The 55,036-nt window shown below is 74.1% G+C and carries 58 protein-coding genes (2 of these 58 only partly in view); 21 read left to right on the top strand and 37 right to left on the bottom strand.

The features are described 5' to 3' along the window. On the bottom strand, positions 1 to 492 hold the 5' portion of the coding sequence (locus tag ACSDG8_RS01040) for a helix-turn-helix domain-containing protein (protein ID WP_210943238.1). It extends 66 nt beyond the left edge of the window; only the first 492 of its 558 coding nucleotides appear in the window; it begins with the start codon at positions 490 to 492; the stop codon falls past the left edge of the window. A gap of 71 nt (positions 493 to 563) precedes the next feature. On the opposite strand from ACSDG8_RS01040, the gene ACSDG8_RS01035 reads away from it, so the two are divergent. After that, a complete protein-coding gene (locus ACSDG8_RS01035; RefSeq protein ID WP_210900470.1) occupies positions 564 to 905 on the top strand; it encodes a hypothetical protein in 342 nt (113 codons plus the stop codon). Beyond that, complete coding sequence (locus tag ACSDG8_RS01030; RefSeq protein ID WP_210900467.1) at positions 902 to 1,819, top strand: alpha/beta hydrolase family protein; 918 nt, start codon at positions 902 to 904, stop codon at positions 1,817 to 1,819. The genes ACSDG8_RS01035 and ACSDG8_RS01030 overlap by 4 nt, the downstream gene beginning before the upstream one ends. A gap of 51 nt (positions 1,820 to 1,870) precedes the next feature. On the opposite strand, the gene ACSDG8_RS01025 is transcribed toward ACSDG8_RS01030, so the two are convergent. The 5 genes from ACSDG8_RS01025 to ACSDG8_RS01005 form a co-directional block, all read right to left on the bottom strand. Further along, positions 1,871 to 2,422: a hypothetical protein gene (locus ACSDG8_RS01025; RefSeq protein ID WP_210900464.1), complete on the bottom strand. Its 552-nt coding sequence runs from the start codon at positions 2,420 to 2,422 to the stop codon at positions 1,871 to 1,873. A gap of 422 nt (positions 2,423 to 2,844) precedes the next feature. After that, positions 2,845 to 3,585: a hypothetical protein gene (locus tag ACSDG8_RS01020; protein WP_210900461.1), complete on the bottom strand. Its 741-nt coding sequence runs from the start codon at positions 3,583 to 3,585 to the stop codon at positions 2,845 to 2,847. Between the two features lie 255 nt (positions 3,586 to 3,840). After that, positions 3,841 to 4,941, bottom strand: a complete 1,101-nt coding sequence (locus ACSDG8_RS01015) for a DUF3626 domain-containing protein (RefSeq protein WP_210900457.1) — start codon at positions 4,939 to 4,941, stop codon at positions 3,841 to 3,843. A 119-nt stretch (positions 4,942 to 5,060) separates the two neighbouring features. Continuing rightward, the gene (locus tag ACSDG8_RS01010; RefSeq protein ID WP_210900455.1) at positions 5,061 to 5,690 is read right to left on the bottom strand and encodes an MBL fold metallo-hydrolase; all 630 of its coding nucleotides are present in this window, start codon (positions 5,688 to 5,690) and stop codon (positions 5,061 to 5,063) included. Next, on the bottom strand, positions 5,687 to 6,775 hold the full coding sequence (locus ACSDG8_RS01005) for an S-(hydroxymethyl)mycothiol dehydrogenase (protein WP_210900452.1): 1,089 nt from the start codon (positions 6,773 to 6,775) through the stop codon (positions 5,687 to 5,689). The genes ACSDG8_RS01010 and ACSDG8_RS01005 overlap by 4 nt, the downstream gene beginning before the upstream one ends. A 139-nt stretch (positions 6,776 to 6,914) precedes the next feature. Here ACSDG8_RS01005 and ACSDG8_RS01000 point away from each other — a divergent pair, with 139 nt between their 5' ends. Further along, positions 6,915 to 7,334, top strand: coding sequence for a hypothetical protein (locus ACSDG8_RS01000; RefSeq protein ID WP_210900449.1), 420 nt, complete (start codon positions 6,915 to 6,917; stop codon positions 7,332 to 7,334). Between the two features lie 28 nt (positions 7,335 to 7,362). Here ACSDG8_RS01000 and ACSDG8_RS00995 read toward each other — a convergent pair whose 3' ends face one another. The 5 genes from ACSDG8_RS00995 to ACSDG8_RS00975 form a co-directional block, all read right to left on the bottom strand. After that, positions 7,363 to 8,643: an MFS transporter gene (locus ACSDG8_RS00995; protein WP_210900446.1), complete on the bottom strand. Its 1,281-nt coding sequence runs from the start codon at positions 8,641 to 8,643 to the stop codon at positions 7,363 to 7,365. Next, positions 8,640 to 9,290, bottom strand: coding sequence for a GntR family transcriptional regulator (locus tag ACSDG8_RS00990; RefSeq protein ID WP_210900443.1), 651 nt, complete (start codon positions 9,288 to 9,290; stop codon positions 8,640 to 8,642). The genes ACSDG8_RS00995 and ACSDG8_RS00990 overlap by 4 nt, the downstream gene beginning before the upstream one ends. Positions 9,291 to 9,363: 73 nt before the next feature. Next, positions 9,364 to 10,203, bottom strand: a complete 840-nt coding sequence (locus ACSDG8_RS00985) for an alpha/beta fold hydrolase (RefSeq protein WP_210943239.1) — start codon at positions 10,201 to 10,203, stop codon at positions 9,364 to 9,366. Next, the gene (locus ACSDG8_RS00980) at positions 10,200 to 11,159 is read right to left on the bottom strand and encodes an SDR family NAD(P)-dependent oxidoreductase (protein ID WP_210943240.1); all 960 of its coding nucleotides are present in this window, start codon (positions 11,157 to 11,159) and stop codon (positions 10,200 to 10,202) included. The genes ACSDG8_RS00985 and ACSDG8_RS00980 overlap by 4 nt, the downstream gene beginning before the upstream one ends. Then, positions 11,152 to 12,642 (bottom strand): flavin-containing monooxygenase, encoded by a 1,491-nt coding sequence (locus tag ACSDG8_RS00975; protein WP_210943241.1) that lies wholly within the window; start codon positions 12,640 to 12,642, stop codon positions 11,152 to 11,154. Before ACSDG8_RS00975 ends, ACSDG8_RS00980 begins: the two co-directional genes overlap by 8 nt. A gap of 114 nt (positions 12,643 to 12,756) precedes the next feature. Here ACSDG8_RS00975 and ACSDG8_RS00970 point away from each other — a divergent pair, with 114 nt between their 5' ends. Beyond that, positions 12,757 to 13,437 carry a TetR/AcrR family transcriptional regulator gene (locus tag ACSDG8_RS00970; RefSeq protein WP_184686045.1) on the top strand — a complete coding sequence of 227 codons (681 nt, stop codon included), beginning with the start codon at positions 12,757 to 12,759 and terminating at the stop codon, positions 13,435 to 13,437. On the opposite strand, the gene ACSDG8_RS00965 is transcribed toward ACSDG8_RS00970, so the two are convergent. Both ACSDG8_RS00965 and ACSDG8_RS00960 read right to left on the bottom strand, forming a co-directional pair. Continuing rightward, positions 13,412 to 13,867, bottom strand: coding sequence for a hypothetical protein (locus tag ACSDG8_RS00965; RefSeq protein WP_210900431.1), 456 nt, complete (start codon positions 13,865 to 13,867; stop codon positions 13,412 to 13,414). The two genes, ACSDG8_RS00970 and ACSDG8_RS00965, sit on opposite strands and share 26 nt — an antisense overlap. Beyond that, a complete protein-coding gene (locus tag ACSDG8_RS00960) occupies positions 13,867 to 14,343 on the bottom strand; it encodes a hypothetical protein (RefSeq protein WP_210900428.1) in 477 nt (158 codons plus the stop codon). Before ACSDG8_RS00960 ends, ACSDG8_RS00965 begins: the two co-directional genes overlap by 1 nt. A gap of 45 nt (positions 14,344 to 14,388) precedes the next feature. On the opposite strand from ACSDG8_RS00960, the gene ACSDG8_RS00955 reads away from it, so the two are divergent. Next, on the top strand, positions 14,389 to 15,384 hold the full coding sequence (locus ACSDG8_RS00955) for a helix-turn-helix transcriptional regulator (RefSeq protein WP_210900425.1): 996 nt from the start codon (positions 14,389 to 14,391) through the stop codon (positions 15,382 to 15,384). Between the two features lie 7 nt (positions 15,385 to 15,391). On the opposite strand, the gene ACSDG8_RS00950 is transcribed toward ACSDG8_RS00955, so the two are convergent. Beyond that, positions 15,392 to 16,867 (bottom strand): PLP-dependent aminotransferase family protein, encoded by a 1,476-nt coding sequence (locus tag ACSDG8_RS00950; RefSeq protein WP_210900422.1) that lies wholly within the window; start codon positions 16,865 to 16,867, stop codon positions 15,392 to 15,394. A 28-nt stretch (positions 16,868 to 16,895) separates the two neighbouring features. Between ACSDG8_RS00950 and ACSDG8_RS00945 the strand changes: the two genes are divergently transcribed. Beyond that, positions 16,896 to 17,504 carry a LysE family translocator gene (locus tag ACSDG8_RS00945; protein WP_210900419.1) on the top strand — a complete coding sequence of 203 codons (609 nt, stop codon included), beginning with the start codon at positions 16,896 to 16,898 and terminating at the stop codon, positions 17,502 to 17,504. A gap of 13 nt (positions 17,505 to 17,517) precedes the next feature. Then, a complete protein-coding gene (locus ACSDG8_RS00940) occupies positions 17,518 to 18,225 on the top strand; it encodes a B3/B4 domain-containing protein (RefSeq protein ID WP_210900416.1) in 708 nt (235 codons plus the stop codon). Here ACSDG8_RS00940 and ACSDG8_RS00935 read toward each other — a convergent pair. Continuing rightward, positions 18,163 to 18,399: a hypothetical protein gene (locus ACSDG8_RS00935; RefSeq protein ID WP_210900497.1), complete on the bottom strand. Its 237-nt coding sequence runs from the start codon at positions 18,397 to 18,399 to the stop codon at positions 18,163 to 18,165. The two genes, ACSDG8_RS00940 and ACSDG8_RS00935, sit on opposite strands and share 63 nt — an antisense overlap. Positions 18,400 to 18,516: 117 nt before the next feature. Here ACSDG8_RS00935 and ACSDG8_RS00930 point away from each other — a divergent pair, with 117 nt between their 5' ends. Then, positions 18,517 to 19,323, top strand: coding sequence for an SDR family oxidoreductase (locus ACSDG8_RS00930; RefSeq protein ID WP_210900413.1), 807 nt, complete (start codon positions 18,517 to 18,519; stop codon positions 19,321 to 19,323). A 106-nt stretch (positions 19,324 to 19,429) separates the two neighbouring features. Here the strand turns inward: ACSDG8_RS00930 and ACSDG8_RS00925 are convergent, their stop codons facing one another. From ACSDG8_RS00925 to ACSDG8_RS00905, 5 genes are all read right to left on the bottom strand, one after another. Continuing rightward, entirely contained in the window at positions 19,430 to 20,515 is a 1,086-nt protein-coding gene (locus ACSDG8_RS00925) for an ABC transporter ATP-binding protein (protein ID WP_439427532.1), read from the bottom strand. Continuing rightward, positions 20,512 to 21,576 (bottom strand): ABC transporter ATP-binding protein, encoded by a 1,065-nt coding sequence (locus ACSDG8_RS00920; RefSeq protein ID WP_210894453.1) that lies wholly within the window; start codon positions 21,574 to 21,576, stop codon positions 20,512 to 20,514. The genes ACSDG8_RS00925 and ACSDG8_RS00920 overlap by 4 nt, the downstream gene beginning before the upstream one ends. A gap of 16 nt (positions 21,577 to 21,592) precedes the next feature. Continuing rightward, complete coding sequence (locus ACSDG8_RS00915) at positions 21,593 to 22,582, bottom strand: ABC transporter permease (RefSeq protein ID WP_210894455.1); 990 nt, start codon at positions 22,580 to 22,582, stop codon at positions 21,593 to 21,595. 63 nt (positions 22,583 to 22,645) lie between these two features. Further along, positions 22,646 to 24,391 carry an ABC transporter substrate-binding protein gene (locus ACSDG8_RS00910; protein WP_210894457.1) on the bottom strand — a complete coding sequence of 582 codons (1,746 nt, stop codon included), beginning with the start codon at positions 24,389 to 24,391 and terminating at the stop codon, positions 22,646 to 22,648. Positions 24,392 to 24,450: 59 nt separating this feature from the next. Then, positions 24,451 to 25,482, bottom strand: a complete 1,032-nt coding sequence (locus ACSDG8_RS00905) for an ABC transporter permease (RefSeq protein WP_210894459.1) — start codon at positions 25,480 to 25,482, stop codon at positions 24,451 to 24,453. A 410-nt stretch (positions 25,483 to 25,892) separates the two neighbouring features. On the opposite strand from ACSDG8_RS00905, the gene ACSDG8_RS00900 reads away from it, so the two are divergent. From ACSDG8_RS00900 to ACSDG8_RS00885, 4 genes are all read left to right on the top strand, one after another. Further along, complete coding sequence (locus ACSDG8_RS00900; protein ID WP_210894461.1) at positions 25,893 to 26,294, top strand: SSI family serine proteinase inhibitor; 402 nt, start codon at positions 25,893 to 25,895, stop codon at positions 26,292 to 26,294. Between the two features lie 121 nt (positions 26,295 to 26,415). Beyond that, positions 26,416 to 27,297, top strand: coding sequence for a pentapeptide repeat-containing protein (locus ACSDG8_RS00895; protein WP_307871172.1), 882 nt, complete (start codon positions 26,416 to 26,418; stop codon positions 27,295 to 27,297). Between the two features lie 319 nt (positions 27,298 to 27,616). Further along, on the top strand, positions 27,617 to 27,871 hold the full coding sequence (locus ACSDG8_RS00890; protein ID WP_439427531.1) for a preprotein translocase YidC: 255 nt from the start codon (positions 27,617 to 27,619) through the stop codon (positions 27,869 to 27,871). Between the two features lie 123 nt (positions 27,872 to 27,994). Continuing rightward, positions 27,995 to 28,255 (top strand): hypothetical protein, encoded by a 261-nt coding sequence (locus ACSDG8_RS00885; RefSeq protein ID WP_013286433.1) that lies wholly within the window; start codon positions 27,995 to 27,997, stop codon positions 28,253 to 28,255. On the opposite strand, the gene rnhA is transcribed toward ACSDG8_RS00885, so the two are convergent. Next, entirely contained in the window at positions 28,174 to 28,737 is a 564-nt protein-coding gene (gene rnhA / locus ACSDG8_RS00880) for a ribonuclease HI (RefSeq protein WP_210894463.1), read from the bottom strand. The genes ACSDG8_RS00885 and rnhA overlap by 82 nt on opposite strands. Before the next feature lie 70 nt (positions 28,738 to 28,807). Between rnhA and ACSDG8_RS00875 the strand changes: the two genes are divergently transcribed. Both ACSDG8_RS00875 and ACSDG8_RS00870 read left to right on the top strand, forming a co-directional pair. Beyond that, positions 28,808 to 29,596: a tyrosine-protein phosphatase gene (locus ACSDG8_RS00875; RefSeq protein WP_210894465.1), complete on the top strand. Its 789-nt coding sequence runs from the start codon at positions 28,808 to 28,810 to the stop codon at positions 29,594 to 29,596. Positions 29,597 to 29,683: 87 nt separating this feature from the next. Next, positions 29,684 to 30,802 (top strand): serine hydrolase domain-containing protein, encoded by a 1,119-nt coding sequence (locus tag ACSDG8_RS00870; protein WP_307856212.1) that lies wholly within the window; start codon positions 29,684 to 29,686, stop codon positions 30,800 to 30,802. On the opposite strand, the gene ACSDG8_RS00865 is transcribed toward ACSDG8_RS00870, so the two are convergent. From ACSDG8_RS00865 to ACSDG8_RS00840, 6 genes are all read right to left on the bottom strand, one after another. Further along, positions 30,799 to 31,983, bottom strand: coding sequence for a lycopene cyclase family protein (locus ACSDG8_RS00865; RefSeq protein WP_210894469.1), 1,185 nt, complete (start codon positions 31,981 to 31,983; stop codon positions 30,799 to 30,801). The two genes, ACSDG8_RS00870 and ACSDG8_RS00865, sit on opposite strands and share 4 nt — an antisense overlap. 48 nt (positions 31,984 to 32,031) lie before the next feature. Then, complete coding sequence (locus ACSDG8_RS00860) at positions 32,032 to 33,279, bottom strand: MFS transporter (RefSeq protein ID WP_210894472.1); 1,248 nt, start codon at positions 33,277 to 33,279, stop codon at positions 32,032 to 32,034. Positions 33,280 to 33,323: 44 nt separating this feature from the next. Next, positions 33,324 to 33,995 (bottom strand): uridylate kinase, encoded by a 672-nt coding sequence (locus tag ACSDG8_RS00855; protein WP_210894474.1) that lies wholly within the window; start codon positions 33,993 to 33,995, stop codon positions 33,324 to 33,326. Further along, on the bottom strand, positions 33,992 to 35,146 hold the full coding sequence (locus ACSDG8_RS00850; RefSeq protein WP_210894817.1) for an RNA polymerase sigma factor: 1,155 nt from the start codon (positions 35,144 to 35,146) through the stop codon (positions 33,992 to 33,994). The genes ACSDG8_RS00855 and ACSDG8_RS00850 overlap by 4 nt, the downstream gene beginning before the upstream one ends. A gap of 8 nt (positions 35,147 to 35,154) precedes the next feature. Beyond that, entirely contained in the window at positions 35,155 to 35,562 is a 408-nt protein-coding gene (locus ACSDG8_RS00845) for a YciI family protein (RefSeq protein WP_210894476.1), read from the bottom strand. Between the two features lie 179 nt (positions 35,563 to 35,741). Further along, positions 35,742 to 36,158, bottom strand: coding sequence for a DUF6069 family protein (locus ACSDG8_RS00840; protein WP_210894478.1), 417 nt, complete (start codon positions 36,156 to 36,158; stop codon positions 35,742 to 35,744). Between the two features lie 169 nt (positions 36,159 to 36,327). Between ACSDG8_RS00840 and ACSDG8_RS00835 the strand changes: the two genes are divergently transcribed. From ACSDG8_RS00835 to ACSDG8_RS00820, 4 genes are all read left to right on the top strand, one after another. Then, positions 36,328 to 37,431 (top strand): sensor histidine kinase, encoded by a 1,104-nt coding sequence (locus ACSDG8_RS00835; RefSeq protein WP_210894480.1) that lies wholly within the window; start codon positions 36,328 to 36,330, stop codon positions 37,429 to 37,431. Next, a complete protein-coding gene (locus ACSDG8_RS00830) occupies positions 37,428 to 38,096 on the top strand; it encodes a response regulator (protein ID WP_210894482.1) in 669 nt (222 codons plus the stop codon). Before ACSDG8_RS00835 ends, ACSDG8_RS00830 begins: the two co-directional genes overlap by 4 nt. Positions 38,097 to 38,336: 240 nt before the next feature. Then, positions 38,337 to 38,819 (top strand): hypothetical protein, encoded by a 483-nt coding sequence (locus ACSDG8_RS00825; RefSeq protein ID WP_210894484.1) that lies wholly within the window; start codon positions 38,337 to 38,339, stop codon positions 38,817 to 38,819. A 74-nt stretch (positions 38,820 to 38,893) separates the two neighbouring features. Then, the gene (locus ACSDG8_RS00820; RefSeq protein ID WP_210942967.1) at positions 38,894 to 39,541 is read left to right on the top strand and encodes a class F sortase; all 648 of its coding nucleotides are present in this window, start codon (positions 38,894 to 38,896) and stop codon (positions 39,539 to 39,541) included. A 9-nt stretch (positions 39,542 to 39,550) separates the two neighbouring features. Here the strand turns inward: ACSDG8_RS00820 and ACSDG8_RS00815 are convergent, their stop codons facing one another. Then, positions 39,551 to 40,552, bottom strand: a complete 1,002-nt coding sequence (locus tag ACSDG8_RS00815; RefSeq protein ID WP_439427530.1) for a phosphotransferase family protein — start codon at positions 40,550 to 40,552, stop codon at positions 39,551 to 39,553. A gap of 111 nt (positions 40,553 to 40,663) precedes the next feature. Here ACSDG8_RS00815 and ACSDG8_RS00810 point away from each other — a divergent pair, with 111 nt between their 5' ends. Continuing rightward, complete coding sequence (locus tag ACSDG8_RS00810; RefSeq protein ID WP_439427529.1) at positions 40,664 to 41,062, top strand: YchJ family protein; 399 nt, start codon at positions 40,664 to 40,666, stop codon at positions 41,060 to 41,062. An 89-nt stretch (positions 41,063 to 41,151) separates the two neighbouring features. Here ACSDG8_RS00810 and ACSDG8_RS00805 read toward each other — a convergent pair whose 3' ends face one another. From ACSDG8_RS00805 to ACSDG8_RS00765, 9 genes are all read right to left on the bottom strand, one after another. Continuing rightward, positions 41,152 to 41,541 (bottom strand): DUF2267 domain-containing protein, encoded by a 390-nt coding sequence (locus ACSDG8_RS00805; RefSeq protein ID WP_439427528.1) that lies wholly within the window; start codon positions 41,539 to 41,541, stop codon positions 41,152 to 41,154. Between the two features lie 93 nt (positions 41,542 to 41,634). Then, positions 41,635 to 43,497, bottom strand: coding sequence for a transketolase (locus ACSDG8_RS00800; RefSeq protein WP_439427527.1), 1,863 nt, complete (start codon positions 43,495 to 43,497; stop codon positions 41,635 to 41,637). Positions 43,498 to 43,577: 80 nt separating this feature from the next. Next, positions 43,578 to 44,822, bottom strand: coding sequence for an MFS transporter (locus ACSDG8_RS00795; RefSeq protein WP_439427526.1), 1,245 nt, complete (start codon positions 44,820 to 44,822; stop codon positions 43,578 to 43,580). Between the two features lie 205 nt (positions 44,823 to 45,027). Further along, positions 45,028 to 46,059: a mechanosensitive ion channel family protein gene (locus ACSDG8_RS00790; RefSeq protein WP_210894496.1), complete on the bottom strand. Its 1,032-nt coding sequence runs from the start codon at positions 46,057 to 46,059 to the stop codon at positions 45,028 to 45,030. Between the two features lie 73 nt (positions 46,060 to 46,132). Next, complete coding sequence (locus ACSDG8_RS00785; RefSeq protein WP_439427525.1) at positions 46,133 to 46,774, bottom strand: hypothetical protein; 642 nt, start codon at positions 46,772 to 46,774, stop codon at positions 46,133 to 46,135. Positions 46,775 to 48,277: 1,503 nt separating this feature from the next. Further along, positions 48,278 to 49,909, bottom strand: coding sequence for a serine/threonine-protein kinase (locus ACSDG8_RS00780; RefSeq protein WP_439427524.1), 1,632 nt, complete (start codon positions 49,907 to 49,909; stop codon positions 48,278 to 48,280). A gap of 310 nt (positions 49,910 to 50,219) precedes the next feature. Continuing rightward, positions 50,220 to 52,010: a hypothetical protein gene (locus tag ACSDG8_RS00775; protein WP_439427523.1), complete on the bottom strand. Its 1,791-nt coding sequence runs from the start codon at positions 52,008 to 52,010 to the stop codon at positions 50,220 to 50,222. A 42-nt stretch (positions 52,011 to 52,052) separates the two neighbouring features. Next, positions 52,053 to 52,493, bottom strand: coding sequence for a DUF4395 domain-containing protein (locus tag ACSDG8_RS00770; protein ID WP_210894502.1), 441 nt, complete (start codon positions 52,491 to 52,493; stop codon positions 52,053 to 52,055). 113 nt (positions 52,494 to 52,606) lie between these two features. Beyond that, positions 52,607 to 53,053 carry a thioredoxin family protein gene (locus ACSDG8_RS00765; protein WP_307856214.1) on the bottom strand — a complete coding sequence of 149 codons (447 nt, stop codon included), beginning with the start codon at positions 53,051 to 53,053 and terminating at the stop codon, positions 52,607 to 52,609. 211 nt (positions 53,054 to 53,264) lie between these two features. On the opposite strand from ACSDG8_RS00765, the gene ACSDG8_RS00760 reads away from it, so the two are divergent. Both ACSDG8_RS00760 and ACSDG8_RS00755 read left to right on the top strand, forming a co-directional pair. Continuing rightward, on the top strand, positions 53,265 to 54,398 hold the full coding sequence (locus ACSDG8_RS00760) for a peptidoglycan recognition protein family protein (protein WP_439427522.1): 1,134 nt from the start codon (positions 53,265 to 53,267) through the stop codon (positions 54,396 to 54,398). Positions 54,399 to 54,658: 260 nt separating this feature from the next. Continuing rightward, a protein-coding gene (locus tag ACSDG8_RS00755) for a penicillin acylase family protein (RefSeq protein ID WP_439427521.1) crosses the window boundary here: on the top strand, positions 54,659 to 55,036 show its 5' end (the start). It continues 2,808 nt past the right edge of the window; the window shows 378 of its 3,186 coding nt (coding positions 1-378); it begins with the start codon at positions 54,659 to 54,661; its stop codon lies off the right edge, out of view.

Genomic DNA, 55,036 nt, shown 5'->3' with positions numbered 1-55,036 from the left:
TCTGCGGCCAGGTCCGGGGTCGAGGGCCGCGTACTCGGCGAACAGCGCGCGGAACCGGGTGACGAACTCGGCGGTCTCGGCGTCGGTGGCGTGGAACGCGTTCTGCCGGTAGCCGGCGACGTCGCGGGCCAGGTCGCCCCCGCCGCTGTCGAGGTAGTTGTCGAAGTCGGCGAGCAGGCCCGCGACGAAGGTGAGGAACGCCTGGCGGTGCCGCTGCGGGCTCATGGCCCGGGCCTCGTCGGGGTCGATAGAGGCAGCGGCTTCGGTGAGCCGGTAGCTGCGTTCGACAGCGCCGCGGGCCCGCCGCTCCCCCACCGTGTGCAGCACGCCGTGGTCGGCGAGCGTCGCGACCTGCCGGTAGAGCGTGGCCGGCGGCACGTCGTGCAGTTCGGCGCGCAGGTCGGCGGTGGTGAGCGTGCGGCCGCCCAGGAACGCCTGGACGATGCGCAGCCGGACCGGGTGCATCAGCAGCTCCACGGTGTCGAGTGCCACAGTGGCTCCCCTTTTTGTTATCGCCTCCGGTAATGTTCTCACTGACGATAACAGAAGCGAGGAGTTCGACGGTGGCCACCATCGACCTCACCCCCGACCGCATCGACGTCCGGCTCACCACCGCGGAGAAGATCTGGGCCCTGCGCGGCGACCTGTCGTTCCCCCGATCCGCCGTCAGCGGCGCCGTCGTCGTACCCGACGGGGCTCGCGCCACCCGCGGCATCCGGGCCCCCGGCCTCGGCGTCCCCCGCACCCGCAACGTCGGCACCTGGCGCGGCAGGGCCGGCAAGGAGTTCGTCAGCGTCCGCGGCGGCCAGCCGGCCGTCCGCATCACCCTCACCGGCCAGGCGTACGACTCCCTGCTCATCGGCACCGACGACGCCGACGCCCTGGCCGCGGCGGTGCTGCGGTGACGATCGAGCGCCCGCTCGCCGTCGACACGGCCGGGCAGCGGCTGTCCGGCACGCTCACGCTGCCCGACGGCGCCGGACCGCACCCGGTGGCGCTGCTGCTGCCCGGCTCCGGGCCGATCAACCGCGACGGCGACCACCGCCGCCTCCCGCTGGGCATCCAGCGGCACCTGGCCGCCGCGCTCACCGGGGCAGGTTTCGCTGTCGCCCGGTACGACCGGCGGGGCGTCGGCGAGAGCAGCGGCGAGTTCCTGCGTACCGGCTTTTTCGACAATGTCGACGACGCCGCCGCCGTGCTCGCCGCGCTGCGCGACGACCCGGCCCTCGACGCCGGGCGGACGTTCCTGATCGGGCACAGCGAGGGCGCGCTCACCGCGATCGCGCTCGCCGCGCGCGGCGTCCCGGTGGCCGGTCTGGTCCTGCTCTCCGCGCCCGGGCGCACCGGCGCCGAGGTGCTGCGCTGGCAGGCCGGGCGGCTGCTGCCCACCCTTCCCGCGCCGGTACGCCTGGTGCTCCGGCTCACCCGCACCGACCTGGTGGCGAAGGTGGCCCGCAACCACGAGAAGATCCTCGCCACCGGCAAGGACGTGGCGTGGGTCGGCGGGCAGCGGCTCAACGCCCGCTGGTTCCGGGAGTTCCTGCGCTACGACCCCCGGCCGGACCTGGCCCGCGTCGACGCCCCGATCCTCGCGCTCACCGGCGACAAGGACCTCCAGACCGACCCGGCGGACCTGCCGGTCATCGCCGCGCACGCGGGCGGGCCGGTGCAGACTCAGGTGCTGCCGGACGTCACCCACGTGCTGCGGCGCCGGCCCGGTCCGCCGTCGCTGCGGGCGTACCGGGACGAGGCGAAGCAGCCGCTGGACTTGTCGGTGGTCGAGCCGGTGCTGTCGTGGCTCGCCGCGCACAGCGGCTGAGAGCACACGAAAGGCCGGCACCCGGATCGGGTACCGGCCTTTCGTCGGGTCTTACTTGTTCCAGTACTCGGCGACGATCTCGGCGGCCTGCTTCTCCCACTGCGCGTACGCGTCGGGGTAGGCGCTGACCTGCACGGTCTGCGCGGCCTCGGTCAGCGGCATGTCCTGCCAGCCGTCGACCTGCTTGAGGCCCTTGAGGAACGCCAGCGTCGAGTACTCGGGGTCGGTGATCTGCTCCGGCGTACCCCAGCCGCTGGACGGCCGCTGCTGGAACAGGCCCAGCGAGTCGTGGTCGTTGCGGTCACCCAGGTGGCCCAGGTTCTCCAGCTTCGACTCCTGCAGGGCGGTGGCGATCGAGACGACAGCGGCCCGCTCCGGCAGGCCCGCCTTCTTGGTGGCCGCGATGATGGCCTTGGCGTTGGCGACCTGCTCGTCGTTCAGGTCCACGTGCGACTGCTCGCCCTGCGGGCTCACGCCCTGAACCGCGACCGCGGCCGGCTTGGTGGTCTCCGCCGCGTGGGCGGCGACCGGACCGGCGAACACGCCACCGGTGAAGGCGAGACCGGCGATACCGAGGATGCTCTTGCGCAGGATCGTGTTCATGGTGGGCTCCGTTCGGGGGTCGACGCATCGGGGGGATGCGTGGGCACCGTCAGGCGCTCGAAGTTCTCGGGGGATCCGGCAGCGCGAGGCGTGCCGGGTGCATCTGCAACGACCAGCGGCCCGCGGCCATTCCCGGGGGCGCTCGGCGGCGCCGCTCCGGTCGCGCACCGGGTTACAACGCCCCCCGCCCATCCCCGATTCCGCCCACGGAGTGCCGCCCACCACCCCCGAACCGGACACCCCGCCCACAGGCCCGCCCTGCCCCGCCACTGTCCGCCTCGTCCCGTCGATCTTGGAGTTGTGGCGCCCAGGATGTCCGGTTAGCGGGGTTTGCGTGGCACCACAACTCCAAGATCGGCGAGGTCCCCGCCCCACGTGAAGAACGGCCGGCCCCGGTAGGGGCCGGCCGTTCTTCTACGGGGTCACCAGACCTGCTGGACGATGTCCGCCGCCTGCTCCTCCCACTGCGCGTACGCGTAGGGGAAGGCGGACACCTGGACCGTCTGCGCGGCGGCGGTCAGCGGCAGCTCCTGCCAGCCGCCGACGTTCTTCAGCGCGTTGAAGAACGCCTTGCTGGAGTACTCCGGGTCGGTGATCTGCTCGGACGTGCCCCAACCGGACGACGGGCGCTGCTGGAACAGACCCTCGGAGTCGTGGTCGTTGTACGCGCCGAGGTGACCCAGGTTGTACAGCTTCGACTCCTGCAGGGAGGTGGCGACGCCGATCACGGCGCCCCGCTCCCCCACGCCCGTCTCCTTGGCCGCCTCGACGATGGCCTTGGCGTTGTCGAGCTGCGCGTCGTCGAGCGGGATACGCGACTGCGCGCCCTCGACGCCGTGCGGCACGAGCTTCTCCTTGGCCGGGCGGCCGGCCCTGGTCGGCACCTTGTCGCTGCCGGTGGTCTGGCCGGGCTTGACCGCCTCGGTGGTGGTCTTCTTGCCGGTGGCCAGGTCGATGGCGGCCTTGGCGCCGGCGTGCGGGCCGCTGGTCACGGGCGCGGCCACGGCGGTGGGGCCGACGGCCAGCCCGCCCAGGACGGCCACACCAGCCACGCTGAGCACGGCACGGCGGTTCTTGGCGACGGCGACGGTCTTCGCGACGGCGGTCTTCGCCACGGCGGTCTTCGCGATGGCGGGGAGCCATCGAGTGAAGTGCTGCTTCACGATGGTTGCCCTTTCGATCGTTACGACGCGCTCCGGGATGAGCGCCCCTCGGGGGACTACCGCCGGGTAGGTGTTTGGGTTCCGACGGTATGGGGGACACAACGAGCCCGCAGTGTCGGTCATTCCGGAAATGCCGGGCAGGGCCGAGGCTGCGGTCCAGGTCACCCGCGATTCCGGGCACCCGGTCCGTACCGCGGCGACGACGGCGAGGAACGGGACAATCAGGGCGGAACGGCGATCAGGCGGGGACGCCGATCAGGCCGGAGCGCCGAACCGGACCAGCACGTGCCAGAGCTGCTTGAGGTGCTGGAGCGTGACCTCGGCCGGTCCCCGGTCGGCCCAGCGCTGCGGCTCGCGTACCACCGAGGCGGCCGCGCGGCCGACGAGCGCCGCGTGCAGCGGCTCCCCCGGGCGGGCGAACTCGGCGTGCACGCGCGCGGCGAGCGGCGGGATGTCCGGCCCGCGGAACTCGGCGTCCACGGCGTCGACCGACAGCACGAAGCCGGGGTGGTAGCGCAGGGCCAGCCCGTGCCGCCCGGCGATCCCCGCCAGGCGCCGTCCCACGTCGGTGCCGCGGAACGACGGGTCGACAACGAGCGCCTCGACGTCGCGAGCGAGGCTGATCTCGCCGTGCACCTGCGCCTCGATGTAGTCGTCCAGCGCCCGCCCGACCCGCCCGGACTCCCGTTCCCGGCGACTCAGCAGCGTCCGCAGCAGCGCGCCGGTGTCCAGACCGGCCACGCCCAGAGCGACGCCGGTGCCGGCGGTGGCGGTCAGCAGCGCCGCGAACACCGGCTCGAAGGCGTCGACGGTGCCGAACTCGGTGGGCTCGATGTGGCTGTCACCGAAGCTGAACGTGGCCCGGGCCAGCGCCTCCGGGCGCAGCCGCAGATGGCACGAGCCGAACCGGGGGCACGCCCCGTCGGCGTGGTCGAGCAGGTTCAGGCCGCCGTACTTGGGGCGCTCCGCCGGCAGCACGCCGGGACGCTGGTACGCGCCGCCGAACATCGCCTGCTCCCACACGTCCCGGTCACCACCCGGGTACGCGGTCAGCCCGCCGTTGGAGACGCCGGTCTCGAACTGGCTGCGGTACACGCCCTCGGCGTCGAGGGCCTCGACCACGGTACGGCCGTCGCGCAGCACCCGGTCCGGGTGGAAGTTCAGCGTCAGCCGCCCGTACCCGGTGATCGCGGCGACGACCTCCTCGTACCGGTAGGTGGCGCCGGAGGCGGCGAGGTGGCCGGCGATGACGGCGAGCGCCGCCGGGCGGTCCCGCAGCGCGACGTCACGGACGTGGCGCAGCGCGGCGGACTGGGCGTCGGTGAGGGTGGCGACGGGCACGGGCCCGAGTATCACCGGACGCGACGTCGCGCGGCCACACGGTTTCCGTGCCCGTTCGACGCGGACGGGCACGCAGACGCCGCGCGGGCCCGGACCGGACTGCTCCGGTGCGGGCCCGCGCGGGCGGACGGTCCTCAGTGGCCCCGGGCGATCCACTCGTCCAGGTGCGGCGCCTCGGCCCCGATCGTGGTGTCGTCGCCGTGCCCGGTGTGCACCACTGTCTCCGGCGGCAGCGTGAGCAGCCGGGTACGGATCGACTCGACGATGGTGCCGAAGTCGCTGTACGACCGTCCGGTGGCGCCCGGCCCGCCGGCGAACAGCGTGTCGCCGGTGAAGACCGCGCCCAGGTCGGGGGCGTACAGGCTGCACGCGCCGGGGCTGTGGCCGGGCGTGTGCAGCACCCGCAGCGTGGTTCCGCCGACGGTGATGGTCTGCCCGTCGGTCAGCTCGCCGTCCGGGGCCGTGTCCGGGTGCACCATGTCCCACAGCACCCGGTCGGCCGGGTGCAGCAGCACCGGCGCGCCGGTGGACCGTGCCAGCTCGGGCGCGACGCGCACGTGGTCGTCGTGGGCGTGGGTGGCCACGATCGCCACCACCCGCCGGTCGCCGATCACCTCGCGGATGGCCGCCACGTCGTGCGGCGCGTCGAGGACGACGCACTCGGCGTCGTCACCGATCACCCAGACGTTGTTGTCGACGTCGAACGTCTGGCCGTCCAGGGAGAACGTGCCGGAGGTGACGGCGTGGTCGACGCGGGCGGTCACGGGAAGACCACCACCGAGCGGAGCACGTCGCCGTGGTGCATCCGGGCGAACGCCTCCTCGACCTGGTCGAGGGCGATCTCCTCGGTGACGAACGCGTCCAGGTCCAGCCGGCCCTGCCGGTACAGCTCGGTGAGCATCGGGAAGTCGCGGCTGGGCAGGCAGTCGCCGTACCAGCTGGACTTGAGCGCGCCGCCGCGCCCGAACACGTCCAGCAGCGGCAGGTCGACGGTCATCTCCGGGGTCGGCACGCCGACCAGCACGACCGTGCCGGCCAGGTCGCGCGCGTAGAACGCCTGCTTCCACGTCTCCGGACGGCCGACCGCGTCGATCACCACGTCGGCGCCGAAGCCGCCGGTGGCGGCGCGGATGGCCTCCACCGCGTCGGCCTCGGAGGCGTTGACGGTGTGGGTGGCGCCGAACTTGCGCGCCCAGTCGAGCTTGCGGGAGTCGGTGTCCACCGCGATGATCGTGGTCGCGCCGGCCAGGGCCGCGCCGGCCACCGCCGCGTCGCCGACGCCGCCGCAGCCGATCACCGCGACCGAGTCGCCCCGGGTCACGTTGCCGGTGTTCATGGCCGCGCCGAGACCGGCCATCACGCCGCAGCCGAGCAGGCCGACGGCTGCCGGCCGGGCCGACGGGTCGACCTTGGTGCACTGCCCGGCGTGTACGAGCGTCTTCTCGGCGAACGCGCCGATGCCGAGCGCCGGGGTCAGCTCGGTGCCGTCGGTGAGCGTCATCTTCTGCGTCGCGTTGTGGGTGGCGAAGCAGTACCAGGGGCGGCCCCGGCGGCAGGCCCGGCACTGCCCGCAGACCGCGCGCCAGTTGAGCACCACGAAGTCGCCGGGGGCCACGTCGGTGACGCCGTCGCCGACCTGCTCGACGATGCCGGCCGCCTCGTGGCCGAGCAGGAACGGGTAGTCGTCGTTGATGCCGCCCTCGCGGTAGTGCAGGTCGGTGTGGCAGACGCCGCACGACTGGATGCGGACCACCGCCTCGCCCGGCCCCGGGTCCGGCACCACGATGGTGGTGACCTCCACGGGCGCGCCCTTGCGCCGCGACACGACTCCCCGGACTTCCTGGCTCACAGTGCCTCCCTTGTTGCGTGCTTCTGCACCCCGAACTTACCGCTGATCATGACCCGCGAACCAATGAAGCCCGCCGGATTGTCCTGGTCATGACCGGGTACCCGGTGTGCCGGTTCTACCAGGTGGGACGGGAGTGATCATGAGGTTGTCGCATGCGCCACTGCGGGTCGCCATCGGCGCGTACATCCTGAACTCCGGGCTGGGCAAGCGGGGCCTGGAGGGTGAGGCCGCCGCGGGCATGCACGGCATGGCGGTCGGCGCGATGCCGCAGCTGCGGCAGATCCCGCCGGACCGGTTCGCCGTGCTGCTGTCGCGGGGCGAGACGGCGCTCGGCGCGGCGCTGCTCGCCCCGTTCGTGCCGTCGTTGCTGGCCGGGGCCGCGCTCACCGCGTTCGGCGCCGGGCTGGTGCAGCTCTACATGAAGACGCCCGGCATGCGCGAGGGCGGCAGCCTGCGGCCGAGCCAGGAGGGCATCGGGCTGGCCAAGGACGTGTGGCTGGTCGGCGCGGGGCTGACCCTGGTGCTCGACTCGCTGGTGCGGCACCGGCACCGGCGCTGACGCGCCCGCGTACCGCCGGTTCGCGTCCTCAGACGGGCGCCGCGGCCGTCGCGGCGGCCCGGTCGGCTGCGATCCGGCGGGCGGCGTTGCGGTAGCGCAACACCTGCGCCGCGCCGAGCGCCCAGAGCAGGAACTGAACGGCGAACGCCCAGCGGAACGCGGTCAACGGCGGCGCGTCGTGCCCGGCCGGGGTGGCCAGGTCGAGCACCAGGCCGACGGCGAGGATCAGCACGATCGAGGCGGCGAACCCGCCGACGTTGACGATGCCGGTGGCGCTGCCGATGCGGTGCACCGGGTTGAACGTGCGGGCGTAGTCGAACCCGATCATCGAGCCGGGGCCGTTGACGGCGAGCACCACCACGAGCGCCACCAGCAGCGCGTGCGGCGCCCGGCCCGGCCAGGCCAGCACCACCGCCCACATGCCGGCGGTGGCGGCGGTGATGGCGAAGACCAGCACCGAGCGGTGGAACGGGTAGCGGCCGCACAGGTGCGCGAGCACCGGCCCGCACATGAGCGTCACCAGCGTCATCACGGTGAGCAGCCCGGCCGCCGCCGTGGGCGAGAAGCCCTGGCCCTGCACCAGGAACGGGTACCCCCACAGCAGCGCGAACACCGAGCCGGAGAACTGCGTGACGAAGTGCGTCCACAGGCCCAGCCGGGTGCCCGGCTCGGCCCACGCCTCGGCGAGATGGCGGCGCACGGTCGTGAGGTCGGGCGCGAGCGCGGTGGCGTGCTCGGCGTGCGGGGTGTCGCGTACCGCGACGAGGATCATCAGCACGACCGTCGCGCCGAGCGCCGCGGCGGTCAGGAACGCCGGGGTCCAGCCCGCGCGGTGCAGCAACAACACCAGGGGTACGGCGCCGAGCACCGCGCCGAGCTGGCCGACGGTGCCGGTGAGCTGCACCAGCAGCGGGTTGCGCCGGCCCGGGAACCAGAACGCGACGATGCGCAGCACGCTGATGAACGTCATCGCGTCGCCGAGGCCGACGAGCACCCGGGCGGCGACGGCGGCCGGCACGTCGGTGGCGACCGCGAAGAGGAGCTGCCCGGCCACCATCAGCGCGCCGCCGGTCAGCAGCAGCCGGCGGGAGCCGTAGCGGTCCAGCAGCACCCCGACCGGGACCTGCATGGCGGCGTAGACGGCCAGCTGGGCCACGGAGAACGTGGCCAGCGCGGCGGCGTTGATGTGGAAGCGCTCCGCCGCGTCGACTCCTGTGACGCCGAGCGAGCTGCGATGGAACACGGCGGTCAGGTACGCGGTGAGCGCCACCGCGTACACCAGGGCCGCGGGCCGGTGGGACACGCTCACCGCAGCGTCCCGAGCATCCGCGCGGCGGTGTCGATGTGCCCGGCGACCGCGTCGCGCCACACCTGCGGGTCGTCGCCGTCGAGCGCGGCGAGCTGACCGGCGTGCTCGGTCAGGGCGACCTCGGCCCAGCCGGGCGAGAGCCGGAAGCTCGCCTCCCCCATGCGCAGCTGCCGATCGCGCAGCCGGTGGTAGAGCTCGGCCAGGATCTCGTTGCCGGCGGCCTCCACGACGGCGGCGTGGAACGAGCGGTCGGCGTCCATCAGCGCGCTGACGTCACCGGCGGCGTGCGCGCGCCGCATCTCCTCCAGCCACCGGGCCAGGTCGGCGCGCAGCGTGGCGCGGCGGTCCCAGACCCGCTCGGCGGCGTGCAGCTCGACCAGCCGGCGGGCCTCGATGACGTCGGCGATCTCCCGGGCCGACACCGGCCGGATCAGCGCGCCGCGCTTCGGGTAGAGCTTGACCAGGCCCTCGGTCTCCAGCCGCAGCAGCGCCTCCCGGACCGGGGTGCGGGACACGCCGGTCGCGTCGGCGATCTCGCCCTCGCTCACGAGCTGGCCACCCGGGTAGACCTGTTCCAGGATGGCCTGCTTGAGGTGCCGGTACGCCCGCTCGGCGGCGGACAGCGCGGTCCGGCTGGGATGCGTCATGTATCTAAGACTGCGCCCCGGCTCGTCGCGCCCGTCCGGCGCGGGTCCGGACAGTGGCGAGGGCCACCCCGGGTCAGGCCCACAACTCCCGCAGCAGCGCCTCCACCTCGGCGGTCCGCTCGATCTGCGGCATGTGCCCGGTGTCGCGGAACAGGTGGCGGCGCGCGTGCGGCAGCCGGCTGCCGGCGTACGCCAGGTGCGCGGCGGGCAGGATCAGGTCGCGGTCGCCCCAGACGAGCAGCGTGGGCAGGTCGAGCGCGGCGACCGCGTCGAGCAGTTCGGCGCGCCACCGTGGCCTGACCCCGCGCCAGGTGCCCAGGTCGCGGACCAGCTCCAGCATCACCCGGGCGGCGTGCGGCTGCCCGGCGACGGCGAGCGCGGTGGCGATCCGCTCCTCGGTGACGTACGCCGGGTCGAAGAAGATCGCCCGCTCGCTGCGGCGGGCGATCCTCGGATGCGGGCGCAGCAGCAGCGGCGCCAGCGGGCGTACCGCGAGCAGCCGCAGCGCCACAGTCACCTCCCGGCCGAAGCCGGCGCTGTTGAGCAGCGCCAGGCTGGCCGCACGGTGCGGCGCGTCGACCGCGAGACGCATGGCCACCGCCCCGCCGAGGGAGTTGCCGACCAGGTGCGCCGGGCCGGTCACGCCGGCCACGTCGAGGAACCGGGCGACCGCGCCGGCCAGGGCGGGCAGCGTGTGCGTCCCGTCCAGCGGCGCGGAGCCGCCGTGCCCGGGCAGGTCCACCGCGAGGACCAGGTGGTCGCGGGCCAGCGCGGCGTGCAGGGCGGTGAAGTCGTCGAGGGTACGGCCGATGCCGTGCAGCAGCACCACGGGCGGGCCGTCGCCGCTGATCCGGCAGCGCACGCGCCGGCCGTCGACGGTGCGCTCGTCGGCCGGGGGCAGGACGAGCGTCACGCCTGGCGTCCGGGTTCCGGCGCGGCCTCCTCGCCGGTCCGGGCGGCCGGAACCGGCGCGGCTCCCCCGGCGCGCTCGGTGGGCGTCTCGGCCCTCGGGGTCGGCACTCCGGCGACGGCGGGCGCCGGGCGGGACGGGCGCATGCCGAGGGCGAGCACCCGGCCGTACCCGGCGGGGGCGACCCGGGCCAGCAGGTCCGGCAGCTTCGCCGACCAGCCGATCAGCACCCGGCCGCGCCGACGCTGGGCGCCGCGCAGGATGGCCTCGGCGGCGGTGGCCGGGGCGATGGTGAGCAGCTTCTCGAACTGCCTGCGCCCGGCCTCGTACTCGGCCAGGTCCACGCCGCTGCCGACCCGGGCGCTGCTGGCGATCCGGGTGCGGATGCCGCCCGGGTGCACCGACGTGACACCCACGCCGTCGTCGGCGAGTTCGTGCCGCAGCGCCTCGGTGAAGCCGCGGACGGCGAACTTGCTCGCCGCGTACGCGGCCTGCCCGGCGGGCGCGATGATGCCGAACAGGCTGGAGACGTTGACCAGGTGCGCGCCGGGCTCGGCCTTGAGCGCGGGCAGCAGCGCGTGGGTCAGGCGTACCACCGCCCGGAAGTTGATCTCGATGACCCAGAGGAACTCCTCCAGGGTGACCTGGTCGAAGCGCCCGCCCAGCGCCACCCCGGCGTTGTTGATCAGCAGCCGGATGCGGGGATGCGCGCTGTGGATCTCGGCGGCGACCCGCTCGGTGGCGTCGGCGTCGGCGAGGTCGACCACGTGCGTCTCGACCCGCAGGTCCGGGTGGGCCGCCGAGATCGCGGCGGCGACCGAGGCCAGGCCGTCGGCGTCGCGGTCGAGCAGGACCAGGTCGGCGCCGCGCCGGGCCAGGCCGTGGGCCAGCGCCGCGCCGATGCCGCTTGCCGCGCCGGTGAGCACCGCGGTGCCGCCGGGGAAGACGAGGTCACGCATCGGTTCCTCCCGAGGTGGCGGCGGCGGGTACGCCGGCGCGGGCGAAGCGCACGCCGTCGGTGAGCGGGCCGTGCCGCATCAGGCGCACGTCGCGAGGGTAGTTCTGGTGCAGCCGCCACGGCGCGCGCGGCCCCTGCTTGGGCAGCTGGTCGACGGCGCGCAGCACGTAGCCGGACTTCAGGTCGATGATCGGCGCCAGGTCGTCGGTGTCCGGGGCGAGCGGCGTGACGATCTGCTGGCCGGTGTCGTCGAGGTGGCGCAGCAGCCGGCAGACGTACGTGGCGACGAGGTCGGCCTTGAGCGTCCAGGAGGCGTTGGTGTAGCCGATCGTCATGGCGAAGTTCGGCACGCCGGAGAGCATCATGCCCTTGTAGGCCACTGTCGAGGCGAGGTCGACGTCGGCGCCGTCGACGGCCAGCGTCATGCCGCCGAGCGCGAGCAGGTTCAGGCCGGTGGCGGTGACCACGACGTCGGCGGCCAGCTCCTCGCCGGAGGCGAGCCGGATGCCGCGCTCGGTGAACGTGTCGATGGTGTCGGTGACCACCGACGCGCGCCCGGCGCGCAACGCGGCGAACAGGTCCCCGTCCGGCACCACGCACAGGCGCTGGTCCCACGGGTCGTACCGGGGTGAGAAGTGCCTGTCGACGTCGTAGCCGGCGGGCAGGCGGCCCTTCGCGGCCCGGCGCAGGAACCGCTTCACCACGCCCGGGGCGCGGCGGCTGAGCTGGAAGTTGGCCACGCCGAGCGTGACGTTCTTCCACCGGGCCACCGTGTACGCGGCCTGCGGGGGCAGCCAGCGCCGCGCGGCGTCGGCGAACGGGTCGCGTGACGGCAGCGCCACGACGTACGTGGGTGAGCGCTGGAGCATGGTGACGTGGGCGGCCCGCTCGGCCAGGGCCGGGACCAGGGTGACGGCAGTGGCGCCGCTGCCGATCACCACGACCCGCTTGCCGGTGTAGTCCAGGTCCGCCGGCCAGTGCTGCGGGTGCACGAGCGTGCCGGCGTACCGCTCGACGCCGGGGAAGCGCGGCGTGTAGCCCTCGTCGTAGCGGTAGTAGCCGGAGTTGGTGAACAGGAACCCGCAGGTCAGGGTGACGTCCTCGCCGGTGTCGTCGCGGCGGGCGTGGACCGTCCAGCGTGCGGTGGCGCTGTCCCACTCGGCGCGGACGGCCCGGTGGTGGAAGCGGATGTGCCGTTCCACGTCGTACTCGCGGGCGGTCTGCCGCACGTACGCGCGGATGGAGTCGCCGTCGGCGATGGCCTTCGGGTCGGTCCACGGCTTGAACACGTAGCCCAGGGTGTACATGTCGGAGTCGGAGCGGATGCCCGGGTAGCGGAACAGGTCCCAGGTGCCGCCGATGGCGCCCCGGGCCTCCAGCACCGCGTAGGTCTTGCCGGGGCATTCGCGTCCGAGGTGGACGGCGGCGCCGATGCCGGACAGCCCGGCACCGACGATGAGGACGTCGACGTGGTCTGCGGCCATCGCTTCTCCCGTTCGCACCGGCGGTGGACGGACCCTATCCATGGCCGTCGAGCGCAGTCAACACTGTGTCGAGCTTAATCGACAGGGTGTTGAGCGGGTGTAGCATCAGCCGACATGACCACCGCCCGTACGCCGGCCGGCGCCGCGCCCAGCCGTGGGCGGCGGGCCGGCCGCTCCACCGGCGACGAACGGGAGACCGCGATCCTGGCCACCGCCGAGCGGTTGCTGCGCCAGCGCGCGTTCGGCGACATCTCCATCGACGACCTGGCGCGCGGCGCGGGCATCTCCCGACCCACCTTCTACTTCTACTTCCCGTCCAAGGACGCGGTGCTGCTCACCCTGCTGGACCGGGTCACCGAGGAGGCCGACGCGGCGGCCGGCGGCGTGTTCGACCGGCTCGCCGAGGACCCGCGCGCCCGCTGGCGGGAGCTGATCGCCCGGTTCCACGCCACGTTCGGCGGGCACCGGGACGTGGTGCTGGCCTGCGCCCAGGTACGCGGCACCAACGCCGAGGTGCGGCGGCTCTGGGCCGAGGTGCTGGAACGCTGGGTCCGCGCGGTGCAGGCCGCCATCGAGGCCGAACGCGCGCGCGGCGCGGCCCCGGACGGGCTGCCCGCCCGGGACCTCGCCATCGCGCTGAACTCGATGAACGAACGCGTCTGGTACGCCACGTTCGCCGGGGACGGCCCGGCGGTGGCCGAGCGGGACGTGGTGGACGTGCTGCTCGACGTCTGGCTGACCGCGATCTACCGGACCACCACACCGCCGGTCATGCCGTCCGCCGGAACTCCATGATCCAGTTTGTCTCCCAGGCGCGCCCGCCGTCGGTGGAGAACGCCTGCTCCCAGCGGCAGGAGACCGGAGTGATCGCCGACCAGAGGAACCGGCAGCGCACCGGGCGGCCCTCGTCGGTGTCGTCGGCGTGGAACTCGCCGACGCCGCCGGTGAACCGGCCCACCACCGGCGGCAGCTCCAGCACGCCGCGGTGGCTGTGCATCCAGTAGATCGACCAGAGCCCGGTCGACGGATTCAAGATGCGCACGCTGGAGCCGGCGAAGCCCCGGCTGGGGCAGCGCATCTCGTCGAAGCTGCCCGCGCCGTCGAAGAACGACCGGGCCTCGCTGACGCCGGTGAACTCGTCCCAGTCGTCGCTGCCGACGTGCCGCTGCCGCAGGCGCCGGTTGGTCACGTCCCAGGTGCCGACGAGGAAGTCGAAGTCGCCCATCAGCGGCCCACCGGCCCCTCGGCCCGGGCGTCGGCCAGGTAGCCCGCCAGGTCCGGCTCGTCCGGCGCGAGCACGTGCCGGATCCAGGCGGTGCGCTCGTGTTCCAGCACGCCCAGCTCCCAGACGCAGCCCACGCCGGGGCGGTCCAGGTCCACGAAGCGCGCCGGGTCGTCGTCCGGGCAGTCGAGCGCGGGTTGCCCGGCGATCGCGATGCGGCACTCGACCACATTGTCGAAGAACCAGCTGTACGCCAGCAGGTACGCGCCGCTGTCCGCGCCCCGGTGCAGCACCACCCAGCTCGCCGGCGGGGTGCCGCCGTCCGGGGCGGGCAGCAGCGACGGCAGGTACGCGTACGCGGCGTCGACCACACGTGGTTCGAGGCGGCGGTCCGGCTGGTCGATGTGGTAGCGCTTGACGTGCCGGCCGGCGACCTCGATCGTCCCCGGCACTGTGAGCTCCTTGTCGTGGAAAGCCATGATCGGGACGGTAGAGGCGGTCCCCTGACAGCTAGTGTCAGGAGAATGCGTGCGAGCCGACTCCTGTCCATCCTGCTGCTCCTGCAGGCGCACGGCCGGCTCACCGCCGCCGACCTGGCCGACCGCCTCCAGGTGTCCGTACGCACCATCTACCGGGACGTGGAGGCGCTGCACGCCGCCGGCATCCCGCTCTACGGCGAGGCGGGACACGACGGCGGCTACCGGCTCGTGGAGGGCTGGCGGACCCGGCTGACCGGGCTGACCGCCGAGGAGGCCGACCGGCTGCTCTTCGCCGGGCTGCCCGGACCGGCCGCCGAACTGGGCTACCAGTCGGTCGTCACCGCCGTGCAGCTCAAACTGCGGGCCGCGCTGCCCGCGCCGCTGGCCGACCGGGCCGCCCGGCTCGAACAGCGGTTCCACCTGGACACGCCGGGCTGGTACTCCGACGGCGACCCGTCGCCGTACCTGGCCCAGGCGGCCGAGGCGGTGTGGCGGGAGCGCCGGATCCGGGTGCGGTACCGCGGCTGGCGCGACGAGACGACGCGCGTGCTCGACCCGTACGGACTCGTACTCAAGGGCGGGCGCTGGTACCTCGTGGCCGCCCGCCCGGACCGCGCCGACCCGGCCACCTACCGGGTCAACCAGATCCTCGGCCTGACCCCGCTGGACGAGAAGTTCGAACGGCCGGAGTTCGACCTGCCGGGCTGGTGGCGCGCCCACGTGGTGCAGTTCCGGGCCGGCCTGCACCGCGACGAGGCCACCATCCGGCTGTCGCCGCGCGGGTTCGCCCGGCTGCGCGAGATCGGCAGCGACGTGGTGGTGGCTGCCGCCGAGGCGAGCGCCGGCCAGCCCGACGGCGCCGGCTGGGTGCGCGCGGTCATCCCGATCGAGTCGCTCACCCACGCCCACGGCGACCTGCTGCGGCTCGGCGCCGACGTGGAGGTCCTGTCCCCGGAGGCGCTGCGCGCCCGCCTTTCCGAAACCGCCACCGCCCTGGCCGCCCTCTACCACCCCCCGCCCGTCCCGCCGCTCGCCGGATGAAGGAGGTTCAGGGGAGGGTGTGGAGGGCCTCGGCCACCGTGGACAGGGCTCGGTCGATCTCCGACGGTGGGGTCGCCGCGTACCCGAGGACCAGGCCGGGCGGCTGCGGGCGCTGGCCGTGCCAGGACAGCGGGTGGACCTTGACGCCCCGATGCAGCGCCGCCGCCGCGAGCGCCCGGTCGTCGAGGTCGCCGGGCAGCGTGACCATCAGGTGCAGCCCGGCGGCGGCACCGTGCACCACCGCCCCCGGCAGGTACGCGCGGACCGCCCGGATCATCGCGTCGCGGCGGCGTACGTGCCGGTGGCGCAGCAGCCGCAGGTGCCGCTCCAGCGCGCCCGACTCCATCAGCTCGGCCAGCACCAGTTGCGGCAGCGCCGCGTTGCCCAGATCCGCCGTCCGCTTCGCGTCCACCACGTCGGCGTGCAGGCTCGGCGGCACCAGCGTCCACCCGATCCGCAGGGCCGGGGCGAGCAGCTTGGAAATGCTGCCGGTGTAGCAGACCCGGTCCGGGGCCATGCCGCGCAGCGCCGGCACCGGTGGCCGGTCGTACCGGTGCTCGGCGTCGTAGTCGTCCTCCAGCACCAGTCCGCCGTCGCGCGCCCACCGCAGCAGCCGGCGACGCCGCTCGCCGTCGAGCACCACCCCGGTCGGGAACTGGTGCGCCGGGGTGAGCAGCACGGCCGGTGCGCCGGAGTGCGCCAGCAGGTCCACGCGCAGGCCCCGGTCGTCCACGGGCACCGGCGGCGTGGCCATCCCGGCGTACGTCAGGTGCTGCCGCACGCCGAGCGAGCCGGGGTCCTCCACCGCGACGGTGCGCGTACCCCGCTCGTGCAGCACCCGCGCGAGCAGGCCGAGCGCCTGGGACACGCCGGCCACGACCACCACCTCGGCCGGGTCGGCGCGGATGCCCCGGTTGCGGGCCAGCCAGTTCGCGACGGCCAGCCGCAGCGCGGGCGTGCCGGTCGGGTCGCCGTAGCCGAGCGCGGCGGGCGTGGCCCGGTGCAGCACGGCCCGCTCGGCCCGCAGCCAGGCCGCGCGGGGAAAGGCCGCCAGATCGGGTACGCCCGGCGTCAGGTCCACCCGTGCGGGCGCGGCGCGCAGCGCCTCGAAGACATCGAGGCCGGGCCGGCCGGCGAACACCGCCGGTGCCTTCCTCGGTTCGGGCGGCCGGGCGCGCACAGCGGCCGGCGTGGCCACCACGACGGTTCCAGCCCGGCCGCGCCCGGCGACGTGGCCGTCCTCGCCCAGCCGCTGGTACGCCTCGGTGACCACGCCGCGTGAGACGCCCAGCTCGGCGGCGAGCACCCGGCTGGCCGGCAGGCGGGTGCCGACCGGCGCCCGGCCGTCGGCGATCGCCGAGCGCAGCCGGGCGGCCAGCCAGTCCGCGCGCCCGCCGGGCGGGGCCTCCCCGACGTCCAGTTGGAGGAAGTCCGCGCCGACCGATTTGGACCTCTCGGAAACGACAGCTTTGGCCCTGTCCACCGGACCATTATGGCCAGAGGCTGGACGGGTGACCATCGCCTTCCTGCTGACCGCACTCGTCGTCGCCGTCACTCCGGGCACCGGTGTGACGCACACGCTCGCCACCGCCGTGACGGCCGGACGCCGCGCCGGACTGGCCGCCGCCGCCGGAGCCACGCTCAGCCTCGTCCCGCACGTGATCGCCGCGGTGACCGGCCTGGCCGCGCTGCTGCGCGCCGGCACCCCGGCGTTCCGCGTGGTGACCTGGCTGGGTGTGGCGTACCTGCTCTGGATGGCCTGGTCGGCGTGGCGCGACCGGAGCGCGTTCACAGTCGACGGGGACCGGCCGCCGCGCCCGGCGTCCGCGGTGTTCCGCGACGGGGTGCTGATGAACCTGCTGAACCCGAAGGTGACGGTGTTCTTCGTGGCGTTCCTGCCGCAGTTCGTCCCACCGGGCGCGCCCGCCGCCCCCATCCGCATGCTCGCCTGCGGTCTGGTGTTCATGCTGGTCACGCTGCTGGTGTTCGCCGGCTACGCGGTCCTGGCCGGCGCGTTGCGCCGCCGCGTGCTGGCCCGGCCCCGGCTGACCGCGCTGCTGCGGCACGCCGTCGCCGGCAGCTTCCTCGCCCTGGGCCTCGGGCTCGCGTTCACCGCCTAGAAGGAGCAGTTCTGTGCGTTTCCGGCACTCCCCCGAGATCTGGTCGTCCTTCCCGGAGCTGACCTGCGGCGTCCTGCACGCCACCGGGATCACGGCCGACACCGACGTCACGCCACGGCTCGCCGGTCACCTCGACGTCGCCCGCGACCGGCTCGCCGCCGGACCGGAGGGCGGCTTCCTGGAGATCCAGGCGTGGCGGCGCGCGTTCGCCCGGATGGGCTGCCCGCCGACGCGCTACCGCTGCGCGGCCGAGTCGCTGCTGCGCCGGCTGCGGCGCGACGGGGATCTGCCCCGGCTGCATCCGCTGGTGGACCTCGGCAACGCGCTCTCGGTCCGGTACGCGGTGCCGGTGGCGGTGCTCGACCTGGCCGGCGTCGACGGCGACCTGACGGTGCGCCCGGCTGACGGCACGGAGTCCTACCTGACGCTCGGCGGCGAGCGGGAGCACCCGGCGCCCGGTGAGGTGATCTTCGCCGATCAGGGCGGGCAGGCGCACGCCCGGCGCTGGTGCCACCGGCAGAGCGGCGCGTCAGCGGTACGGGCCGGCACCGGCGAGGTCCTCGTGGTCATCGAGGCGATGCACGCCGGGGCGGCGCCGACCGTACGCCGGATGGTGGACGACCTGGCGGCGGCGCTGGCCGAGCAGTGGGGCGTGCCGTCACGGACGGGGGTGCTCACCGCGCAGGCCCCGGAGTTCGCCGTGCCCGTCCGGGCCGCCTGACGTGGCGTCGGTGGCGCCGGTCGGCGCGGCCGGCTCGCCGTGCAGCTCGCGCAGGGCGTCGGCGAGCCGGTCGTCGGCGGTGCCCCACCACTGCCGGGCCAGCTCGACGGTGCGGCCCAGCGAGTCGTCGCCCACCTGCTCGGCGCTCATCATGCGCAGGAAGCGAACGGTCACGGCATCGGACTCATCGGCTATCACGCCCGTACCCTAGCCACCGCCTCCGACGAAACCGGCGGCCGAGTCGGGGTCGTCCGCCCGGTTGAGGTCGCCGCCCGCGGGTAGTGCGCGGTCATGCCCCAGCGATACGAGGACTACGACCGCGTCGCGATCGTCACCGGCGCGGACTCCGGCATCGGCAAGGCGTGCGCGGTGGCGCTCGCCGAGGCCGGGTACGACATCGGCATCACCTGGTACGGCGACCCGGCCGGCGCCGAGCGCACCGCGGCCGAGGTACGCGCCGCCGGCCGCCGCTGCGAGACCGCCGAGCTGGACCTGACCCGGCTCCCCGGGGCTGCGGCGGTCATCGACGAACTGGCCGACCGGCTCGGCGGGCTGGGCGTGCTCGTCAACAACGCCGGCACCGGCCTGTCCGAGCCGTTCGTGGACGTGAGCTGGGAGAAGTGGCGGGAGGTGCTGGCAGTCGACCTGGACGGGCCGTTCCTGTGCTCGCAGCGGGCCGCCCGGCGGATGCGCGCGGCCGGACGGGGCGGCCGGATCATCAACATCACCAGCGTCCACGAGCACGCGCCCCGGGTCGGCTCGTCCGCGTACTGCGCGGCGAAGGGTGGCCTGGGCCTGCTCACCAAGGTGATGGCGCAGGAACTGGCGGCCGACGGGATCACCGTCAACGCTGTTGCCCCCGGTGAGATCGCCACCCCGATGACCGGGCAGGAGGACGTCGACCCGTTCACGCGGGACCGTCCCGGGGTGCCGGTCGGGCGTCCCGGTGACGCGCGGGAGGTGGCGGCTGTGGTGGCGTTGCTCGCGTCGCCGGCTGCGGCTTACGTGACGGGGGCGTCTTGGGCGGTGGACGGGGGGATGTTGTTGATGGGGCCGCAGGCTTCTTCGCTTTCCTCTGATTCCTGGCGTTCGGTCTAGGGGTCCGTGTTGGGTCACCGTTTGGGGCCGGGGGCGACCGTGCCCGGCTCCGGGCGGTCAGGCTTGATCCCTGCGCCGGGCACGGTCGCCCCCGGCCCCGTCGTGGTCAGGTGCGTTCGTTGCTGCCGGGTTTTGGGGTGGCCTCCATGGGCGCATCCAGGGGTGCTTGCTGCTGCTCGGGGTAGTGGCAGGCGGTTTGCTGTCGGCCGCCGTCTCGGGTGGTCAGTGCGGGTTCTTCGGTGGCGCAGTGGTCGGTGGCTTTCCAGCAGCGGGTGCGGAAGCGGCAGCCCGACGGTGGGTTGAGTGGGGTGGGGACGTCGCCGGTGAGGCGGATGCGGCCGGCGGGGCCGAGCGTGGTGACGTCGGGGATCGCGGACAGCAGCGCTCGGGTGTAGGGGTGCTGCGGCCGGGTGTAGATGGTGTCGCGGTCGCCGATCTCGACGATTTTGCCGAGGTACATGACGGCGACGCGGTGGCAGAAGTGGCGGATGACGGCGAGGTCGTGGGCGATGAACACGAACGCCAGGTCGAGGTCGCGTTGCAGATCCCGCAGCAGGTTGATGACCTGCGCCTGGATCGACACGTCGAGGGCGGAGACGGGTTCGTCGGCGACGATGAGTTTCGGTTTGAGGGCGAGGGCGCGGGCGATGCCGATGCGCTGGCGTTGTCCGCCGGAGAACTCGTGCGGGTACCTGTTGTAGTGCTCCGGATTCAACCCGACCAGTTCCAGGAGTTCCTGAACGCGCTTTTTGACGCCGCCGGGTGGGGTGATGTTGTTGACCTGCAACGGCATCGCCACGATCCGCCCGACCGTGTGACGCGGGTTCAGCGACGCGTACGGGTCCTGGAAGATGATCTGCAGGTCCTGCCGCAGCGCGCGCAGCTCACGGCGTCCACCGTGGGTGATGTCCCGCCCGGCGAACTCGATCGTCCCGGCGGTGGGCTCCAGCAGGCGGACCAGCATCCGCCCCGTCGTGGTCTTCCCACACCCGGACTCCCCGACCAGGCCGAGCGTTTCGCCGGGGCGCACGTCGAAGTCCAGCCCGTCGACCGCCCGCACCGCACCCCGCGCCCGCAGCCCTTGCCGCACCGGGAAGTGCTTGGTCAGTCCCCGCACCGACAGCAGCGGCTCGCCCGCGAGCCGGCCGGCGCCGCCCGCCACCGTCACCTGCCCGTTCGCCACACCGCTCATCGGGCCACCCCCACCTGCGCGACCTCGTCGCGATAGATCCGCTCCCGCGCCGCGACCGGCAGATGGCACGCCACCAGATGGCCCGGCGAACCAGCAGGGCCCAACTCCGGGATCTCCGTGCGGGACCGGTCGCCGTTGACGTCGGCCCACCGGCAGCGCGGATGGAACGCGCACCCCGACGGCAGATTGATCAACGACGGCGGGTTGCCGGGGATCGGCACCAGGTCCGCGTCCGCGTCACCGTGCAACGACGGCACGCTCGACAACAACCCCCACGTGTACGGATGCTGCGGCGCCCGCAACACCCGCTCCACACTGCCGTGCTCCACCGCCCGACCCGCGTACATGACCAGCACGTCGTCGGCGACCTGAGACACCACACCCAGGTCGTGGGTGATCAGGATGATCGCCGAGTGGAACTCCTCCTGCAGGTCGCTGAGCAGGTCCAGGATCTGCGCCTGCACCGTCACATCCAGAGCGGTCGTCGGCTCGTCAGCGATCAACAGATCCGGGTCGTTGACGAGCGCCATCGCGATCATCGCCCGCTGCCGCATCCCACCCGAGAACTCATGCGGATACTGGTCGAACCGCTTGGCCGGCTGCGGGATGCCGACCCGGTCCAGCATGTCCACCGCCCGCGACCGCGCCTCCCGCCGCCCGGCCCTCGGGTGATGCACCCGGTACGCCTCAGCGATCTGCTTCCCGACCGAGTAGTACGGATGCAACGCCGACAACGGATCCTGAAAGATCATCGCCATGTCCCGGCCCCGCAACCGACGAATCTCCTCCTCACCCAGCCCCACCAACTGACGCCCACCCACCGAGATCTCCCCCGAGATGGTCGTCCGCTTCGCGTTGTGCAGACCGAGGATCGCCAGCGACGTCACGCTCTTACCGGAACCGGACTCCCCCACGATTCCCAACGTCCGACCCCGCTCCACCGAGAACGACACCCCGTCCACCGCCCGCACCACGCCGTCCTCGGTGTCGAACCGCACCCGTAGATCCGTGACCCGCAGGTACGGGCCCTCGCCGCGTCGCGGCGCCGGAAACTCCACCATGTCCGATCCCTCCTCCTCAGCTCAGCCGGACCCGCGGGTCGATCACCGCGTACAGCACATCGACGACGATGTTGGCGACCACGATGAACACCGCCGCCAGCAGCACCGTCGCCATCACCACCGGCAGGTTGAGGAACTGCACCGCCTCCACAGTCGCCTTGCCGAGACCCTGGAGGCCGAAGATGGTCTCGGTGATGAACGTGCCGCCGAGGCTGGTGCCGATGTCCAGCCCGGCGATCGTCACGATCGGCGTGATCGCCGCCCGCAGCGCGTGCCGGGTGTGCACCTGCCGGGCGGGCAGTCCCTTCGCCCGCGCGGTGCGGATGAAGTCCTCCGACAGCGTCTCCAGCATCTGCGCCCGCGACAGCCGGGCGTACAGCGCCGAGTTGAGGAAACCCAGCGTCATCCAGGGCAGCAGCAGCCCGGCCGCCCACCGGGCCGGGCTGTCGGTCAGCGGCGTGTAGGTGGGGAACGGCAGCAGCCCGGTGGAATAGACCAGCAGGTAGAGCAGGATCAGCCCGAAGAAGTAGACCTGCATCGACGCCCCGGCCAGCGTGACGCCGATCGCGGCGCGGTCGAACGCCGTACCCCGGCGCAGCGCCGACACCATGCCCAGCGAGATGCCGAGACCGAGCCAGAGCACCGCGCCGCCTGCGACGATGCTGAACGTCACCGGGGCGCGCTGGGCGACGATCTCGGTGACCGGCTGGTTGTTGCGGAACGAGTAGCCCAGGCAGGGCGCCGGACAGTCCTGGCGGAAGTCCCCCTCGCCGTAGGTACGCCCGGCGAAGACACCCCCGACGAAGTCCGCGTACTGCCGGGGCAGCGGCTGGTCGATACCGAGGCGGCGCTCGACCTGGGCGATGTCCTCGGCGGTGCAGTTCTTGCCGCACATCACCTTCGCCGGGCTGCTCGGCACCGCGAAGAAGAGACCGAATGTGACGAGGCTGATGACCACAAGGGTCAGGGCGGCGACGAGCAGCCGCCGGACGACGAAACGGAACACGGGAGCACCTCCCCCGGGTGGGGCGCGGGGACGGCCGCCGTGACCGCCGTCCCCGCGCGGCTGTCACTTCTTCACGTAGATGCCGTTGAGCGAGATGATCCCGAACGCGTCGCTGAGGAAGGCGTTGCCGACCTTCGAGCCGTGCAGCTCGTAGGTGGCGTCGTAGTAGCAGGGCACGACCGGCGCGTACTTCTCCATGATCATGCGGTCGAGCGCCATCCAGCCGGCGTCCTGCTCCGCGGCGGGCAGGGCGCGGACCCGGTCGATCTCCGCGCTGACCGACGGCTCGTTGAGGTACGACAGGTTCTGGTTGCCCTCGGCCACGATCTCCCGTCCGTCGTAGACCGGCGGGATGACGGTGGAGCCGGTGGGCCAGTCCGAGCCCCAGCCGGTGAGGTACAGGTCGTAGGGGTTGTCCTTGCGGCCCACCTCGTCGTAGTAGCTGCTGTTGTCGATCGGCTTCATCACGATGTCGAAGCCCATGTCGGTGAGGTTCTTACGCAGCGCCTCGGCCTGCTGGGTGCGCAGTTCCAGGCTGGAGTGGGCGAGCACCAGCTTCGGCCGCTTGCCGGCGAGCAGTTCGGCGGTCTTGGCCTTGTCGCCGGTCACCGGGGCGTTGAACACGTCGTACGGGACGAAGCCGGCGGTGGTGGGCGACATCAGCGTGCTCGCGGGTGAGCCGGCGGCCTGCCCGCCGAGCACCTTGAGCAGGGCGTCCTTGTCGACCGCGTAGTTCAGCGCCCGGCGTACGTCCAGGTCGGTGACCCGCTGGGTGTTGATGCTCAGCACCCAGTTGTACTGGGTCGGGCCGCGTACGACCCGGTCGGCGACGCCGGCGCCGGTGGTGCGGGGCAGCACCGACGGCGGCACGTCCGACCAGCTCAGCGCCGCCTGGTCGGCGGGCCCGTCGGCGACCAGCCGCTCGGCGATCTGGGCCTGCTCCAGGCCGAACGTCATCCGGATCGCGTCCGGGTACGCGTTGCGGATCGGGTCGGTCGCCGGGTCCCAGTTCGGGTTGCGTTCCAGCTCCAGCGACACGTCGCGCTGGTAGGACTTCACCCGGTACGGGCCGGACGAGAACGGCCGCAGGTCGTAGTTGGCGCGGGTGTCCTTGGCGGCGGGCACGGGCGCGCTGGTGGGCAGCGCCGCCGCGTACGGCAGGTCGCAATGCGGCTGCGGGAACGTGAACCGGATGGTCCGGTCGTCGGGTGTGGCGACGCCGTCGGGCACCGGCTTGCCGCCGTCGTACGGTCCCTTGTAGGTGGCGTTGTACGCCCCGCCCGGGTAGAGCCACTGCTGGATGTAGTGCGGGCCTTCGTTGAGGTTCGCCGCGAACGACCGGGCGAGGCCGTGGGCGACGTCCTTGCTGCTCACCGGCGTGCCGTCCTCGTACTTCACGCCGTCGCGCAGGGTGAACTCCCAGACCTTGCAGTCGCCGTTCACGTCCTTGCCGGGGTTGGTGGCCAGGTCGCCGACGAGCAGCAGCTTGCCGGTGCCGTCCTCCTTGTAGCCGTTGAGCGCGCGGTAGAGCATCCCGCCGGCGACCTGCTGCACGTTGACGTAGTTGCGGGCCGGGTCGAGGTGTTCGAAGTCGGCCGGCTGCATGACGGTGAGGGTGCCGCCGCGGGACGCCCCGTCGACGGGCTTCGCCGGGCCCTGGTTGTCGGCGGCCTCGTACGAGATCGAGCCGCTCTGGGTCTTGGTCTTCTGGTCCTCACCGCCGCCGTCGTCGGGGGTGGGGTTGCAGCCTGCGGCGACCAGCGCCGCCGCGGCGAGGACACCTGTGAGTGTCCGGGTTCGTGCGCGCACGGTGTGCTCCCTTCGTGCCCGGCGGCCCCCGCCGGCCGGGCGTGTGATGGCCGTGGGGACTACCGGGTGGAGCGGGGATCCAGCGAGTCGCGCAGCGCGTCGCCGAGCAGGTTGAACGCCAGGACCAGCAGGAAGATCGTCAACCCGGGGAACAGGGTGTACCAGGGGTCGCTCGCGACGTAGCCGATGCTGTTGAAGATCATGCGGCCCAGGTCGGGCGTGGGTTCGGTGACGCCGATGTTGACGAACGCCAGCGCCGCCTCGATGGCGATGAACTGGGGCACCATCAGCGAGACGGTGACCAGGATCGGCGCCCAGATGTTCGGCAGCAGCTGCCGCAGCAGGATGTGCGCGGTGCCGGCGCCCGCGGCCCGGGCCGCGTCGACGAACTCCCGCTCCCGCAGCGAGATCACCTGCCCGCGGACCAGACGCGCGGTGTACGTCCAGCTGAACAGGCCGAAGGTGGCGACGATCAGGGCGACCCGGAAGGCCGGCGACGGCGCCTCCCGATCGGAGTAGAAGCGGTCCTGGAGGATCGGGATGACCGCGAGGGCGAAGATGAGGAACGGGAACGCCAACGTGAGGTCGATCAGCCAGTTGACGAGACTGTCCAGCCAGCCCTTGGCCCATCCGGCGAGTACACCCACCGCGACGCCGATGCACGAGGCCACCAGCGCGGACGTGAACGCGATGAACAGGGACGTGCGAAGGCCGTAGACCAGTTGCATCAGGATGTCCCGGCCACTGCCGGGTTCGAGGCCCAGCCAATGATCGGAACTGATCCCGCCGGCGTACCCGATCGGCATTCCGAAATCGTTCAACCGGTCGACGAACTTGTCGGTCGGGTCGATTCCGGTGAGCCGCCCCAGCAGCGGCGCGCCGAGCGCGACCACCGCGGCGACGGCGAGCGTCACAGCGCTGGCCCGGGCCGTACGGTCGCGCTTGAGCCGCAGCCAGGCGAGCTGGTTGGGTGATCGGCCGACGAACTCGACGGTGCGGCCGGCGGGCTCGGGGCCGGCCTGGATCTCGGGGCCGGGAATGGGCGCGTCGGCGGCCGGGGTCCGGGGCGGCGGGTGTGAGAGGTCGCTCATGAACAGTCCCTCCGACGGGGGCGGAAACGCCCTGCCACCCGACGGTAAAGGGATCAGTGGCACCGGAAAGAATCGTTACGGTAACGGCCGTTCCGGTTGTCGTGCATTGACAACGATCCGGCCTACGGAATGCATCGGCGCAATAACGGGCCGATTCGGTTGTCAGCCTTTCAGGCAGGCGTCACGCTTATTCGGAATGCGTTTGCGCGAGGCACGGAAGCGGTTGTCAGCCGTTCGGGCATTCCCGTACGCCGATGTCACGCCGGACGTGCGACGAGGCCGAGGGGTGTAACACTTCGTGACTCTTCGCGTTCACACCGTCCACCTAGGGTTCTCGGCGGCCCGGTTCGCACGACGTACCGGGTCGTCCACCGGCCCCTCACCCTGGGGCCCCGACGGAAGGACCACCCATGCCCTTCGCCCGACGTACCGCCGCGCTGGCCCTGGTCGCCGCGCTCGGCGGCCTCGCCGCGCCGGCCTCCCCCGCGGTCGCCGCGCCGCGCCCCGGCCCGCAGACCCCCTCGGTGCTGCTGCTCACCGTCGACGACGGCGCCGACGTGCGCGCCACGGTGCTGACCTGCGGGCCGACCGGCGGCCTGCACCCCGACCCGATCACCGCCTGCCGCCTCGTCGCCCGCGTCGACGGCGACCTGGACGCGCTCGACGTGGACGGCGCGCCCTGCACCTCCCAGTACGCCCCGGTCGTCGCCCGCGCCATGGGCTTCTGGCAGAACCGCCCGGTCTCCTACACCCGGACCTTCCCCAACCCCTGCCTGATGCAGCGCACCACCGCGACCCTCTTCACCTTCTGACACCCCCCTTCTTGGCGTTGATCATGAGGTTGACGGCGGTTCCGGTCCGTTTTGTCGCCGTCAACCTCATGATCGACGGGGTGGGTGGGGTGGGGATGGGTGGTGCGCGGAGAATGGTCGGGTGGACGGGGGTGCTGTGGGCGGGCGGACGGTCGGTGGCGGGCGGGAGCTGCGGGCGGACTGCTCGCGCTGCGCCGGGGTCTGCTGCGTCGCGCCGGCGTTCGCCGCCTCGGCCGACTTCGCCATCGACAAGCCCGCCGGACGGCCCTGCCCGAACCTGGGCGCCGACTTCCGCTGCGGCATCCACACCGAGCTGCGGCAACGCGGCTTCCCCGGATGCACCGTGTTCGACTGCTTCGGCGCCGGGCAGCACCTCACCCAGCACACGTTCGCCGGACGCGACTGGCGCACCGACCCGGCCACCGCGCAGCGGATGTTCGACAGCTTCGCGGTGCTGCGGCCCCTGCACGAACTGCTCTGGTACCTGACCGAGGCGGTACGCCTCACCCCGCCCGGCCCGCTGCGCGACGACCTGACCGCCGCGCTGGACGAGACCGGCCGGCTCACCGACGGCACCCCTTCCGAGCTGCTCGCGCTCGACGTGGACGCCCACCGGGACCGGGTCAACCGGCTGCTGGCCCGCGCCGCCGAGCACGCCCGCAGCGGGAAGGCCGGCCCGGACCGCCGGGGCGCCATGCTGATCGGTGTGGACCTGCGCCGTACCCCGCTGGCCGGGGCGAACCTGCGCGGCGCCTGCCTGATCGGCGCCGACCTGCGCGGCGTGCGTCTCGGCGCCGCCGACCTGACCGGCGCGGACCTGCGCGGAGCCGACCTGCGCGGCGCGGACCTGGGCGAGTGCCTGTTCACGCATCAGTCCCAGCTCGACGCCGCTCGCGGCGACCACCGCACGGTCCTGCCGCCGGGGCTGCGCCGCCCGGCCCACTGGTCTCTGACGCTGACCCCCACCGGCCCCCGCCCGCGCCCGCGCTCGCACCGCCGCTGACCCCGCCCTCCGGGCCCCGCACCTCCTCCCCGCTGATCAAGGAGTTTGCGTCCGCTTCAGCGCTGCCCCAGACCGCAAACTCCTTGATCACCCCCGCCCGGGAACCCCCTCCCTCTCGGCCGCCCCACCAGACCGCCCCCCGGGCGGTGATCAAGGAGTTTGTGTCCGGTTCGGGGCTGGATCGGGACACAAAGTCCTTGATCAACGGGGAGAGGGGGGTCGGCGAGGGCGGGAGGGGTGGTGGGAGCGTGGGTGGGTTTGGTGGAGGTGGGGTGGGGTAGGCGGCGCCGACGACTGTTGACCGACGGGAGGGGCACCGGTGGGGTATCGGGCACGCGACGGTCAGGAGCCGGTCGACCCGGCGCACGCCGAGGACGAGGCCGGGCAGGTTCCGCTGGTGCAGACGGCCGCGGACACCGACGTGCCCGCGCCCGCTCCCGGCGCGCCGAAACCGGACGAGGTGACTGAGGACGACGGCTCCAGCATGGCGGGCGGAGCATCCGGCAGCAGCTCGGGCGGCTCCTCGATGCCGACTCACCCGGACGCGGCCCGCGGACCGGACGCCGCCCGCTGAACGGGTGCCACCGCCGGACGGGCGCGGGCACCACCGAGGTCAGGCCACCGAACCGACGCAGGCCCCCGAACGGGCGCGGGCCGTTGAACGTTTGCCGTCACCCGCTGCGGGCAGGAGTGCGACATGACCAGTGAAGAGTCCTTCGGCCGCGCGGCCGGCGACGAACCCGACGGCGCGACCGCGTACGAGGCGTCCCTGCGCCCGCCGGGCGAGTCCCTGCACACCACCGACGACACCGGTGACGACTTCGCCGACCTGCCCGCCGAGGACCGCCGGTCCGCGCGGGAGGTCAGCCGCGCCGGTTACGACGTCGACGCGGTCTCCGGCACCGGCGACCCGTCCGAGGAGCCGGAGGAGATCGAGGAGGGCCGCCCGCTGCGCTGAGCCGTGCGCGGGGCGGTGGCGACGCCGCTCCGCGCCTCGGTCATGCCCCGGTTCGCCAGGGCGTCGGCGCGCTCGTTCTCCGGGTGTCCGTTGTGGCCCTTCACCCACAGCCAGGTCACGTCGTGCCGGGCGCAGGCCGCTTCCAGCGCCTGCCACAGGTCGGCGTTCTTGACCGGCTGCTTCGCGGCGGTCAGCCAGCCGTTGCGCTTCCACGAGTTGAGCCAGCCGGTGATGCCGTTGCGCACATAGGTGCTGTCGGTGTGCAGCCGTACCGTGACCGGGCGGGTCAGGCTCTCCAGCGCGCGGATCGCGGCGGTCAGCTCCATCCGGTTGTTCGTGGTCGGGGTGGCCTCGCCGCCGCACAGTTCCCGCTCGTGCCCGCCCCAGCGCAGCAGCGCGCCCCAGCCGCCGGGCCCGGGATTGCCGCTGCACGCGCCGTCGGTCCAGATCTCCACGACCCGGCCGGTCTCCGCCTCCGCCATGCCCGGCAACCTACCGGGTACGCGAGCACGCGGGACCACCCGACCCGCCGCGCGCGGCTAGCGTGCGGGCATGACCACTCCCCCGGGCTTCGCCACGCTCTGCAACTTCCGTGACCTCGGCGGCTGGCGTACCGGCGACGGCCGCACCGTCGCCCGGGGCCGCCTCTACCGGTCCGACTCGCTGGCCAAGCTCGCCGGTGACGACCTGGAACGGTTCGCGGCGCTCGGCGTCCGCACCGTGATCGACCTGCGGTACCCGTGGGAGATCGCCGACCGCGGCCGGGCCCCGGAGAGCCTCGACGTGACCTGGCACAACCTGAGCATCGAACACCGGCCGTACGTGCAGGCCGACATCGACCCCGGCGTGGACCCGTGGCGCTACCTGGCCGACCGGTACGCCGAGGTGGCCGAGGACGGCGTGGCCGAGCTGCGGCAGGCGATCGAGGTGATCGCGGACGGCGAGCATCCGCTGGTGTTCCACTGCGCCTCCGGCAAGGACCGCACCGGGCTGCTCGCCGCGCTGCTGCTGTCCCTGCTCGGCGTGGACGACGACCAGATCGCGGAGGACTTCACGCTCACCGAGCACGCCACCGACCGGCTGGTCGCCGAGTGGCGGGACCGCAACGGCGGCGCGACGCCGGGCTGGCCCGCGTACGGGCGGGCGCCCGCCGAGATCATCCGGCTGGTGCTGGCCGACCTGCGGGCCGCCCACGGTTCCGTGCACGGCTACGTGACCGGCCGGCTCGGTGTCAGCGAGCAGACGATCGACGCGCTGCGCGCCCGCCTGCTCACCGCCGATACGAAGCCGCTGCCCACCCAGGCCGCCACCGGCAGCACGCCGACACCTGTCACCCGCTGAGCGCCACCGACGAACGACAGCGGGCGACACGCCGTGGCGGCGAAAAGCGGACGACGCCCGCGCCACGGTCTGGCACGCTGCGTGATCGTGGACACGCGGTGGGAGGGCCTGCGGGCCGAGGTACGGGCGACTGTCGGCGAGCTGGTCTCCTCCGGCCGGGAGGCCGGTGTGCAGGTGGCCGCGTACCTGGACGGGGTCGCGATCGTCACCGAGCAGGCCGGCCTGGCCGACACCACCACGGGCCGGCCGATGACCGCCGACACGCCCGTGCACGCGGTCTCCACCGGCAAGGGACTCACCGCCACAGTGGTGCACGTGCTGGCCGAGCGAGGACGGCTCGACTACGACCTGCCACTCGCCGCGGTGTGGCCGGAGTTCGCCCGGCACGGCAAGGACGGCATCACGCTGCGGCACGTGCTCACCCACACCGCCGGCCTGCCCGCGCTGCCCGCCGACGTCACGCCGGAGGACTTCACCGACTGGGCGCGCATGTGCGACCTGCTGGCCGACGCGCGGCCGCTGTGGGCGCCGGGCGAACAGCTCGCGTACCACGCCTGGACGTGGGGCTGGCTGCTCGGCGAGGTGATCAGGCGGGTCACCGGCGCGCCGGTGTCGCGGGTGCTCGCCGAGGAGGTGGCCGGACCGCTCGGCGTGGACCGGGAACTGTTCCTCGGCGTACCGGAGGCGGACCTGCCCCGGCTGGCGCGGCTGGAGGACGCCGGCCTGTCCGCGCTGATGACCTGGGCCGGGGCGAACCTGCCGCACTTCGACGCGGTCGCCCCACCGGCGGTGCGCCCGGACACGATCATCGGTTCCCGCGCCGACGTGCTGCGCGCCGACGTGCCGTCGGTCGGCACGATGAGCGCCCGCGCGGTGGCCCGGATGTACGCGGCGCTGCTCGGCCCGGTCGACGGGGTACGGCTGATCTCCGATGAGCGGATGCGGGAGGTGTCCGCCCCGGCGGTCCGCGCCCAGGAATGGGTGTTCGGGCAGGAGAGCACGTTCGGGCTCGGCTACGCGGTCGAGGACGACGGATCGTTCGGCACCGCCGGCAGCGGCGGCAGCCTCGCGTTCGCGTACCCGGAACTGGGGTTGACGGTGGCGGCGGTGCGCAACCGGCTCGGCGCGGGCGACGGCGACCCGATGGAGCAGCTGCGGACGCTGGTACGCGACCGCGTCACCGAGGCGACCGGCCGCCGCGACTAGCGACGCAGGCGGGCGCGCAGTCGCCCAGCCGCGTCGCCGAGCACCGCGCCGGTCATCGGCAGCAGCGGGCTGGACCGCATCACCGCCAGGTCCTCGGCCGGGCTGGTCACGCCGTCGAGGAACCGCAGCACCCGCTCCGGCGGGTTGCGGTCGAACAGCCGCTCGAAGAACTCCACCCCGCCGACGTGCCCGCGGTCCAGCGCGCGCAGCGCCACCGCGTCCATCCACAGGTGCCGCCCCGGGTACGCGGGCGCGGGCACCGGCGGGCGGCCGGCGGCGAGCGCCCGGCCCACCTGGTCGGCCTGGCGCAGCATCGCGGAGAACGTGAAGCCGGTGGACGGGCGGGTCGCGCCACCGGCGGTGCCCAGCCGCACCACGCGCGGGCTCGGGCGGGACTCGAACGGGCCGTCGGTCATCGGGATCACGCCGTCCTCGACCTCCCGCACCCGCAGCGTGGACAGGTCCAGGCCGAGCAGGTCGGCGTACCCGCGCAGCGCCGCGTCGTAGCCCGCGTCGTCGAGCAGGGTCGGCCCGAACTCGGTGTACTCGACGAGCGCGAAGCGGTCGTCGACGGGCAGCACGTACCCGAAGGAGACGCCGCGTTGCGGCTGCGGGGTGCGGAAGTCCATCAGCACCGCCCGCTGCGGATCGAACGTGGGCCGGTCGGCGGCCAGCCACCAGCCGCGGAAGTGCTGCAACCAGCTGGTACGCCCCGGCCGCCTCGGCCGCCGGGGCCGCGAGTCGAGCACCCACCCGGCACGCACGAGGTCCCGCCCGTCCGGGTCGCGGACCGTGACCCGCTGACCGTCGTCGTGCAGCTCCCCCGCCGGGGCGCTGATCCGGACCGCGTCCAGCCGCCGCTCGGCCTCGGCAGCCCGGTCGTAGACCGGGGCGGAGCGGAGCATGGCGTACCGCAGCGGGTCGAGCGTGAGGACGCGGCGGCCGGCGGCCGTGACCACGTCGACCTGCGACCAGCTCGCGCTCAGCAGCGGGTCGAGGTCGTCGCCGGGCAGGCCCCAGAACGCCCAGGTGCGGTCCTGGCCGCGCTTGTGCACCGGATCGACCACCGCAACCCGCAGCCCGGACGCGCCGTGCCGGTCCAGCGCGGCCAGGACCAGGGACGCGGCGCCGCCGCCGCCGACCAGCGCGAGGTCGACGTCGACCGCTGAGGATGCGTGCACCCGACCACGCTGTCACATCGGCGGGCGCGGTCACCGGCCGACCCGCGCTCAGGCCACCGGGGCGGGCTCCTGCGGGGCCGGCTGGGCGTAGGCGGCGGCCACCGTCGCCCGGTCGAAGACCCGCCACGTCGCGGCGATCACCGCGACCGCCACCACGAAACCCACCCAGTACGGCGCGGTGATGCCGAACCGGGCCGCGATCACGCCGCCGATCAGCGCGCCGACGCAGTTGCCGCCCGCCGCGACGAACAACGTGGTGCTGCCGACGCGGCCCATCAGCGCCGGTGGGGTGAGCCGCTGCCGCAGCGAGTTCACCACGATGTTCCACAGCGCGCTGTGCGCCCCGAACGTGAACAGCGCGAAGCCGACCACCGCAGTGCTGCGGGACGCGGCGAGCGCCAGGTGCAGCCCCGCCTCGACCAGCAGTCCGGTCCGCACCGTCCAGGTGGGCGTGATCGCGGCGATCAGCCGGTCCCCCACCACCGAGCCGAGCACCCCGCCCACCGCCATGCAGGTGAACAACGCGCCGTAGCCGACCGAGCCGAGACCCAGCCGTTCGGTGGCGAGCAGCACCAGCACCGCCACCGCCGCGGTGAGCGTGACGTTGAGCAGGCCGATCAGCATCGTCATGGTGCGCAGCAGCCGCTGACCCCACAGCCAGCGGAACCCCTCCGCGACCTCCGCCCGCACCGAACGCCGCTCCTGAAGCGCCGGCCCGGCACGGTACGTCCCGGCGAGCAGGCCGACCAGCACGGCGGACAGCGCGTACGTGCCGGCGTTCAGGGCGAACGGCAGCGACGCCGCCAGCACGAACAGGAACCCGCCGAGCGGGCCGGCGACCATGTTCTGCATCACCTGGGTGCCGCCGCCCAGCCAGCCGTTGGCGCGTTCCAGCAGCGAGCGCGGCACCACCGCCGGCAGCACCGCCTGCGCGGCGGTACGGAAGACCACCTCGCCGGTGTTCACCACGAACAGCACCGCGTACAGCAGCGCGATCCCGGCCCGGCCGGTGAGCATCGCCACCGCGAGCGCGGCGAGCGCGCCGACGCGTACCCAGTCGATGAGCACCATCAGCCGCCGCCGGTCCACCCGGTCGGCCAGCACGCCGCCGGGCAGCGCGAACAGCAGCCACGGCAGCCACGACACCGCCGCCCCGGCCGACACCACCAGCGGATCGTCGGTTATCGACGCCACGTACAGCGGCGCGGCGACCGTCGCCGTCCCGCTTCCCAGCGCGGACAGCGTGCTCGCCGTCCACAGTCGGGCGAAGCGCCCGCCGAGCCGTTCCCCCGTCACGGCGAGGCAACCTACCAGCGACGATGAGCCCTGCCGACCGGTTTTCACCGCCGCCAGGTGAGCACCACCGGCGCGAGCGGGTCGGCCAGGTCGAGCACCACGTCCGCCTGCCGGGCCGGGTTCGCCTCGGCCCGGTAGAGCTCCTGCCCCGGCAGGTAGCGCGCCCGGTACCGGCGGCGCACCTCCTCGGCCGAGCCAAACACGCCGAGGTCACGGATCAGTGCCCGGCGCAGCGTCTCGGCGGGTTCGACGTGCAGGTACACGGTCACGTCCCAGTGCGCCCGCAGCTCCGGCCGGAGCAGGAACACCCCGTCGGCGAGCAGCACTGCGTCGGACGGCGCGGTCACCGGCTCCGCCGTGACCGGCGCCTCGGCGCGCAGGTCGTACGCCGCCGGCAGGTACCGCCGGTCACCGCCGGGTCCGAGCGGGCGCAGCACCCGTGCCACCAGCGTCTCGTGGTCGAAGGCGTCCCGGTAGTAGCCATCCGGCGACAGCGGGCCCCGGGCGCGGCGGACCGCGGCGGGCCGGTGGAATCCGTCCACGCTGACCCGGAGCACCGACCGCCGCGCGCCCAGCACCTCGGCCAGGTCGTCGGCCAGCCGGGTCTTGCCCGCCGCGTCCGGGCCGTCGACGGCGACCCGCAGCGGGTGCGGCGGGCGGCGTACGGCGAGGTCGTCGGCGAGGCGGGCCAGCACCTGCGCCCGCCTCCCGCTCATCCGCGCGCCCCCGGCGGGCGGTTGTTGAGGCGGGCCGCCTGCCGGTTCAGGTGGTCGCGTTCGGCGAGGCTGGACGCGCGACGGGCCGCCTCCGCGTACAGCGCGGCCGCCCGGTCCGGGTCGCCGTCGCGTTCGTGCAGGTAGGCGGCCACCGCCGCGTGCCGGGGCAGCGTGTCGTCCAGCGCCGCGAGCGCCGCCAGCCCGGCGCGCGGGCCGTCCGCCTCGCCGACCGCGACCGCCCGGTTGAGGCGGGCGATCGGGCTGCCGGTCAGGCGGACCAGTTCGTCGTACCACTCGACGATCTGCACCCAGTCGGTCTCGGCGGCGGTGGGCGCGTCGGCGTGCAGGGCCGCTATCGCGGCCTGGGCCTGGAACTCGCCGAGCCGGTCGCGGGACAGCGCGGTCTGCAGGACGCCGACGCCCTCGGCGATCAGCGCGGTGTCCCACCGGTGGCGGTCCTGCTCGGCCAGCGGCACCAGGCTGCCGTCGGGCGCGGTCCGCCCGGCCCGGCGGGCGTGGTGCAGCAGCATGAGCGCGAGCAGCCCCGCCACCTCCGGGTGGTCGATGGCGGCGGCGAGCTGGCGGGTCAGCCGGATCGCCTCGGCGGCCAGGTCCACGTCGCCGGAGTAGCCCTCGTTGAACACCAGGTACAGCACGCGCAGCACGGTGGCGACGTCACCGGGCTGGTCGAAGCGGACCCCGGAGACGGTGCGTTTGGCCCGGCTGATCCGCTGCGCCATGGTGGCCTCCGGCACCAGGTACGCCTGCGCGATCTGCCGGGTGGTGAGCCCGCCGACGGCGCGCAGCGTCAACGCGACGGCCGACGACGGGCTCAGCGACGGATGCGCGCAGAGGAAGTAGAGCTGGAGCGTGTCGTCCACGGCGGACACCGGGCCGGGCGGCGGCTCCTCCTCGACGACGTTCTCGCGACGGCGCCGGGCGGCGTCGGCGCGGGCCGCGTCCAGGAACCGCCGCCAGGCCACTGTGACCAGCCAGCCCAACGGGTCGCGGGGCGGGTCGGCCGACCAGGTGCGCAGCGCCTCGACCAGCGCGTCCTGCACCGCGTCCTCGGCCGCCGCGAAGTCTGCTCCGCGGCGGACGAGGACACCGAGCACACCCGGGGTGAGGCTGCGCAGCGCGACCTCGTCCATCGGAACTGTCACTCGGTGATGGTGGGCGGCCCGGTCAGGAACGGGCGCAGCTCCAGCCACTCGTGGATCGGCTTGCCGCCCTGCCCGGGCGCGGCCGACAGCTCCCCGGCCAGTTCGAGCGCGCGCTCGTAGCTGTCCACGTCGATCACCATCCAGCCGGCGATGAGGTCCTTCGTCTCGGCGAACGGGCCGTCGGTGACCGGCGGGCGTCCCTCGCCGTCGTAGCGGACGAACGTGCCCTCCGGGGCGAGCGCCTGGCCGTCGACGTACTCACCGCTCTCCTGGAGCCGGGCCGCGAACTCCTGCATGTAGCGCACGTGCGCGGAGATCTCCTCCGGCGTCCATTTGTCGATCATCGGCATGTCGGTGACCGGGGTCGGGCCGCCGCGGTAGTGCTTCAGGAGCAGGTACTTCATCGGTGTCTCCTCGTGGAGGGTGCGACCCATTCTGGCCGCGTTCACCCCGGGGACGAAGCTGCCTGTCCGTTCTCGACATCGGTGGCGGAGAAATTTCCGCCGTCACATCGCGTAGGGCATCCTAGGAGGCTAGCTCTGGTGGGCCGGGCCGCCTGCCCCCGTCGCGGCGGCCCGGCCCGTCAACCGGCGGCGGTGCGACGCAGGCCGGTGATCAGCACCGCACCCGCGAGCAGGTGAAACGCCACCAGCGTCAGCCTCGCCGCCGCGCCGACTGCCCCGCCCAGCGGTCCGAGCAGGGACACCAGCAGCACCAGGCCCGCGACCACCGTCCAGACCGTCCGGGCGCGGGCGGTGAGCCGCTCCAGCAGGGCCAGCAGCGCCCAGCCGGCCAGCCCGGCGAGCAGCGCGCTCACCACGACGGCCACCGGCGTCACCCGCTGGTCGGTCGAGCCGGTTCGCGCGACCAGGTCCACCCCGGCCAGCGGCACCGCGACCAGCCAGCCCAGCAGGGGGGCCGCAGCGGCCGCGAGCACCGTCAGCAGGCGGTCCCGGCGGCGATTCGGGCGGGCGGCGACGGTCGGGAACGTGGTCTCCATCGGTGACTCCTCCACATCGGGACGACTGCCGGAAACGCTAGGTCCGGCGGGCCGCCGCGCGGATCGGGCCGCGGAGCGGTTCCCGGCTCCGTCGCCGGAACGACCACCGGCCCGGATCTCCGTCTGGCGACCGATGAGAAGCGGTGACCCGGCGGCCTAGCATCCGGACATGAAGTGCGCGCCCCGGCCCTGGTTCCTGCTGCTGCTCGACGGCGGCATCGCCACCGTGAGCCTCGCCGTGTGCCTGCTCGCGCTGCTGGCCTCCGACGCCGGACCGGACACGACCGGCGCGACCGCCGTCGCGGTCGGCCTCGCGGTGGCGCAGGCGAGCTGTCTGCTGTGGATCCGGCGCCACCCGGGGTACGCCGTCGGCGTCGCCGCGCTGGCAGGGGTCGGCCTGGAGGCGCTCTGCCCGCAGCTCGGTTGGCTCGGCCTGGTCGCGGTGCCGTTGGCGTACGTGGCCCGGCTGCGCCCGCCCCGGTACTCGCTCGTCGCGCTCGGGCTGCTGCTGGCGCCCACGCCGTGGAAGCTGGTCACCGGCGGCTGGCGGGACCTGCTGCTCGCGGTGATCGCGCTGGGCCTGGCCTGGACGCTGGGCGAGTTGCAGCGGGCTCAGGCGCAACGACGCTGCGCGTGGGAACGGCACGTGCTGGCGGCCGAGCGGGAACGCATCTCCCGGGAACTGCACGACGTGGTGGCGCACCACGTCGCGGTCATCGCGGTGCAGGCCGCCGCCGCCGAGGACGTGTTCGACGAACACCCGGCACAGGCGCGGGCCGCGCTCGCCGCGATCGACACGGCGGCCCGCTCGGCGCTCACCGAACTTCGGGCCATGCTGCATGCGCTCGCCCTCGACGACGGGTCCGAACCGGACGGACCGCAGCCAGGACTGGCGCAGCTCGACGCGCTCGCCGACGCGGTGCGCGCGGTCGGCCTGCCGGTGACGCTGCACCGCGAGGGCGACGGCGAGGCGCTACCCGGCGGGGTGCAGCTGTCGGCGTACCGGATCGTGCAGGAGTCGCTGACGAACGCGCTGCGCCACGGGCACGCCACCCGCGCCGACGTGGACGTCCACTACCGCGACGGCGTACTGCGGCTGGAGGTCGTCAACGACGGCCCGGCGCCCGCCCGCCGGCCCGGCACGCCCACCGGGCGCGGCATCGTCGGCATGCGGGAGCGGGCCCGGCTGCTCGGCGGCACGCTCGACGCCGGCCCGTTGCCGGCCGGCGGGTTCCGGGTCCACGCGCGACTGCCGATCGGGGCGGCCCGGTGACCGTGCGGGTGGTGGTCGCCGACGACCAGGAGCTGATCCGCGCCGGGCTGCGCACCGTCCTCGACGCGCGGCCCGACCTGAGCGTGGTCGGCGAGGCCGCCGACGGCGTCGAGGCGGTGGACGTGGCGACGCGTACGCGGCCGGACGTGGTGCTGATGGACGTCCGGATGCCCCGGCGCGACGGCATCGCCGCCACCCGGGACCTGGTGGCCGCCGGCAACCCGGCCCGGGTGGTCATGCTGACCACGTTCGACCTGGACGAGCACGTCTACGCCGCGCTGCGCGCCGGGGCCAGCGCGTTCCTGCTCAAGGACACCCGCCCCGCCGACCTCGCCGAGGCGGTACGCGTGGTGGCCCGCGGCGAGGCGCTGCTCGCGCCGACGGTGACCCGGCGGCTGCTGGACCGGTACGCCGACCGGCTGCCCTCGCCCGCGCCCACCGGTGACGCGCTCGCCGCGCTGACCGCCCGCGAACGGGAGGTGCTGACGCTCACCGCACGGGCACTGTCCAATGCGGAGATCGCCGCCCGGCTGCACCTGAGCACCGCCACCGTGAAGACGCACGTCTCGGCGATCCTCACCAAGCTCGGCCTGCGCGACCGGATCCAGGCGGTGGTGCTCGCGTACGACACCGGGCTGGTCCGGCCGGAACCACCGGTCCGGTAGGGCGAACCGGACAGCGGGCGCAGACGCGCCGAAGCGGGACGGCACGCCGTCCGGCCTGGCCCGGCATGTCCACCCTCCGGTGGCGGCAGGGAGCACACCGGACGGCAACGAAGATTTCTCAATTACCCCCAGTGACCGCCGCAACCCTCTTAGTGTTGGCCACACCGGTGCTCGTCACGGAGTTGGCCACCCGAACGACGTCCCACGCCTACAGCGGACGAAAAGTGAAGGAAGACGCGGATGAAGGCACAGTCATTTCTCGGATCGGCGGCGTTCGGCGTGGGCCTCGGCGCACTGCTGCTCCCGGCCGCCGCGCTGGCGGACACCAGAGTCTCACCCGCCACCACACCGGTCGGCGGCACCGTCGTGCTGACCACCACGTGCAACCCGAACGCCGGTGACGCGATCTTCCGGGTCACCGGCCCGGACCGGGACCAGAACGTCCGGTCCACCACGGCCGCCGCGGGCGGTGGCCTGAGCGCCGAACTGTTCACCGCCGGGTTCACGCTCGGCACGTACACCGTCGCCACCACCTGCGGCGACGGCAGCGACGGCGGCAGCGCCACGTTCGCCGTCACCCCGATCGGCGGCGCGCAGGCCGGTGGCGGCGGACGCGACGGCGACACCGGGGTGCTGATCGCCGGCGGCGTGCTGGCCGCCGGGGCGCTCGCCGGCGGCGCGTACGCGGTCGTCCGTCGACGCCGGGCCGGCGCCGCGGCCTGACCGGTCCAGCCGAGCGGTCGCCCGCGCCGGAGTGATCCGGCGCGGGCGGCGCGTCCCTGTCGGACGGAGGTGGCATCCTGTCCTCGTCGCAGCACGGCGGCCGGTCCCGGCTGCGCACCGCCGTGGTGGTCAGCGCCGTCACGGTGGCCGCCGCCACCGGCGCCGGACTGGTCTCGGCCGGGCTCGGCAGCACGTCGACGACACCACCGCAGCCCGGCGCGTCCGCCGCGCCCGCCACCGAGCGCCCCGGCGCCGCCGGAGCGGCGCTGCCCCGATCCGCGCCGGTGCGCGTCACCATCCCCCGCATCGCCGTCGACGCCGAGATAGTGCCGGTGGCCACCGACGCCGACGGCGCGCTGGAGGTGCCGCCGCTGGAACGACCGGAGGTCACCGGCTGGTACCACCCCGGTCCCGCGCCCGGCCAGGCCGGCAACGCGGTGCTGGTCGGGCACGTCGACTCGCAGCACGGCCCGGCGGTCTTCTTCGACCTCGGCCGGCTGCGCCCCGGCGACACGATCCGGGTGTTGCGCGCCGACGGCCGGACCGCCACGTTCACTGTGGACGGTGTCGGGGCGTACCCCAAGGAGCGCTTCCCCACGGCGCGGGTCTACGGCGGCGACGCGGCGCCGCGGCTGCGGTTGATCACGTGTGGCGGGCGGTTCGACCCGGGGACCGGCAGCTACCCGGACAACATCGTGGTCTTCGCCACCGCCGCCCGCTGACCCGGCCGCTCAGCCCGCCAGGTCGTCCAGCTCCGCGCCGAGCAGCTTCGCCAGCAACTCCACCCGGCCCGGGTCGTTGTCGACGGTGATGTTGCGGCTGGGCATCTCGACGGTCATCAGCAGGTAGAGATACAGCCGGTAGAGGCCGAGCCGCCGCCGGACCCCGGCGTCGAGCGGGAACGGCGCCACCGTCCGGTACGCGCGCACCAGCGCGTCGCCCGGCTCGTCCTCGACGCGGCGGAACAGCAGCGGCGACACCAGGTCCATCAGCGGGTCGCCCCACAGGTAACGCTCGCCGTCGACCAGCCCGCTCAGGCGCGGCTCGCCGTCCGGCCCGTCGACGGCGAGCACGTTGCCGGCCCAGCCGTCGAAGTGCAGCAGCGCCGGGCGGCGTACCGCGTCGAGCACCGCCGCGTGCCGCGCCACCAGCTCACGGACCCGGGACGCGGGCACCGGCAGCGGCACCGCCCAGTCGGCGGCGTCGGCGAGCATGTCGTCGACCATGGCGGTGTAGGCGTCCCGCCAGGTAGCACCGTGCGCCCGGTCGCCGTCGTAGCCGTACCGCTCGCCGGTGACGGCGTGCAACGCGGTCAACGCGAGGCCGAACTCGGCGCGCAGCGGCCCGACGTCCGCGCCGGCCTGCGTCAGGTCCCAGAGGGTACGACCTGGTAGCCGGGCCATGAGCAGCCAGTCGCCCAGCTCCGGGTGGCGGCCGTGGTGCAGCAACGCCGGGGCCGGAACCGCTGGCGCCCGCGCCGCCACCAGGCGCAGGTAGTGCGCCTCCGCGCCGATCATGTCCCGCTCGTAGCGCAGCAGCGGCACGTGCGGCGGCGGGCCGACCTTGAGCACCACGTCCCGCCCGTCGGCCAGGCGTACCCACCAGACGGCGGCGAAGCCGCCACCGGAGAGCGGGCCGCAGCTCTCCACCTCAGCGCCGGGCCCGAGCGAGGCGGTCAAATAGTGGCGGACCTGCGCGGGATCGAGGACACGCTGAGTAGGACTCACACTCATGGTGCAGAAAGCGTAGTGCGTCCGAGGCTCAAGGAAGGGCCCCCTTTTAACGCCTCCGGTAGAGGAAGGGCCCCTTCTTAACAGCTCCCGGACGCTTGGAAGAATCGTGGCATGGCGAAACGGGGTGAACGGACGACGGCCTGCCCGTGCGGCACCGGCCGGCCGTACGCGGACTGCTGCGCCCCGGTGCACTCCGGGCAGGCGACGGCGGCGACCGCGGAGGCGCTGATGCGGTCCCGGTTCACCGCGTTCGCGCTCGGCGACGCCGCGTACCTGCGCCACAGCTGGCACTCGACGACCCGGCCGGCGCGGCTGGAGCTGGACCCGGGCACCCGCTGGCTGCGGCTGGAGATCCTGGAGACCGGCCAGGGCGGGCTGTTCGACAGCGCCGGGACGGTCCGGTTCCGGGCGCACTACCGCGAGGACGGCCGGACGGGCGTGCTGGCCGAGCACAGCCGCTTCGCCCGCGAGGACGGCCGCTGGGTGTACCTGGACGCGCTGCCCGAGTGACGCCGCCCTGCCGCGGAGCGCCGGGTGTTAACAAGGGGCCCTTCCTCTACCGGAGGCGTTAAAAGGGGTCCCTTCCTTTCGCCGCGGGGCTAAGCGGGGCGTGGGGTGGGCTGGGCCAGCTCGCCGATCTCGCGCGGCAGCTCGGACAGCGCGCGGTTGAACTGGGCCGGCCCGATCACCCGGTGCAGCGCCTGCAGCACCGCCCGGGCGCCGCGCTCGGCGTCGGACGGTGTCGCGCCGGAGCGCTCGGCGACCCGGCGCAGGAACTCGTCGTACCCGAAGACCTCGGGGTCGTCGACCCGGGCGCGGGCCAGCAGCGGACGCAGCTCGTGCGCGACGTGCGCGGACAGGTCGTCGGCCTCGCCGCCGCTGATCCGCTCGGCGAGCGTACGCAGTGTCGCCTCGGTCAGCGCGCGGGCGGTCTCCACCGGCACGCCGGCGCGGGCGGACACCCGCGCGTAGAACTCCGGTTCGGCCATCGTCGGTCCTCCCGTCGCAACGGCAGCGTGGCTACCCGCCGCCGGCCCCGGCAAACACCGCCGGCGGTTCGGCGAACAACGGCGAAGACGGTCTCAAGCGAGAGCCCGCGCCGCCGAGACGATCGCGCCGACGCCGATGCCGGCCAGGTCGAGCTGCTGGGCGGGGGTGCCGGAGCCGGGCAGCCCGCGTACCGCCAGGTGGTTGACCCGGGCCGGTTCGCCCAGGTCGGCGAGCGCCTCCAGCACGGCCGAGCCCAGCCCGCCCTCCGGGTAGTGGTCCTCGACCACCACCAGCCGCCCGCCGGTCTCCACGACGGTCTCGGCGAGGCGCTGCCGGTCGACCGGCTTGATCGAGTACATGTCGATCACGCGAGCGTCGATGCCCTCGCGGGTCAGCTCGTCGGCGGCGGCGAGGCAGAGGTGCACCGTCACGCCGGTGCCGAGCAGCGCCACGTCGCCGCCGTCGCGCACGATCCGGCTGCCGCCGATCGGGAACGGCTCGGCGTCGTCGTAGAGCACCGGGTACTTGCCGCGCGTGGTGCGCAGGTAGGTGATGCCCGGGTGGTCGGGCATCTGGGCGACCAGGGCCGCGCAGGAGACCGCGTCGGCCGGGCTGAGCACCGTGGAGCCGGGCACCGCGCGCAGCGCCGCGATGTCCTCCAGCCCCATCTGGGACGGGCCGTCGGGGCCGATCTCCACCCCGGCGTGCGAGCCGACGAGCGCGATGTCGGCCCGGGACACGCCGGCCATCCGGATGAAGTCGTACGCCCGGGACCAGAACGCGGCGAACGTCGCCGCGAACGGCCGGTAGCCGCGTACCGCCAGGCCCACCGCCGCGGCGGCGAGCTGCTGCTCGGCGATGAACATCTGGAAGAACCGATCGGGGTACGCGGCGGCGAAGCGCTCGGCCCGCGTGGAGTCGCTGACCTCGCCGTCGAGCGCGACCACGTCGGGCCGGGCCGCGCCGAGGGCGTGCAGCGCGTCACCGTACGCGTCCCGCGTGGCGACCTTCGTCCCGCGCTCGTACCGGGGCAGTTCCGGCTGCCCGTGCCCGGCCGCGGCGGTGCGCGGCGCGGGCGGTGGCTTCGGACCGGCCACCCGGATGCGCCGGGGGCCGCCGAGCGCCCGGACGGCCCGGTCGGCCAGTTCCGGGTCGAACGCCTTGCCGTGCCAGGCCGGGTCGTTCTCCACCTCCGGCACGCCTTTGCCCTTGACCGTGCGGGCCAGCACCACCGTCGGCCCGGTGGCCTCGCGCGCCTGCCCGTACGCCTCGTCGATCGCGCCCAGGTCGTGGCCGTCGACGACGATCGCCCGGCAGCCGAACGCCTCGACGCGGCGCCGGTAGGTGTCCAGGTCCCACTCCAGCTCGGTGGGGCCGCGCTGACCGAACCGGTTGACGTCCACGATCGCGGTGAGGTTGCGCAGCCCGTAGTGACCGGCCTTGTCCAGCGCCTCCCACACCGAGCCCTCGGCGGTCTCGCTGTCGCCGCAGAGCACCCAGACGTGCGCGGGCGACCGGTCGAGGTGCTGGACGGCGAGCGCCACGCCGACGCCGACCGGCAGGCCCTGCCCGAGCGAGCCGGTGGCGACGTCCACCCACGGCAGCACCGGCGTGGGGTGGCCCTGCAGGCGCGACCCGGTCTGCCGGTACGTCTCCAGCAGCTCCTGCTCGCTGATCGCGCCGGTGGCCCGGAACACCGCGTACAGCAGCGGCGAGGCGTGCCCCTTGGAGAAGATCAGGTGGTCGTTGCCGGGGTTGCCCGGGTAGGACCAGTCGTAGCGCAGGTGCCGGGCGACCAGCACGGCGAGCAGGTCGGCGGCGGAGAGGCTTGATGTCGGGTGCCCGGAGCCGGCCGTCGTGCTGCACCGGATCGCGTCCACCCGCAGCTGGGCGGCCAGCTCCGCCAGCCCGGTCAGGTCCTCGTCGCGCAGCGTGCGCTCTGCTTCCAACGTCACCGCGATCGTCTCCCCCGGGTCGCCGATTTCCGGACTCACGCTAGGCCGCGAACGCGACCATTGGTCCCTTTTCTGGTGATTCACGCTCGTCCGGTGAGCAGCCACAGCGCCACCAGCAGGTACGGCAGCACCGCGACCGCGAAGGCCGCCGGGTTGCCGACCGCGCCGGCGAGCAGCCCGTACCCGGCGTAGAAGGCGACGATGGTCAGGTCGGTGGCCATCCCGGCCAGCGAGGTGACCGTGGCCCGGGCCGACCCGGCGATCCGGGCCTGGAGCCGCACGTCGGCGAGCACCGTGGCGAGCTGGAACGCGGCGAACGCGGCGGCCAGCAGCAGGAAGCCGGCCGGATGCCGCAGCAGCGCCCCGGCCGCCGTCGCGCCCGCCGCGAACACCAGCAGGCCGGCGTACCCCCGGTGGGACAGCCGCTCGCCCAGCGGCGCGAGCAGCCCGCCCACGGTCATCCCGGCCCACACCAGCAGGAGCAGCAGCGGCACGCCGACCTCGGCCATGCCGGTGTCGGCGGCCAGCAGCCCGGTGTATTCGTCCAGCCCGCCCCAGATCGCTGTCACCGCCGCGACCAGCAGCACGGCGGCGCGAACGCGACCGTCGGCGCGCACCTCGCCCAGACCTCGGCGCAGGCTGTCGAACCAGCCGGGCTCGTCGTCACCCGGCCGCTCCCCCGGCTCGTCACCCGCGCCCGGCCCGAGCGGGGTGGCGGCGGGCGGTGGCGCTGCGGCCGGTGGTGGGCGGTGCTCCGGGAAGCGGGCGGCGACAGCAGCCGCGATCAGGCACGTCGCCACGCTGGCCGCGCCGACCGCGAGGTAGCCGCCGAGCGCGTACACCGGCCCGGCTAGCACCCCCGACCCGACGGCGCCGAGCACCTCGGCGGTGCGGGCACGGCCGATCAGCCGGGCATACCGGTCGGCCGCGCCGAGACGCTCCAGCTCGGTGAAGACCAGCGCCTCCAGCGCGCCCGAGCGCAGCGCGCCACCGGCGCCCCAGAGCAGGAAACCCACGGCGAACGCCGGGTAGGACGGCAGCAGCACCCAGAGCGCGAAACCGGCGGCGGCGAGCAGCGGCGCCAGGCACAGCAGCAGCCGGCGCGACACCGCGTCGGCCCACACCCCGGAGGGCACCTCCAGCACGATGCCGGCGGCCGCCCAGAGCACGAACAACGAGGAGATCTGCCCGACCGACAACCCGGTGTCGGCGAACAGCAGCACGTAGAGCGGGTAGAGCAGGACCAGGTCGGTGAGGAACGCGTACCCGTAGAGCGTCGCCGCCAGGCGGCGGGTCGCGGGCACGCGGGCAGGAGCGACGAGCATGGGACCTTCCCACGGGACGTTACGGACACCGGCCGGAATGCACGGCGTCCGCGGCGGCCCGCGGCCTCGTCGCTCAGTAAGGCATCAACATCGCCAGGTCATGCCCGGATCCTATCCGCGGCGACGCGCCCGGGTGGTCCCCCGGCGGGCACGAATTCGGGGCGGGACCGTGCGGTCCCGCCCCGATTCGTCGCTGCTGTTCGGGTCAGCGGCGGAACTTCTCCACGTCGGCCTGCGGGATGACCATCGTGGCCTCGTTGTCCACGGCCTGCTCGGCGGCCGGCTGACGCGGGGTGGTCGGCTGGGTGCGGTCGGAGTCCGCGTACGCCGGAATGTGCTGCGTGGCCTCCGCGCCCGCCTGCGACGGCAGCGGCTCGGTGGCCTCCGCCCCGGCGGCGGCCGAGGTCGGCACGGCGGGGGTGGCCGCGGACGCCGGGACCGGCTGCGTGCGGTCCGCCTCGGTGTCCCGGCTCACCGGCTGGGTCAGCTCGGAGTCCGCGTACGGGCCGGCGGCGGCCAGGCGGGCCTCCACGTCGCGGCGTCCGGCCTGGTACGCGCGGGCGTGGGTGGCGATGGTGCGCGACTCCTCCTCGGCCCGGGTCAGCCAGTTCTCCCAGCGGCTCTGCATCGGCCGGATCAGGCCGCCGCCGACGCCGACGACCAGGATGCCGCCCACCGTGGCGAGCACCGCGATCAGCACCGGGGTGGTGACGGTGGTGGCGACGCCGATCTGGTTGAGCGCGGCGATGACGCCGAGGCCCAGGATGAACACCGAGGCGAGGTTCGCCAGCACCCGGCCGTAGGAAAGGCCGCCGAGCGCGCTGGAGATGATGTCCTTGACGGCACGGGCGATGGCCGCGGCGACCACCACGATGACGATGGCGACGAACGCCCGGGGCAGCCAGGCGATCACTCCGGCGATCAGGTCGGAGATCGGGTTGGGGCCCCAGATGCCGAACGCGAGCTGGAGCGTGACCAGCAGCACCCCGTAGTAGGCGAGCTTGGCGACGATGTCGCTGGCGTCGTACTTGGAGCGGGCGAGCGCGGTCTTGATGCCGCCGCGCTCGACGGCGCGGTCGAAGTGGACGCGTTCAAGGACCTTGTCCACGAGCTTCAGCACGGCCTTGGCGATCAGCCAGCCGGCGATCAGGATGGCGACGAACGCGACCGCCTTGGGCAGGAACAGCATCACCGAGCGGAACGCGTCGCCCACCGCGTCGCCGAAGTTGTCTCTCATCGAAGGGCCTCCACGCACATGGTCCAGGTTTGTTCGGGTGGGGCTACCCGGACCCGCGCGCGGGGAAACGCGGTCAGCCGCCGGGGCAGCGGTAGCTGACGCGGGTGCCGGCCTGCATCGGCGCCGGTTCGATGATGTTGACGGTGGCCGTTCCGGTGGTCGTGCCCACTCCGGTGAACGTCCACTTCAGCGTGAGGGTTGCGGTGTGCTGCCCGCTGCCGACCCGCTCGGTGAGCAGCGCGCCGGGCGGCGAGTCCGAGCGGAACCACTGGTAGCGGATCGTTCCGGCGCGCCCGTTGGTCCGTACCGTGGCCACCACGTCCACAGTCACGTCGCACGCGACGCCGGCCGGCCGGTTCGCCGCCACCGACACCTGCTCGACCTCCATCGGGCGCAGCCGCTGCCACAGGTACAGGCCGACCGTGAGCAGCAGCGCGGCGGTGAGCAGCGTGGACACCACGGAGATGACACGCCGCCAGACCGACCGCGGCCGGATCGGGGGCGCTGTCGGCCAGGGCGGCGCGGGTGGCGGCGTCACCGGCACGCCCGGCCCGAAGCGCAGTTCGCCGCCGGGCGAGGGCACCGGGCCGCCGCTCGCCGTCCGCGCGCCCACGGTCCGATCCGGGTACGCCCCGACGCCCGTCGCCGTCGGCGGCCCGCCGGTCTGGTGCCCGTGCGGTACGCCGGTGGGCTGCCACGACACGGTCGGCTCCACGCCCGGACCCCTGGTCGGCGGCGCCGGACGCGGACGCACGGTCGCCTGCCCGGTCACGGTGCCCGGGGCCGGAATCGATGCAGTTGCCTGGGTCTGGGCCGGGGCCGGACTCTGAACCGGGGCCGAGGACTGAACCGGGGTCGGGGTCGTAGCCGGGGGCGAGGGCGGAACCGGAGCCTGGCGGAAAGGCACCGTCGCCTCGCCGACCGCGCCCTGTGCAAGCGGACGCAGGCTCACCGTCGGCTCCCCGTCCGGGCCGCCCACGGCGGGACGCAGGCTCACCGTCGGCTCCCCGGCCGCGTCGTCCGGGGTGTGGCGAAGCTGCGTCGTCGCCTCCTCCGCCGGGGCCGGGCGCAGGCGCGCTGTCGCCTCCCCCGCCGTGCCGCCCGACGGGGAAAGATGCACCGTCGGCTCGCCTGCCGCGTCACCCGGAACCGGGCCCAGGCTCACCGTCGGCTCCCCCGCAGCATCGCCCGAGGCCGAGGTCTGAGCCGTCACCTCGCTCTGCGAGCCGGACCGGAGGTCCGCGGTCGCCTCATCCGCCGAGCTGTCCGTGGCCCGACCCGGGGCGCCGGTCGGCTCCCCGGCCGCGTTGTCCGGAACGTGGCGAAGCTGCGTCGTCGCCTCATCCGGAGCTGGGCGCAGGTGCGCTGTCGCCTCCCCCGCCGTGCTGCCCGACGCGGAAAGATGCACCGTCGGCTCGCCCGGAACCGGGCCCAGGCTCACCGTCGGCTCCCCCGCAGCATCGCCCGAGGCCGAGGTCTGAGCCGTCGCCTCGCTCTGCGAGCCGGACCGGAGGTCCGCGGTCGCCTCATCCGGCGAGCTGTCCGTGGCCGGACCCGGTGCGCCGGTCGGCGCCCCGGCGTCCGGCGCCGATGCGGCCGGACCGGTGAGGTCCGCCGTGCGGTCGTCCTCGGGCGGGACCGGGCTCAGGTGGACGGTCGGTTCGGCATCCGGCGAGCGGTCCGCCTCCGGCCGGGCGAGATGGACAGTGGGTTCCGCGTCGCCGGTCTCGGCCGTGGCCTCACGTGGGATGGTCGGCTCCTCGCTCACCGCGGAGAGGGACACGGTCGGCTCCGCACCGTCCAGAGACACCGTCGGCTCCCCGCGATCGACAACCACCGGCACCGTCGGCTCCGCGCGATCGAGGGCAATCGGCACGGTCGGCTCCGCACCCTCCACCGGCGACGACACCGTGGGTTCCGCGCTCACCGGGGACAGGGAGACGGTCCGGTCCGCACCATCCACCGACAACGGCACCGTGGGCTCCGCACCATCCACGACCAGCGACACCGTCGGCTCCGCGCGCGCCGCGGACAGAGAAACGGTTGGCTCCGCATCGGCGACGCGAGGCGCGACGAAGTGAACGGTCGGCTCGGCGTCGCCGGGCGGGACAACCGGCAGGGCGCGGGTCGGCAGCGCCTCGGTGGGCTCGTCGGGCCGGGTCACGCCGGCCGTTCCCGGAACGGGCTGCGGTGCTGGGCAGCGGGCACTGTCGTACTCCTAGCCGGGGGTGCAGTCGTGGTAGAGCGTCACGTACACCGGTGACGCCGAGGTGGTCGTGTTGCCGGCGGCGTCGGCGGCGGTGACGCGGATCGGGATGCGGGCGCTGCGCCTGGGTGTGGACAGCGGGCCCAGCGTGCCGGTGAACACGCCGCGGCCGGCGGCGGTCATCCGCACGGTTCCGGTGGCGCCGTCGAGGGTGTAGCCGAAGTTGACGGTCAGCGCGGCCGGGCCGCTGCGGTCGTCGGTGACGGTGGCGGTGACGGTGCTGCTCTTCGCGCCGTAGGGGCAGCCCTTCGGGTCCAGCTCGCTGGGATCGGCGCGTACCCCGTCCACGACCGGCGCGGTCACGTCCGGCGGCGCGGTGGTGGTGCGCGACGCGCTGGGGGTGGGCGCGCCGGTGCGGGTCGGCGACCCGGTCGGGTCCGGGGTCGCCGACGGCGCGGGCGGTGACGCGGTGGAGGGGGTGGGTGTCGGCGACGGGCTCGGCGTCTCGGCGGCGGTCGGATCCGGTGTGGGCGTCGCCGCGGTGGCCGGGGCGCCGGTCGCCGGGGCGGTGGGGGCGGCGGCGTCGCTGCCGTCGTTGGCGGCGTAGCTGTAGCCGGCGCCACCGGCCAGGACGGCGGCGACCAGGGCGCCGGCGGCCAGCGCGGTACGGGTACGGCCCTTGCCGAACAGTCCGCCCCGGCCGGAGCGCGCGCCGAGCGCCGTGTTCGCCACCGTGGTGTGGGCGACGGCGGTGGCACCCTGGGCCCGCTCGGGGAACGGCCACAGCGCGGCCAGCAGCGCCGCCCGGCGGCCCAACTCGCGTAGCCCGCGTTCCTCCCATTCCGGGCCGTAGCCGGCGCCGGCCACCTGTTCCAGCAGGTCGAGGAACGCCTCGGCGGACTCGGGCCGCTCGTCGGGGCGCTTGGCCATGCCGTGACGCAGCAGTTCGTGCACCGGCGGGGGCGCCGCCTCGGCGGGGATCGGCGCGGAGGCATGCTGGTCGCGCAGGGAGAGCAGGTCCGGTCCCTGGTACGGGGGCCGCCCGGTGAGGCATTCGAAGAACGTGGCGGTGGCGGCGTAGACGTCGCAGGCCGGGGCGGCCGGGGCGCCGGTCCACTGCTCGGGGGCCATGTAGCGGGGCGTGCCGGAGACCGTGGTGTCGGAGCCCTCGCCGATCGGCATGGCGATGCCGAAGTCGGCGAGTTTGCTCAGGCCGGCGCCGGTGACGAGCACGTTCTCCGGCTTGTAGTCGCGGTGCACGACGCCGTGGCGGTGCGCGGCGGCCAGGCCGACGAGTGAGCCCTTGAGGACGCAGAGCGCGGCCTCGGGCGTGGTCGGGCCGTGCGCGCGCAGCATCTGGCGCAGCGACACGCCGTCGACCAGTTCCATCACGATGGCCGCGCCGTGCGGGGACTCGACGTACTCGTAGAGGCGGCTGACGTGCGGGTCGTCGATCTCGCCGAGGAGCCGGGCCTCGGCGCGGAAGGCGGTCCGGAACGACGAGTCCGCGCCGAGGTCGCGGACCAGGTACTTGATCGCGACCGGGGTGCCGGTCCGGTCATGGGTGGCGAGCACGACGCTGCCGGACGCGCCGGCGCCGAGCCGGCGGACCGGCGTGTAGCCGGACAGTTCCCAGCCGCTCATGCGACAGACTCCACCGCGTCCCACGGGCGGGTCTCGGATGCCGCCTCGCGGGTCATTCTCACCGGGCCGGGGCCGCCGGCCATCGGCGCAACGGCTGCTTCCGGTCGCCGGTCGGCGGCCCGGCGCTCGCGCGGCACGGCGCGGCGCGGTAGGTGGTCGGTATCGGACACACCGCCACGAGTACCAGACCCCGGCAACCACCTTCCTCGTCGATCATGAAGTTGGCGGGGACAAAAAGGACTGATTCCGCCGCCAACTTCATGATCAACGGGGTGAGGGGGGCAGGGAGGGAGAAGCGGGCGGGGCGGGGTCAGAAGCGGCGGGGTGGGGGGATGCCTGCCGGTGGAGGGGTGCGGAGCAGCCAGATCGGGTTGCTGGCGCCGACAATCTCGCCCTCGCGGTCGCGTACCTGGGTGCGCACGTACGCGCCGGCGCCGACGCGCACCGGCTGGTCGTGCCAGCCCGACCGCAACTGCCGCCACGGAACCTGCCCGACCCGGACCGCCGGAGTCGGGTCCGCGACACCGGCCCGGTCGACCTCGCCGGTGACGACCTCCAGTGTGGCCCCGGCGGGCAGGTCGGTGGCGCGCAGCCGCACCGTGACGGTGTCCTCGGTGAGCACGGCGAGCGCGCCCATGCCGCTGCGGCCACCGAGTTCCAGGTCCAGCTCGCCCCGGTAGCCGGCCAGGTCGGCGAACCACGCCTGCCCGGCGCGCAGCGCCGCGACCAGGTCGTCGCGGCCGGTCGAGGCCGCCCAGACGGAGGTGATGTTCCGGTCCCGGCCGGCCCGCCAGTCGGTGCCGTCGTGGTCGTCGGTGACCCCCACGGCGGTCAGCGGGATCGCGTTGCGGGCCGCGACGTCGTACGCCCAGAGGTAGTCCTCGACCGGCCGGCGCCCGATCTCGATCAGGTCGACGCCGAGCGCGTTGCGGCTGACCAGCAGCCGGGCCAGTGATTCGCGGCGTTCGGTGTCCAGCGGATGGTTCCAGCACACCACCCCGCCGTGCGAGTGCAGGAACCGCACCATCTTCTCGGTGGTGTCCACGTCGTTGTCCCGGTACGGCGGGGACGGGAAGCTCGGCAGCGTGCCGTCGCCGCCGAACCAGTTGAGATGCCGCACCATGGACACCTCGTACGCGCGGTGATGGGTCACGCCCGGGTACGCCCCGTCGTAGCCGCTCAGCACCTCGGCGCGCATCTCCTCGCCGGCCTGCCCGGCGCGGCGGGCCCGGTCGAAGACGAGCCGGTCCACCAGGTACGCGCCGCGCGCGCCGCCGGATGCCGTGACGCCGAGGCGCAGCCCGCGCAGCGAGTTGTCGCCCGCGACCAGATCGGGCCAGAGCCGCCGCACGTCGGCGAGCAGCTCGAAGGTGTGCCGCTGCCAGGCGCCGGCCGGGGCGGGCCGCTCGACGGTGCCGAAACGACCGTCGACGGAGTGCCGGACCGCGTCGACGCCGCCGAGGCGGTAACGCAGCACGAGCTGCCCGGCGGGGCGGCCGGGTCCGGCCGGGTGGTGCGACAGCGCGATCTCCACGGTGAGTGTGGCGTCGGGGCCGGCCGCCTCGGGGCGTACGTCGAGGTGCAGCGTGGTGTCGGTGATGTTGGAGGTGTGCGTCCAGTTCCACGCCTTGCCCGCGTACCAGTGGGTGCCGGTCCCGGCGGCGGCCAGGCGCAACGCGCGGCCGGGGCCGTCGGGGGCGTCGGGGACGTCCACGAAGTCGGCGGCCGAGGCGGTCAGCCGTCCGTCGGTGGCGGGTTGCCAGGTCCAGGCCAGGCCGCCCTCACGTTCCTCCGGGCCGTCGAAGTGGACGACCCGGCGGTGGTCGTGGGCGGCGACCCGGAAGTCGTGGTCGGTCCACCAGAGCACGTCGACGGCGTTGCGCCGGGCCTGGTCGAGGTGGGCGGCGTAGCTGGCCACGCCCTCGCTGAACGAGGCGTGCAGGTGCATCGCCATGCTGATCGGCCGTCGTCCGCGCGGCGCGGGCGGCGGCGGCCGGTCGTTCGTGGCGGCCAGCCCGACCGGCACGCCGATCCCGGCGACCGCAAGGCCGCCCGCCGCGACGAGCACGCTGCGCCGGTCCAGCCGTGCGCGACCTGCCATGCCTCTCCCCCATCCCGCCGGGGCCAGCGTACGGGCGGACGGTCAGCGTGGGGGCGCCGCCACCCGGGCGGCGAGCGGCCGCCCGGCCAGGCGGCGGATCGCCAGGTACGCCTCGCAGCCGAGGCAGAGCCCGAACGCGCCGTTGAGGAACGCGGCGGCCAGCGCCGCGCCGGTGGCCGCCAGGCCGAGCGCGGGCAGTCCGGCGAGCCAGCCGGCCGCGCCGACGACGCTGAAGCCCAGCCCGACGAGCTGGGCGAAGCGCACCGGCGCGACCGGCTCCAGCTCCGCCGGCGGGTCCAGCCGGGGCGCGACAAGGGCGCGGAACAGCAGGCCGTACGGGCCGAGGCGCGGGTTGAGCGCGGTGAGCGCGAACACGACGGCCTGGGCGAGCAGGAGCAGCCCGGAGCCGGTGACGAGGACGATCGCGAGGACGACTGTGGTGAGGACGGCGGCGAAGCGCGGTCCCCGGGGATCGAGCAGCATGGGGTGGGTCCGTTCGGGTGGGGCGGTCGGTCAGGCGGGACGGACCGGCGCACAGAGGCTCGTGGCGAGCCGCCCGTGGTCCACCACCCGGCGGCGGATCAGCCGTACGCCGGTCATCGGGCTACCCCGGCGGTGAGCGCGGCGATCAGCTCGTCGCGGTCGGGCACCCCGGCGGCCCGGCGCACGATCCGGCCGGCGCCGTCCACCACGAGCACGGTCGGGGTACGCCAGACGTCCAGCTCGCGGGCCGCGTCGAGGTGCTCGTCCACGCCGACCTCCAGTACCGCGACCCCGTCGAGGCGGGCGGCGACGTCGGCGAGGACCCGGCGGGCGGCCCGGCAGGGCGCGCAGACCGGGGCGGAGAACTGCACCAGCGTGCGCTCGCCGGGGCGTACCCCGAGGGCGGTGAGGGTGGCCCGGTGCGGCGCGTCGGTGTCCGATGGGCGCTTCCGGACGGCGCGCAGCCGGCCGTCGTGGCGGCGGCGCCACCAGCCGAACGCGGTGGCGGCCGCGAGCACCGCGACGAGCACGAGAATCCCGGTCGGGCTGGGCGACTGCACGGGTCCAGGCTGCCACGGCTGATCACGACGCGACATGGTCCGTCCCGGTCAGCGGACGTGAGATCGCCTACTCCGGCGGTAGGAGCGGCCGGCGAACGTCGCTTTTGTCCTCTGGCGCGCCGCGCGGACTTGGCAATATTCTCCACCTCGCGCGCAGCTGCTGGAGTTCCTTTACATCCCCCGGCCCCGGCCGGGCCATCGAGGAGGCGGAATGCACTTCGACCACCCCGAGCTGGACCGCCGTACGCTGCTGCGGGCCGGCCTCGGCGCCGCCGCGGTCGCGGTCGTCGGGAGCGAGCTCGTCCGGCCGGCCGCCGCGCACGCCGCGCCGGGCGCGGACCTCGACTGGATCATCAGCTGCGACGAGTGGGCCGCCCGCCCGCCGGCCGACCCGCTGTCGGTCAGCGCGATCCCCACCAACAAGATCATCGTGCACCACATGGCGTTCCCGAACGTCACCGACTACTCCGAGGAGCACGCCAAGCAGCTCGCCCGCGACTGCCAGGACCTGCACATGGACGGCAACGGCTGGTCCGACACCGGGCAGCACTTCACTGTGAGCCGCGGCGGCCACGTCCTGGAGGGACGCCACGGCAGCCTGGACCGGCTGCGCGCCGGCGACCGGCAGATGATCTCCGCGCACTGCCCGGGCGAGAACGGGCGGGCCATCGGCATCGAGAACGAGGGCACCTACGTCACCGAGACGCCGCCGGAGGAGCTGCTGGACTCCCTCACCCGGCTGTGCGCCGCGATCTGCCGGCAGTACGGGCTGCACGCCCACGACATCTTCGGCCACTGGGACTTCCGGGCCACGCTCTGCCCGGGCGCGATGTTCTACCGGGAGTTCCCGGCGCTGCGCCGCGCGGTGTTCAAGCAGCTCGGCACCAAGCTCGGCGACGTGCCGGCGCGGCGCTGGCCGGACATCTGGCGCTTCGTCGGCGGCCCGGTGGTTCAGGTCGCCCAGCGCCTGCTCACGTTCCGCGGCTACACCGTGCCGGTCACCGGCGTGTTCGACGCGGCAACGGTCGCGGCGGTGCAGGACTGGCAGGCGCGCAACGGCGTACCGGTCGACGTCGACGCCACGCTGACCGCGCCGACCTGGGAGACCCTCGCCCCGGAGCTGGACCAGAAGTCCACCGGGATCCCGGTGGCCGCGGCGCAGTTCATGCTCGCCTCCAAGGGCTACGCCGAGGTGACCGAGACCGGCGAGTACGACCACGCCACCCGCACGGCGGTGAAGGACCTCCAGCGCCTGCACGGACTACCGCCCAACGGCAAGATCAGCACCACCACCTGGTGCGCGCTGGTGGGGGGTGTGGTGCGCCAGTCGTTCCACAAGCACTGACGGCGCACCGGCGGGGAGAGCGGTGGGGGTGGCGACGACGCCACCCCCACCGCGTCGTTGCGGGGCGGAACGCGGCGAAACGTCGGCATTGACGACTGGTGAACGACGGCTATCCGGGACGGCAGTGGTGCGCCGATCATTGCCCGCAGATAGATATGAGTCATTCTCACCTCCGGGCAGGACGCCCGGGCGCGGAGGCCGAGACGCCGTCAGCCGGGCGTACCGAACGGTCCGACTCCGCGTCCCCGGAGGACCCCGCCATGCCACGACCCACCCTTCGTGCCCGCCTCGCGGCGCTGACCGCAGCCGCCCTCACCGCGAGCGTCCTGACGGTCGTACCCCCGTCACCGGCGCTCGCCGCCACCACGTTCACCCCCGACGACTACTGCCTCGGCCAGTGCGCCGACATCCTGCCGCCCGGGCAGAACGGCAACGCCACGCTCGTGGCGATCCTCGCCCACCAGGCGCTCGGCACCCGGCCCGCGCACTCCAGCGACCAGCTCGACGAGTACGCGAACCTGGTCTACAACTACGCCGGGCTGACCGACGAGCAGATCGCCCACTTCTACAACGACGCCTCCTTCGGCGTCCCCGACGGGCAGGTCGAGAGCACGATCTCGCCGCGCTCGGACGTCACC

It is taken from the genome of Micromonospora sp. LA-10 (assembly GCF_051853095.1).
GTDB lineage: Bacteria > Actinomycetota > Actinomycetes > Mycobacteriales > Micromonosporaceae > Micromonospora > Micromonospora echinospora_A.
Note: the sequence above shows the minus strand (reverse complement) of the source record. Positions and strands in the feature narration are given on the sequence as shown.

What these genes read in the sequence shown, in the direction of transcription:
- ACSDG8_RS01025 (WP_210900464.1), bottom strand. Translation starts at nt 2,422, where the DNA reads ATGAACACGATCCTGCGCAAGAGCATCCTCGGTATCGCCGGTCTCGCC.
- ACSDG8_RS01000 (WP_210900449.1), top strand. Translation starts at nt 6,915, where the DNA reads ATGAGGTTGTCGCATGCGCCACTGCGGGTCGCCATCGGCGCGTACATC.
- ACSDG8_RS00990 (WP_210900443.1), bottom strand. Translation starts at nt 9,290, where the DNA reads ATGACGCATCCCAGCCGGACCGCGCTGTCCGCCGCCGAGCGGGCGTAC.
- ACSDG8_RS00980 (WP_210943240.1), bottom strand. Translation starts at nt 11,159, where the DNA reads ATGCGTGACCTCGTCTTCCCCGGCGGCACCGCGGTGCTCACCGGCGCG.
- ACSDG8_RS00975 (WP_210943241.1), bottom strand. Translation starts at nt 12,642, where the DNA reads ATGGCCGCAGACCACGTCGACGTCCTCATCGTCGGTGCCGGGCTGTCC.
- ACSDG8_RS00970 (WP_184686045.1), top strand. Translation starts at nt 12,757, where the DNA reads ATGACCACCGCCCGTACGCCGGCCGGCGCCGCGCCCAGCCGTGGGCGG.
- ACSDG8_RS00965 (WP_210900431.1), bottom strand. Translation starts at nt 13,867, where the DNA reads ATGGGCGACTTCGACTTCCTCGTCGGCACCTGGGACGTGACCAACCGG.
- ACSDG8_RS00960 (WP_210900428.1), bottom strand. Translation starts at nt 14,343, where the DNA reads ATGGCTTTCCACGACAAGGAGCTCACAGTGCCGGGGACGATCGAGGTC.
- ACSDG8_RS00955 (WP_210900425.1), top strand. Translation starts at nt 14,389, where the DNA reads ATGCGTGCGAGCCGACTCCTGTCCATCCTGCTGCTCCTGCAGGCGCAC.
- ACSDG8_RS00930 (WP_210900413.1), top strand. Translation starts at nt 18,517, where the DNA reads ATGCCCCAGCGATACGAGGACTACGACCGCGTCGCGATCGTCACCGGC.
- ACSDG8_RS00925 (WP_439427532.1), bottom strand. Translation starts at nt 20,515, where the DNA reads ATGAGCGGTGTGGCGAACGGGCAGGTGACGGTGGCGGGCGGCGCCGGC.
- ACSDG8_RS00920 (WP_210894453.1), bottom strand. Translation starts at nt 21,576, where the DNA reads ATGGTGGAGTTTCCGGCGCCGCGACGCGGCGAGGGCCCGTACCTGCGG.
- ACSDG8_RS00905 (WP_210894459.1), bottom strand. Translation starts at nt 25,482, where the DNA reads ATGAGCGACCTCTCACACCCGCCGCCCCGGACCCCGGCCGCCGACGCG.
- ACSDG8_RS00900 (WP_210894461.1), top strand. Translation starts at nt 25,893, where the DNA reads ATGCCCTTCGCCCGACGTACCGCCGCGCTGGCCCTGGTCGCCGCGCTC.
- ACSDG8_RS00885 (WP_013286433.1), top strand. Translation starts at nt 27,995, where the DNA reads ATGACCAGTGAAGAGTCCTTCGGCCGCGCGGCCGGCGACGAACCCGAC.
- rnhA (WP_210894463.1), bottom strand. Translation starts at nt 28,737, where the DNA reads ATGGCGGAGGCGGAGACCGGCCGGGTCGTGGAGATCTGGACCGACGGC.
- ACSDG8_RS00875 (WP_210894465.1), top strand. Translation starts at nt 28,808, where the DNA reads ATGACCACTCCCCCGGGCTTCGCCACGCTCTGCAACTTCCGTGACCTC.
- ACSDG8_RS00855 (WP_210894474.1), bottom strand. Translation starts at nt 33,995, where the DNA reads ATGAGCGGGAGGCGGGCGCAGGTGCTGGCCCGCCTCGCCGACGACCTC.
- ACSDG8_RS00850 (WP_210894817.1), bottom strand. Translation starts at nt 35,146, where the DNA reads ATGGACGAGGTCGCGCTGCGCAGCCTCACCCCGGGTGTGCTCGGTGTC.
- ACSDG8_RS00845 (WP_210894476.1), bottom strand. Translation starts at nt 35,562, where the DNA reads ATGAAGTACCTGCTCCTGAAGCACTACCGCGGCGGCCCGACCCCGGTC.
- ACSDG8_RS00840 (WP_210894478.1), bottom strand. Translation starts at nt 36,158, where the DNA reads ATGGAGACCACGTTCCCGACCGTCGCCGCCCGCCCGAATCGCCGCCGG.
- ACSDG8_RS00835 (WP_210894480.1), top strand. Translation starts at nt 36,328, where the DNA reads ATGAAGTGCGCGCCCCGGCCCTGGTTCCTGCTGCTGCTCGACGGCGGC.
- ACSDG8_RS00825 (WP_210894484.1), top strand. Translation starts at nt 38,337, where the DNA reads ATGAAGGCACAGTCATTTCTCGGATCGGCGGCGTTCGGCGTGGGCCTC.
- ACSDG8_RS00815 (WP_439427530.1), bottom strand. Translation starts at nt 40,552, where the DNA reads ATGAGTGTGAGTCCTACTCAGCGTGTCCTCGATCCCGCGCAGGTCCGC.
- ACSDG8_RS00810 (WP_439427529.1), top strand. Translation starts at nt 40,664, where the DNA reads ATGGCGAAACGGGGTGAACGGACGACGGCCTGCCCGTGCGGCACCGGC.
- ACSDG8_RS00805 (WP_439427528.1), bottom strand. Translation starts at nt 41,541, where the DNA reads ATGGCCGAACCGGAGTTCTACGCGCGGGTGTCCGCCCGCGCCGGCGTG.
- ACSDG8_RS00795 (WP_439427526.1), bottom strand. Translation starts at nt 44,822, where the DNA reads ATGCTCGTCGCTCCTGCCCGCGTGCCCGCGACCCGCCGCCTGGCGGCG.
- ACSDG8_RS00790 (WP_210894496.1), bottom strand. Translation starts at nt 46,059, where the DNA reads ATGAGAGACAACTTCGGCGACGCGGTGGGCGACGCGTTCCGCTCGGTG.
- ACSDG8_RS00780 (WP_439427524.1), bottom strand. Translation starts at nt 49,909, where the DNA reads ATGAGCGGCTGGGAACTGTCCGGCTACACGCCGGTCCGCCGGCTCGGC.
- ACSDG8_RS00775 (WP_439427523.1), bottom strand. Translation starts at nt 52,010, where the DNA reads ATGGCAGGTCGCGCACGGCTGGACCGGCGCAGCGTGCTCGTCGCGGCG.
- ACSDG8_RS00770 (WP_210894502.1), bottom strand. Translation starts at nt 52,493, where the DNA reads ATGCTGCTCGATCCCCGGGGACCGCGCTTCGCCGCCGTCCTCACCACA.
- ACSDG8_RS00760 (WP_439427522.1), top strand. Translation starts at nt 53,265, where the DNA reads ATGCACTTCGACCACCCCGAGCTGGACCGCCGTACGCTGCTGCGGGCC.